We start from the raw sequence: 54,852 nt of genomic DNA, 5'->3' as shown, positions 1-54,852 counted from the left end.
CTCCACCCGCGAGGAATTGTTCTTCACTTCGATATAAGGCACGGTATGCGCGCCGCATTTATCGCCGATCAGCAGGCTGTCGCATTGCGTATAGTTTCGCGAGTTCAATGCCTTGGGGTGCATACTTACCAAACCGCGATAAGTGTTCTGCGCGCGCCCCGCCGAAATCCCTTTCGAGACGATGCGGGATTTGGTGTTCTTGCCCAGATGCACCATCTTGGTGCCAGTATCGGCCTGCTGGGCATTGTTGGCGATGGCGATGGAATAGAACTCACCCTGGCTGTCATCGCCGCGCAGGATGCAGGACGGGTATTTCCAGGTGATTGCGCTGCCGGTTTCGACCTGCGTCCACATCACCTTGGACCGCGCGCCCCGGCAATCGGCGCGTTTGGTCACGAAGTTATAGATGCCGCCCCGGCCTTCCTCGTCACCCGGATACCAGTTCTGGACGGTGGAATATTTCACTTCGGCATCATCCAGCACCACAATCTCCACCACCGCGGCATGCAGTTGGTGGGTATCGCGTTTCGGGGCGGTGCAGCCTTCCAGATAGCTGACGTAAGAGCCCTTGTCGGCCACGATCAGCGTGCGTTCAAATTGCCCGGTGTTTTCCGCGTTGATGCGGAAATAGGTGCTCAGCTCCATAGGGCAGCGGGTGCCTTCCGGGATGTAGACGAACGACCCGTCGGAAAACACGGCGCAGTTCAGCGTCGCAAAGAAGTTGTCGGACTGCGGCACGACCGAGCCGAGGTATTTCTTCACCAGATCCGGGTATTCACGGATCGCCTCGGAGATGGAACAGAAGATGACGCCCGCCTTCTTCAGCTCTTCCTTGAAGGTCGTGCCGACCGAAACGCTGTCAAACACCGCATCCACCGCAACCTTGCGCGGCTCGTCGGCACCTTCAACACCGGCCAGAAGCATCTGTTCCTTCAGCGGAATCCCCAGCTTCTCATAGGTAGCCAGCAGCTTCGGATCGACCTCATCCAGAGACTTCGGTTTCACCGCCATGCTTTTCGGCTTGGCGTAGTAATACTGGTCCTGATAGTCGATTTCCGGGTAGTTCAGCATGGCCCAGCGGGGTTCTTCCATCTGGAGCCAGCGACGATAGGCGGCCAGACGCCATTCCAGCATCCATTCCGGTTCGCCGTTCTTTTCGCTGATGAGGCGCACGATATCCTCGTTCAGCCCCTTTGGCGCATATTCGGTCTCGATACTGGTTTCCCAGCCGTATTTGTATTTGCCGGCCATGGCCTGCACGGTTTCGATCGTTTCCCGATCCACGCCGTCGCGCACTTCGATCTGGTCTTCGGTTTCCAGTGCCGTCATGGCCTTATCCCTCTTGCGCCCGGATGCGGGCCTTGCGGTGCTGCGCTGTCCAGGCATCGGCAAAGCGCAACACATCTTCTTCCGTCGTCGTGGGCCCGAGCGACACGCGCAGCGCAGAGGCGGCAGCCGTGTCATCAAACCCCATGGCGCGCAGCACCCGACTGGCCCGAACCTTGCCAGAGGAACAGGCCGAGCCCGCCGAGACGGCGAAACCGGCCAGATCCATCTGCATCACCTGCGTCTCGCCTTTCCAGCCGGGGGTGACAAGGCACAGGGTGTTCGGAAGTCGAACACTTACTTTCCCGACAGAAATAGTCTCATTTCCTGCGGCTGACAATGCTGACTCTAGAATATTTCTAATTCCAGCGACACGTTCCCAGACCCCATCGGCCAGATCCCGCGCGGCGGTCTCGGCGGCGGCGGCGAAACCTGCAATGCCGATCAGGTTCTCGGTTCCGGCGCGGCGCCCCATCTCCTGCCCGCCGCCCTTCAACTGCGCCGGAACATCCAGCCCGCGCCGCAGGATCAGCGCACCGATTCCCTTTGGCCCGCCGTGTTTATGGGCCGAGACGATACCCATGTCGCAGCCCAGCCAGTTGAAGGCAAAGGGTAGCTTGCCAAAGGCTTGCGTCAGGTCGGAGACCGCGAGCCCCTCTGGCAGCGCCTGCACGATGCCGGTTTCGGAATTGGCATATTGCAGGGCGGTTTTCGTCGGGTCGGTCACCGTCACCTGCCCCGCCGCATCGACCGGCAGATCGGGGGTGCACCAGGCGCTGATGGCTTCGTGTTCAATGTCGCCGCAATGCAGGTCACGCCCGTCACAGGCCAGCGCGGCCGCCTCGGTCGCGCCCGAGGTGAACACGATGTCGGCACCATCGGCCCCCAGCGCGGTGGCGATCTGGCCGCGCGCGCGTTCCAGCAGCGATTTCGCCGCCCGCCCCTCGGCATGGACAGAGGAGGGGTTGCCCACCAGATCCATCGCCGCGATCATCGCCGCCCGCGCCTCGGGACGCAGCGGCGTGGTCGCGTTCCAGTCGAGATAGGCGCGCGGTTTCATTCCAGCACCGGAAGCTTGCCCACATCGAAACCGGGGCCGGGCAGCAGCTCCACCCCCGCTTTCGACATCCGCACCTCCAGCCCTGCCGTCGTCAGCGCCGATTTCAGCGCATCGACGGGGGCGAAGTCCTTCGTCTCCATCGCTTCGGCGCGCAACCCGGCCAGACGGTTCACCCAGGGCGCGAGGTCCACCCCGGCCTCGTCCCAGCCACCAAGTTCCGGCAACAGCAGGCCCAGAAGCTGCGCCGAGGCGAGGAACGTCCTGCGCAGTTCCGCTACATACTCACTGTCATAAGAGAGGCCGGAAACACCTCTATCCAAGTCGGTTTGTTTATCCTGTATCTCGGCCGCCATGTGATGCAGCCAATATGTGGCAAGTGATGTGTTAAGGTTATCAGCAAGCGCATTAACGATATGGTCGTGCGCCTTTCCAGCTTCCACCCCCGCAACCAATGCCCGCCATTTGCGTAGCGTAGCATCCGCTTGCATCGCCTTGTCGTGTGTCCAGTCCATAGGCTTGGCATAGTGGGTTTGCAGATAGACAAAGCGGATCACCTCGCCCGGATAGCCTTGATCCAGAAGGTCGCGGACGGTGAAGAAATTGCCGAGCGATTTCGACATCTTCTTGCCCTCGACCTGAAGCATCTCGTTATGCATCCAGATATTCGCGAACTGGCCGGAATGGTTGGCGCAGCAGCTTTGCGCGATTTCATTCTCGTGGTGCGGGAATTGCAGGTCGATACCCCCGCCATGGATGTCGAAGGTCTCGCCCAGAAGCGCCTTGCTCATGGCCGAGCATTCAATATGCCAGCCGGGGCGACCCCGGCCCCACGGGCTATCCCAGCCCGGCAGCGTGGCGTCCGAGGGCTTCCACAGCACGAAATCCATCGGATCGCGTTTGTAGGGCGCCACCTCGACCCGCGCACCGGCGATCATGTCATCGACCGACCGGCCAGAGAGCTTGCCATACTCGGCATAGCTGCGCACATCGAACAGCACATGGCCCTCGGCGGCATAGGCATGGCCCCGGTCGATCAGATCGGAAATCATGGCGATCATCGCGCCGATATATTCGGTCGCGCGCGGCTCATGCGTCGGGCGCAGCGCGCCAAGCGCATCCATATCGGCGTGATACCAGCCAATCGTTTCATCCGTGATGTCGCGGATCGGGCGGCCGGTCTGGGCGGCCTTGGCGTTGATCTTGTCATCCACGTCGGTGAAATTGCGGACATAGGTCACATTCCCGGCGCCATAGACATGGCGCAGCAGGCGGAACAGCGTGTCGAACACCACCACGGGCCGGGCATTGCCGATATGGGCGCGGTCATAGACGGTCGGCCCACAGACATACATGCGCACCTTGCCGGGGATCAGCGGCACCAGATCTTCGGTCTGGCGGGTGCGGGTGTTGTGCAGGCGGATCGTCGTGGTCATGTCGCTCTCCCTTTGGGATGGCGCCGACTTACCGCTTTCGCGGCGGCTTGAAAACCTTGATCCGCATGCGAAAGGGCGACGGATCGCCCCGCCGCCCTCTGCCTTGCCCGGACGGGCGATCAGAAGCGATAGTTGACGCGCAGCGCGGCGGTCGTCGCATCGGGGTCAAGCCCGGTGCCATCGAAATTGTCGAAGCGATGGGCCAGAACCTCGCCGCCAACGGTCCACTGGTCGTTGACCTGATAGTCCACGCCGATCCCGCCGAAATAGCCGGTGTCAGAGGTATTGGTGCCGCCGATATCGCCCTTGGCATAGGCTGCACCGGCCGTCGCATAAACCAGCGCGCGGCCGAAATCATAACCCGCCTGAAGCTTCAGATGCGCCAGTGTATCAACCTTGCCGCCCCCGGCAGAGGGTTTGATATTGGTGCCAGACACATCGGCCTCGACGCCCAGAACGGCGGTGCCCAGATCCCAGCGATAGCCCAGTTGCGCGCCGCCGAAGGCGCCATCGGCATTGGGGTCATTCACATCGGCATAGCCAAGGTGCGCACCGGCATAGGCGCCGCCCCAGTTGCCATCGGCGCGCACCGGCGCGACCGGCACAGGGGCGGTGACCACGGGTTCCGGGGCCGGGGTTGCAAGCCCACCCGCAAAGGCAGGCGCAGCCAGCGTCAGCGGGGCCAGAACAGCCAGGGCAAAGCGTTTCATCGGTCTTTCTCCTTACCATCACGGCGGTCTTTGTCGCCGCGTCGGGCCAGAGATGGCGCCTGACGAAACTGAACTCAATAGTTCATCACGGCACCTTGAAGCGCCGCGATTGCCTGCGATCACCCGGCCTTTTCTTCCAGTTCCAGCCATTCCTCCTCGGCCGTTGCCAGCGCCTGCTGCCGTTCCGCCAGCATGTCCGAGGCCTTGCGGAACTTCAAAGGCTCTTTGGTGAACAGGTCGGGCGTCGCAAGCAGTTCGCCCAACTTGGCGATTTCATGTTCCAGCCGCTCGATAACATTGGGCAGTTCATCCAGACGCTTGCGTTCGGTGAAGCTGAGCCCATCGGCCTTCTTCGGCGCGGGGTCGGGCCTTGCGGCAGCGGCGGGCTTCGGCGCGGCAACCTTTGGCGCGGGTGCATCAACCGGGCGCTGGCTTTGATAATCGCTCCAGCCTCCGGCATAGACCGTCGCCCTGCCCTCGCCTTCCATCGCGATGGTCGTGGTCGCCACCCGGTCGATGAAATCGCGGTCATGGCTGACCAGCAGCACCGTGCCGTCATATTCGCCCAGGATATCCTGCAACAGATCAAGCGTTTCGACATCCAGATCGTTGGTCGGTTCGTCAAGGATCAGCAGATTCGATTCCTGCGCCATGAGCTTGGCCAGCAGAAGCCGCGCCTTTTCGCCACCCGACAGCGACTTGACCACCGCGCGGGCCTGCAATTCGCTGAACAGGAAATCCTTGAGATAGCCCACCACATGCTTGGGTGTGCCGCGCACCATCACCTGATCCGACGCGCCGGAAACCGCCATCAGCGGATCGCCGGTCAGGTTTTCCCAAAGGCTTGCCTCCGGGTCCAGCCGCGCGCGGGTCTGGTCGAACACCGCGATTTGCAGGTTGGTGCCCAGCGTCACTGTGCCCGCATCCGGCGTTTCCTGCCCGATCAGCATTTTCAGCAGTGTGGTCTTGCCGATGCCGTTCGGCCCGACAAAGGCCACCCGGTCACCGCGCAGCACGCGCAGGTCGAAATCACGGATGATCTGCTTGTCGCCATAGGCTTTGGTCAGCCCCTTGGCCTCGATCACCTTCTTGCCCGAGGTCGGGCCGCTGTCCAGATCCAGCGCGGCGGTGCCCTGACGGCGGATCATCGCGGCGCGCTGCGCCCGCAGATCCTGCAACGCGCGCACCCGGCCCATGTTGCGCTTGCGGCGGGCGCTGATACCCTCCACCGCCCATTTGGCCTCGTGCTTGATCTTGCGTTCCAGCTTGTGCCGGGCGTCATCTTCCTCGGCCCAGATCTGTTCGCGCCATTCCTCGAAACCTTCGAATCCCTGCTCGCGCCGCCGCACCTCGCCCCGGTCCACCCAGAGCGTCGCGCGGGTCAGCGCGCGCAGGAAAGCACGGTCGTGGCTGATCAGCACGAAGGCCGTGCGGGTTTCGGAAAGCTCGCGCTCAAGCCACTGGATCGCTTGGATGTCCAGATGGTTGGTCGGCTCGTCCAGCAGCATCAGCTCCGGCGCCTCGGCCATCAGCTTCGCCAGCGCCGCGCGCCGGCGTTCCCCGCCCGAGGCGCTGGAAACCGGCGTATCGGGGCGGAATTTCAGCCCCTCGGCCACCACATCCACCTTGTAGCTTTCATCCGCGGGCAGGCCGCTCGCGGCATAATCGCCCAGCGTGGCATAGGCCGACAGATCCGGGTCTTGCTCCATATAACCGACGCTGACGCCGGGTGGCACGGTGCGCAGCCCCTGATCGGCTTCGACCAGCCCCGCCATGATCTTCATGAGCGTGGATTTGCCCGAGCCGTTGCGCCCCACCAGTGCCACCCGGTCGCCCGGTTGCACGGTAAGGTCAAGCCCGTCGAACAAGGGATTGCCACCGAAGGTGAGCGAGATGCCAGAAAGCTGGAGAAGGGGTGCGCGTGCCATGATAGGCGGCAGGTAAAGGCGCGCGGGCCGCAGGTCAAGCCGCTCCAGGCTCAGGGCCTGCCACCATGCGCAGGGCACGGGCGCGAGCCTCGGGAATCGCGCGGATCTCGACGCCGGTAAAGACGTGCAGGGTGCCAAGCTGATCGTCCACTACGGCGTGATCCGAAACCCAGCCCCCCATGGACAGATAGGTGCGCAACAGGGGCGGCATGGTCAGCATGCCGCGCTTGCGGTCAGGTTCGCGCCCCGCCAGAGCCTTGGCAAAGCGGAATACCCGCGGTGCCTTGACCCGCGGCAACCAGCGGCGCGGCGCCAGATGGCCTGCGCGCAGCAGGGTGAAAGCCTCGGCATGGCGGTCGGCATCGGTGCCGATGAACGAGGCACAGCCGAACAGCAGTTCCGCCCCCATCGCATCGACGATCCGGGTCATCGCCCCCCAGGCAAGACGCAGGATGTCCGGGTCACGATGACTGGGCGCGATGCAGAAGCGCCCCATTTCCACCATCGGGCCGGGAAAGCTGTGCAAGGGGCGCAGGTCATAGAACTGCGCCGAATAGCTGCGCCCGATCTCGGCCCCGCCCGTCAGCGGCAGCAGACGGTAGCAGCAGACCAGCGCGCCGGTTTCCGTGTCCTCGACCAGAACATGCAGGCAATCGGCATCGTGGCGGTCGATATCCAGCCCCGGCACATCCGCACCGCGAAAGCACAGTTGCCGCAGCGCCTGCGCGCGACGGACATCCTGCGCTTCCTGCGCGACCCGAGCCACCAGACGACCTTTGCGCAACGGCTGCACCCCGACCTCCTGCCCGTCCACCGGGCCTTGCGCGCCCGGCTTGCCACACGCCTGCAACGGGCCGATGACGGCCCGCCTTATTGTTGCAGGAACTGATCGGCCCGGAAGCGGCCCAGATTGCCCAGCAGTTGCCGCAGGAAGCCGATTCCCTTGATGTTGCTTTCGGTCACGCGCCGCGACAGCACGACGACCTCGCCCCGGTCCAGACCGAAGCGTTCGATGTTCTGCACCGTGCCGCCGTTGTCGAAGGTGATCGACACCACCTGACGGTCGATCTCTTGCGGTTCTTTTGCGCCGTAATGCCGCCAGCGGCTTTGGACGTAGAACCAGCCCTCGTCATTCAAAAGCCCCTCAGCCGAGGGGCGGCCCAGCTTTTCGGCCACGCTGTCGCGCGAATCCGCGCCGACCTGCACCTCTGCCAGTTCGTCATCCGTCGGCACATAGCCGTGGTTGCGATAGACCGGCGCACAGGCCGCCAATGCCCCGGCGACCAGTGCCCCCGCGAGCCAGAGCCCGATCCGCCGCATGCTGCTGCCTGCCGAAGCCATGTTCTCTCCCGTCCCTTCCGGGCGCCCCTTGCCTTTGACCGGCATGGGACTTATCCCGGATCGCATCAGATGCCGCGCTTCCGGCATGACGCCCGGCCGGCTTGCCTTCCGGCTTACAGAAGGTCGGGCCGCTGTTCAAGAATGGAACGCGCCCCGCCTTGCGGAGACCCAGATGACCGAACCGACCACACCCGCCCTCAGCCACCCGATGCGCATCGCCGCCCTTGCCGCACGCAAGCCCACGCGTTTCAACCTGAAACCCGACGCCGACACCCGCGCCGCCGTGGCTCAGGCGCTGGAAATCACGGCCGTCCCGGATCTGACCTTCCGGGGGGAACTGCGCCCCATGGGCCGCCGCGACTGGGAGTTGGTGGCAGAACTTGCCGCCGTGGTCGAGCAGCCCTGTTCGGTGACGCTGGCCCCTGTGATCACCGAAATCCACGAGAAAGTGCGCCGCCACTATCTGGCCGACATGCCGGTGCCCGAGGGCGACGAGGTGGAAATGCCCGAGGATGACACGCAGGAACCGCTGCCCGAGATTGTCGATCCCGGCGCGGTCGCGCTGGAGGCACTTGCACTGGCGTTGCCGGTCTACCCCCGAGCCACCGATGTCGAACTGGGCGAGGCGGTTTTTGCGGCCCCCGGCGTGAAACCGCTGCGGGACGAGGATTTGCGCCCCTTTGCCGGTCTGGCAGGGCTTGCGGAAAAGCTTGGAAAAGGCGATACGACGCCCGAGTGACGCGAACCCGGAACGGATGCAGAAAAGACTTGCACCCGGCCAGAATTCAACTATGTTCCGCGCCTCGCAAACACCGTGAAAAGCCGCCGCGCCAACAGGTCGGAAATTGGCTTTTCCCAGAACAGAATCAGGGGCTTGTCCCCTCACTAACCCGAGGTTGAGACATGGCTGTCCCTCAGAACCGAGTCACCCGTTCGCGCCGCAACATGCGTCGCTCGCATGACGCTCTTGTCGCCGGCAACCCGTCGGAATGCCCGAACTGCGGCGAGCTGAAGCGCCCGCACCACGTTTGCGGCGCCTGCGGCCATTACGACTCGCGTGAAGTCGTGGCTGTGACCACCGAAGTGGACGTGGACGAGGACGCGGCGTAAGCCGCATCCCCTCCCCGGCCGACCATGACGACGAACGGAAGCGAACGTCCGGCGCAGGTTCAACAGCGCACGATCATTTCGGTAGACGCCATGGGCGGGGATCGCGGACCGGCAGCGGTTGTTGCCGGTCTTGTTGATTCTGCGCGTGCCGATGCCGATCTTGCCTTTCTGCTGCACGGCGACGAATCCGTGCTTCGCCCGCTGGTCTCGCAACATGCCGAGATCGCGGGACGCTGCGAGATTCGTCATGCCCCTCGTGTCGTGACGATGGAAGACAAACCCAGTCAGGTGATGCGCCATGGCGCCGGCACCTCCATGTGGTCCACCATCGACAGCGTGAAGAACGGCGAGGCGGCGGTGGCGGTCAGTTGCGGCAATACCGGCGCGCTGATGGCCGTCAGCATGATCCGCCTGCGCAAGCTGCCGGGGGTGAACCGCCCGGCCATCGCCTGCCTCTGGCCCTCGCGCAATCCCGGCGGCTTCAACGTGATGCTGGACGTTGGCGCCGACATCAAGGCCGAGGCCGAGGATCTGCTGCAATATGCCACCATGGGCGCGGCTTACGCGCGTAACGGGCTGCATCTGCGCCGTCCGCGCGTCGGCCTGCTGAATGTCGGCACCGAGGAACACAAGGGGCGGGCCGAACTGAAGCTGGCGCATGACCGGATGACCGCGGCGCAGGATGCCGCCGAATTCGATTTCGTGGGCTTCGTCGAAGGCGGCGATATTCCGTCGAACCGGGTGGATGTCATCGTAACCGACGGGTTCACTGGCAATATAGCGCTGAAAACCGGCGAAGGCACGGCAAAGCTGTCCTCCGATTTCATGCGAGAGGCCTTTGCTTCGGGCCTTCTGTCGAAGCTGGGCGCGCTGCTGGCCTTGGGGGCGTTGAAGCGCCTGCAAAAGCGCATCGACCCACGCCGGGTAAATGGCGGGGTATTTCTTGGCCTGAACGGCACTGTGGTCAAAAGCCATGGTGGCGCCGATGCGACCGGCGTTTCCGCCGCGATCCGTCTGGCGGCGCAACTGGCACGTTCAGGCTTTATCGACCGGCTGGCGGCGCGGGTTGCATCCGCCGGACGCGCGGGGCAGGATGCCGCCGTCGAAGGAGGCGGGCAGGAATGACAATCAGGGCCGTGGTCAGGGGCGTCGGGCATTATCTGCCCGAGCGGGTGGTACCGAATGCCGAATTCGAGAAAACCATCGACACGTCAGATGAATGGATTCGGTCCCGCTCCGGGATCGAGCGGCGGCATTTCGCTGCGGAAGGCCAGACAACCTCTGATCTGGCGACGCGTGCGGCCGAGGCTGCGCTGGCGCAGGCTGGTCTGACGGCCGATGACATCGACGTGATCGTGGTGGCAACCTCGACCGCCGACCTCACCTTCCCTTCTGCCGCGACGATGGTGCAGGCGCGACTGGGCATGACCCGCGGCTTTGCCTATGATGTGCAGGCGGTCTGTGCCGGTTTCGTCTATGCGCTGGCCAATGCCAACGCGCTGATCGTGTCGGGCCAGGTGCAGCGCGCGCTGGTGATCGGGGCCGAGACCTTTTCGCGCCTGATGGACTGGACCGACCGCGGCACCTGCGTGCTGTTCGGCGATGGCGCGGGCGCGCTGGTGCTCGAGGCGCATGACGGCGCGGGCACCCCTGCCGACCGGGGCATCCTGTCGGTCGATCTGAACTCCGACGGGCGGCACCGCGAGATCCTTTATGTCGATGGCGGCGTATCGACCGGCACCACGGGGCATCTGCGGATGCAGGGCAAGGAAGTCTTTCGCCATGCCGTCGAAAAGCTGGCAGAAACCGCCCATACCGCGCTGGAGAAGGTCGGTCTCAGCGGCGAGGATGTGGACTGGATCGTCCCGCATCAGGCCAATATCCGCATCATCGAGGCCACGGCCAAGCGGATGCAGGTGCCGATGGACCGCGTCGTCGTGACTGTGCAGGACCACGGCAATACTTCGGCCGCCTCGATCCCGCTGGCGCTGTCGGTCGGCGTGTCGCGCGGGCAGATCAAGCCCGGCGATCTGGTGGTGACCGAAGCGATCGGCGGTGGTCTGGCCTGGGGTTCGGTCGTCCTGCGTTGGTGATTGTTCACCGCCTGCGCAGGATACCGCCATGCTGCCCCGGATTGGGCCGCGCGCAGGCATCTGAACTTGCCCGCACAAGTTGTTGATATTGACTCGAAAACCCAAAGCCCTCAATCTTCTGAAAAACCCGGGGGGGATTTGGGAATGAGTGACAAGACTCTGACACGCATGGATCTGAGCGAGGCCGTCTTCCGCGAGGTCGGGCTGTCGCGCAACGAATCCGCCGAACTGGTGGAAACCGTGATCCAGCATGTATCGGACGCGCTGGTGCGGGGCGAGACAGTGAAAATCTCGTCCTTCGGCACATTTTCGGTGCGCGACAAGTCGGCCCGCATGGGGCGCAATCCGAAAACCGGCGACGAAGTGCCGATCAGTCCGCGCCGCGTGCTGACCTTCCGGCCGTCCCATCTGATGAAAGAGCGTGTCGCCAGCGGCACGAAGGGCTGACCGGGGCCTTGGGCATGGAGAAATCGCCCGATGCCTTCCGCACCATCAGCGAGGTGGCCGATCAGCTTGAGACGCCAGCCCATGTGCTGCGCTTCTGGGAAAGCCGCTTTCCGCAGATCAAGCCGGTAAAGCGTGCCGGGGGGCGGCGGTATTACCGCCCTACGGATGTCGCGCTGTTGCAAGGCATTCGCAAGCTTTTGCACGATGAGGGCATGACGATCCGCGGTGTGCAGAAAATTCTGCGCGAACAAGGCGTTCGTCACGTTGCCAGCTTGTCGGGCGATGATCTGTCCGAGGATATGGAGGCATTCGATGCCGCGCTGGACGCCGCGGCCGAGGCCCCGCCGCCGGCCGAAATCGTGGCGCTGCGTGACTGGCAGGAAATCGCCGCCATATCTACCGAAATGGCCGCCGCCGCCAAGGTGGCGCCCAAACCCGCCGACCCGCCCGAGGCCATGCCCGCTGGCGATGATTCCCTGACGACTGCGGTGGATATGCCCAGAGAGCCGAAAGACCAGCCTTCGCTTTTCGATTTCTCTGAACCGGCGGATGACGACACCGAAGGCGCCGAGGCAGTGATGCCTGAGGCCCCGCATATACCTGAGGCGCCGGAAGCGGTCGAATCTGCGCCGGAAGAAAATCGCGCAGAGGAGATGGAGGCAGAGGCGACCGTCTCGCCGCCTGCCCCGGACCCCACTTCGGCAGATCCGGCGGAATCGCCCGGCTTGGCCTTGAACGAATCGCCCGATGTCTGGCTGCCCGCCCTGTTGCGGTCGCTTTCTCCCGATGCGCGCGTGGTGACGGCCCCCGCACTGGCCGCTGTCCTGCCCCGGATGCAGGCGCTTCAGGCCCGGCTGGACACGATCCGCAAGACCCGGCGCGGATAAATCGCCGCCATGCGATTTGGCGCTTGCCCCCGCCGGAATTATCGTTATGTATCCGCGCAGTCGGGCCGTGGCGCAGCCTGGTTAGCGCGTCCGTCTGGGGGGCGGAAGGTCGCGAGTTCGAATCTCGCCGGCCCGACCAACCGAGAAAAGCCCGCCCTTGGCAACAAGGCGCGGGTTTTTTCGTATCTGATCCGCAAGTCTGATCCATGAACGGGGGATGGCGTGACTGAAACCGGAGTTCTGCCCGCGCAAGCCCTGCGCCGTCTGATCGAGAACGGCGTGATCGCCGCCGACCGGCCTATCCTGCCCGAACAGATCCAGCCCGCCAGCCTCGACCTGCGTCTGGGCGATGTGGCCTATCGCGTGCGCGCCTCGTTCCTTGCCGGTCAGGGCCGCAGCGTGGCCGAGCGGATCACCGAATTCGAGATGCACCGCATGGACCTGCGGCAAGGTGCGGTGCTGGAAAAGGGCTGCGTCTATGTCATCCCGCTGATGGAGCGGCTGGCGCTGCCCGAGGGCATCACTGCCGTCGCCAATGCCAAAAGCTCCACCGGACGGCTCGATCTCCTGACCCGCACCATCACCGATGGCGGGGTGGAGTTTGACCGCATTGCCGCGGGCTATAGCGGTCCGCTTTACGCCGAGGTCTGCCCGCGCAGTTTCTCGGTCCTGGCGCGGGCCGGGCAGCGGCTGAACCAGATCCGCTTCCGCCACGGTCAGGCGGTGCTGTCGGATGTCGACCTGACCGCGCTGCATGCGCGCGAGCCGCTGGTGAACGGGCCTGCGGTGATCTCGGAAGGCCTGGGCTTTTCCGTGGATCTGCGGCCGGGGCCGGATGATCTGGTGGGCTATCGCGCCAAGCCCCATACCGGCGTCATCGACCTTGACCGCATCGGTCATTACCCGGCCGCCGAGTTCTGGGAAGAAATCCGCAGCCGTGACGGCCGCATCATCCTCGACCCCGGTGCCTTCTACATTCTGGTGAGCCGCGAGGCAGTGACGATCCCGCCGGATTACGCCGCCGAAATGGCGCCCTATCTGGCGATGGTGGGCGAGTTCCGCGTGCATTACGCGGGCTTCTTCGATCCCGGCTTCGGCCATTCGGCGGCAGGCGGCGCAGGGTCGCGCGGTGTGCTGGAAGTGCGCTGCCACGAGGCGCCCTTCGTGCTGGAGCATGGGCAGATCGTCGGGCGGCTGGTTTATGAGCGGATGTCAGAGCGGCCCGAAACGCTGTATGGCGCGGGGATCGCCTCGAATTATCAGGGTCAGGGCCTGAAACTCGCCAAGCATTTCCGCGCCTGATCAGGTCTGGGCGGAAGTGGGGGCTGTCTGCCCCCACGGCGCCTGCGGCGCCTCCCCCGAGGATATTTTTCGACAGAAAATGACGATCAGCGGCCGAGGCGGCGGGCAATCTTTGCAGCTTGGCGGGCCTTTTTCGTCATCTCGCGGGCGGCATTCGCCTGTTTGCGTTCCTCGGCTGTCATCTGCCCCGGCGGCCTGCCCTTGCGCGCCACATGGTCGATGCCCTTGTTGATCGCGGTATTCATCGCGCGGCGGAAGATCATGTTGAAGAGCTGCTGAAAGATCCGTCCTGCATCCATGGCGTTAATCCTCGAAAAGTTCGGTCTGGCCGGTGGGGCTGTCTTCATCGTCTTCGTCGGGGCGCTGCATCGAGCCGGGCAGCGGGCGGTTGTCCAGCAGGCCAGCGGCGCGCAAATCCTTCAGCCCCGGCAGGTCGCGCGCGGATTCGAGGCCGAAGTGATCGAGGAAGGTTTCCGTGACCACAAAAGTCACCGGGCGCCCCGGTGTCATGCGGCGGCGGCCGAGGCGAATCCATTCCATCTCAAGCAACTGGTCGATGGTGCCGCGACTGACGGCGACGCCACGGATTTCCTCGATCTCGGCGCGGGTGGCGGGCTGGTGATAGGCGATGATGGCCAGTGTCTCGATCGCGGCGCGGCTGAGCTTGCGTTGCTCGACCACCTCTTTCTGCATCAGATGGCCAAGGTCGGGCGCGGTGCGGAAGGCCCAAGCATCGCCGACCCGCACCAACCGCACCCCGCGCCCCTCATAGCGGCGGCGCAGATAGGCCAGCGCCTCGGCCGGATCGCAGCCATGCGGCATGCGCTTTTCCAGTTCGGCCACCGAGACGGGTTCCGTGGCGGCGAACAGGATCGCCTCGACCATGCGTTCCTGTTCCGCGATGGGCGGAGCATCGAAAAGGCTTTGTTCCTGCGGTTCGCTCATGCGCCGTCTTTCCGGCGAATCTGGATCGGGGCAAAAGTCTCACCCTGACGAATATCGACCTGGCCCCGTTTCGCCATTTCCAGAATAGCTGCGAAATGCGCCGCAATTGAGGAACGGCGGCGCATCGGATTGCGGTCCCAGCCCTCGGGCAGCCAGCTTTCAAGGTCGGACCAGCTTGCGGCATAGCCGATCAGGCCGCGCAACCGCTCCAGCGCCTGTTCCATGGTGAACACGTCGTCGCGGTCCATCACGAAGGGGCGGAATTCATCCTTGGTGCGGATGCGGGCATAGGCGCGCATCAGGTCAATCAGCGAGGCGGTGTAGGTCACCTTGCGGGCGCGGATCACCTCTTCAGGCAGGCCCCGCACGAAGAAGTCGCGCCCGCGCTGGTCGCGGGCCATCAGCCGCGCCGCCGCCTCGCGCATGGCTTGCAGGCGTTCGAGCTGATAGGCCAGATGGGCAGCCAGTTCTTCGGCGCTGGGGCCTTCCTCGGTCGGATCGGGCGGCAGCAGCAGGCGTGATTTCAGATAGGCAAGCCAGGCCGCCATCACCAGATAATCCGCCGCGAGTTCGATCCGCAGCGCCTTGGCGCGATCAACGAAACCAAGATACTGCTCGGCCAGTTGCAGCACCGAAATGCGTCGCAGATCAACTTTCTGGGTGCGCGACAGCGTCAGCAGCAGGTCAAGCGGGCCTTCGAACCCGTCCACATCGACAATCAGCGCCTCTGCCGCCAGCCGGTCGCTGACACTGAGCCGTTCTGGCCCGGTGTCCTGCCACCCGTCAGCCATGGCCGACGCCGATCAGCGCGTCATGCTCGGCCCGCAGAGCTGTCAGATCGACCGGATCAGGCGTCCTGCGGGCAGCCAGCATGGCCTCGGCACGCGTGGCGGCGGCAGGCGTCAGGCGCCCCGCCGCACCGGCCACCGCCTGCATCTCGGCCATGTCGCCCTTGCAGTGCAGGGCAATGTCGCAGCCCGCCGCGATGGCGCGGGCAGCGCGTTCGCCCAGCGTTCCGTCCAGTGCCTGCATGTTCAGATCGTCCGAAAGGATCAGGCCGCCAAAGCCGATCTCTTCGCGCATCACCCGCATCATTGCAGCAGAGCAGGTCGCCGGTTCGCTGTCGAAAGCGGAAAAGACGATATGGGCCGTCATGGCGGCGGGCAGATCGCTCAGTGCGCGGAACACCGCAAAATCGGTCCTGCGCAGCGTTTCGGCGTCGGCGGTAACGGACGGCAGGTCGTGATGTGTGTCACCGCTGGCGCGGCCATGGCCCGGCATGTGCTTCATCACTGGCAGCACACCGCCCGCCAGATGCCCGTCAGCCGTGGCGCGTCCCATGGCAATCACCGTCGTCGGATCGGTGCCATAGCAGCGGTTGCGCAGGAAAGGGTGCGTGACCTCGGTGGCAATGTCGAGGCAGGGCGCGCAGTTGCCGTCAATGCCGACGGCTCGGAGTTCCGCCGCGATCAGCCGGGCCCGCAGCCACATCATGCGCGCAGCCCCTGCCCCGGCGCGCGCCACGGCATCCAGCGGCGGCAACCATTCCGACCAGTGCGGCGCGCGCAGGCGCTGCACGCGGCCGCCTTCCTGATCAACGAACACCGGCGCGTCACGGCCGACGCTGGCCCGCAGATCTGCGGTCAGCCGGGCAAGCTGTGCAGGCGTTTCCACATTGCGGGCAAAGAGGATGAAGCCCAAAGGATCGGCCTCACGGAAAAACGCGGCCTCCTCGGGCAGCAGCACCGGCCCCGCGCAACCGAAGACGGTGGCGCCCAAGGTCATCGCACGGCCACCGGAATGCAATCGGGGCCTTCCGCGGTAATGGCGGCGCAGAAACGGCGGGCGTCATCCTCGTCTGCAAAGCCTTCGGCGCGCAGACGGAAGAAGGTCCGCCCACCGCTTTCGGCCGACTGGATCACCCGCGACTTGCCCAGCATCAGATCGCCAAAGCGCCCCGTCAGCTTGTCCCATTGCGCGCGCGCTTCGTCGGCGCTGTCAAAGGCGCCAAACTGCACGAGACGCGTGCCCGGCGCCAGCGTCGCGGGATCAACCTCGGCCGTAGCATCCGTCAGCGCGGCGGCAACGGCATTGGTGGTGGCATTGGCGGGGATCAGGCCCGCCGGACGCGGCAGGGGAAGCAGCGACTTGCCGATCCCTCCGGGCACAACGGGGGCGGATTCGATGATTTCCGGCTCGGCCACGACCTCGGGCACGGGGGTCAACGGCGCGGCACCTGCCGCAAGCTGATCGGCCAGTGCCAGCACATTGTCAGGAGCTTCGGTCGGGGCGGTTTCCGTAATCTGCGGCCCGGCCTCGGCAGCAGGCGCGTCTGCGGCGCTGTCATCCAGCGGGCCCACCGAGGTCAGCGGATCAAGCGGCAGATCCTCGCCCGCCATGGAAGCCAGTGCCTCGGGCGAGGTGCTGGCGAACGGGGTATCGGCCTCTGGCAAGGGCAACAACGGCTGCACCGGAGGCTCGGGCGCAGCGGCGACCAGTTCGGGCGGTGGCTCGGCTGCGAGGCCGGGGGTATCTTCCAGCGACAGTTCAACGGGGCGCGGCGCCAGAACGATCTCGTCCGGCAGCGGCGCGGCAACGCCGACAGCCGCAACATCGTTGACAGAAAGGCCCTGATAGGCGGTGATCTCGCCCCCCGGATTTTCCGGGGCGACACGGGCCGGGCCTTCGGCCGCCTTCAGCACCGGGATGCCCATCACATCGCGCATGGCGATACGATAGCCCCACCAGCCCGCGCCCAGCAGCAATGCCACCGAGACGAGACCGCCTGCCAGATTGACCCAGCGGCGCCCCTCGCGGGCCTCTGTCACATGACCCGCATCATAGCGGGAATCATAGCCGTCGAATTCCACGTCTGCCATTCTCTGCCCCGGCGCGCGGGCCATTGGCCCGCCGCGTCTTTGCCTGTTGGGCCGGCGGGGCGCGATTTGTCAGCGCATTTCCTCGACCGGCGTCACGCCCAAAATAGCAAGACCGGCGGAAATCACAACGCCCACGGACCGTGCAAGGGCGATTTTCGCCTGCGAAATGGTCACATCCTCTTGCAGGAAGCGCAGCGAAGGCTCGTCATTGCCACGATTCCACAGGCCGTGCAGGTCCGACGCCAGTTCGTAAAGGTAGAAGGCCACGCGATGCGGCTCATTCCCGCGCGCGGCGATTTCCACCAGACGCGGCCATTCCGCCAGCTTGCCCACCAGCGCCAGTTCCGCCGGATGCGACAGCAGATCAAGCTGCGCGCCCGCCAGCGTGGCGTCATCCACCGCAACCCCGGCCTCGCGCGCCTTGCGCAGGACAGAATTGATCCGGGCATTGGCATATTGGACGTAGAAGACAGGGTTATCCTTCGACTGTTCCAGAACCTTGTCGAAGTCGAAATCCAGCGCCATGTCATTCTTGCGGGTCAGCATGACGAAGCGGGTGACATCGGCGCCCACTTCCTCCACCACATCGCGCAGGGTCACGAAGGTGCCGGCGCGCTTCGACATCTTGAAGGGCTCGCCGTTCTTGTAAAGCTTCACAAGCTGGATCAGCTTGATGTCCAGCGGCACCCGGCCCTCGGACAGCGCCGAAACGGCGGCCTTCATCCGCTTCACATAGCCACCATGGTCGGCACCGAAAATGTCGATCAGCTGATCGAAGCCGCGCCGGACCTTGTTGTAGTGATAGGCGATATCGGGGGCGAAATAGGTCCACGACCCGTCCGATTTCATCACAGGGCGGTCCACATCGTCGCCATGCGCGGTGGAGCGGAACAGCGTCTGTTCGCGCGGCTCCCAGTCTTCGGGGGTCTTGCCTTTCGGCGGCTCCAGCACGCCTTCGTAGATCAGGCCCATGCCGCGCAGGGTTTCGATCGCAGCCTCGATCTCGCCGGTGCCGTAAAGCGCCTTCTCGCTGGAATAGACATCCATGCGCACGCCAAGCGCCGCCAGATCCTCGCGGATCATTTGCATCATCTGTTCGGTGGCAAATTCGCGCACATCGTCAAGCCAGACGGATTCCGGCTGGTCCAGCAGGCTGGTGCCGTATTTCGCCTTCAGCGCCTCGCCCACCGGGATCAGGTAATCGCCGGGGTAAAGCCCTTCGCGGATTTCCGGCTCAAGCCCATTGGCCTCGCGGTAGCGTTCATAGGCCGACCGCGCCAGCACGTTCACCTGTGCGCCGCCGTCATTGATGTAATATTCGCGCGTCACGTTCCAGCCCGCGAAGGCCAGCAGGTTCGACAGAGCATCGCCCACCACCGCGCCGCGCACATGGCCGACATGCATCGGGCCGGTCGGGTTGGCCGAGACGAATTCGACATTCACCTTCTGCCCGGCGCCCAGATCGGACCGGCCGTAATTGGCGCCAGAGTCCAGAATGGCCTTCACCAGCCCCTGCCAGACGCCCGGTTGCAGCCTCAGGTTCAGGAAACCCGGCCCCGCCACCTCGGCCGCCGCGATACGCGGATCGGTCGCCAAACGGGCGGCCAGCGCATCCGCGATGTCGCGCGGCTTCATCCCGGCGGGCTTGGCCAGCACCATGGCGGCATTGGTCGCCATGTCGCCATGGGCCGCATCGCGCGGCGGCTCGACCGTGACCGCGCCAAGGTCCAGCCCCTCGGGCAGCGCGCCGGAAGCGGCCATCGCCCCAAGCTCGGCCACGACGAGGTTCCGCAGTTCGGTGAACAGGTTCATCTTGCACGTCCTTCCTATCCCTCCGGCACATGCCAGAGGCCGGAAGGCGGGTCAAGTTCGGGCAGGTGCTCCGGGGCCGCGCGTCAGGAAATGCAGGGTCACAATCAGCGCAGCGATACCCCAGACCGGCCAGGGCGTGCCCGCCAGCGCCAGCATACCGGCGCTGTAACGCTCCGGGTCCAGAAAGGCCGAAGCGACCAATGCAAAGACCGACAGCACCGAAAGCGGCCGGATCGCGCGGTTCATCAGGTCGATCCGGGCGCTGAGTTCAGGGCCGTCGCCCTGCGCCACCAGTTCGGCAATGCGGCGCAGGCGGGCGGTATCGGACAGAAGGTTCAGCCCCATGATGCCACCCGCGCGCGATGCTGCGCCTCGGTCAGATGCAGCGCGGGCCGGATAAACGCCTCGGCCCGCACGATCCAGCCGCCCTTGCCGCCATCCCGCCTGCGACAATATCTGCGGCTGGCAGGCCGCGCATCGCCAAGCGCATAGTAATAATTCCGACGTGCCACACCATAGGCATCGGTCAGCGTATTTGGCATCGCCTCGGCCGCCTGCCGTGCGGCACTCAGAGTCTTCGGCCCGATCAGGCCATCATCCACCAGCGGCCAGCCCAGCGTGGTCAACAGCCGTTGCAGGATCTTCACCGCATTGGAACCGGCGTTGACATACATATCAAAGACGCTGGCCTGCAAAGCCACGGGCAATTCCGCCAGACGCGGACGTTCAAAATAATGCCTGAGGTAAATCTCCACCGCCTGCGCGCGGGTCAGGCGGCGCACATCCGCCGCTGTCACCTTCCCGTCGCGGTCGAGGTCCAGCCCCAGTCGCCGCAGGGTATGGATGGTGACACCGTGATTGGTGGCCCCGCCTGGATCGGCGGAATCGTTCACATAGCCCCCCTCGCGGGCGACGATCTCTTCGGCAATCTGTCGGACGTTCTGCATGGCCTGCCCCTCGTGAAACATGGGGACAGGCTGGGCCAGACTGGTTAACCGGCCGGAAAGGAGGCGCGCGTTACGATCCGCTTTGCTTGTTCGGGTCTTCGTAGACGCCCTGTTCCTTCAGCGCGTCGATCACCTCTTTCGGCATATAGGTCTCGTCATGCTTCGCAAGGATTTCCGTCGCCTCGAACACGCCATCCACCATCTTGCCGGTGCCGATCATGCCCTGGCCTTCGGTGAACAGGTCGGGCAGCACGCCGGTATAGGCGACGGGGATGCTTTCGGCGCCGTCGGTGACGCGGAAGGTGATGGTCTCGCCCTGCCCGCGCACCAACGAGCCATCCTCGACCAGCCCGCCCAGACGGAACACCTCGTCCACCTGCGGCGGATCGGCAACCACCTGCGCCGGGGCGCGGAAGAAATTGATGCCATCGCGCATCGCATAGCCGATCAGCGCAGTCGATCCGGCCAGCGCCACGAAAGCCAGCGCGATGATCTGGATGCGGCGGGTTTTCTTCAGCCCCTTCATGGTCGTCTCCTTACGGGAAGACGGGGGCCAGCATCAGCCCCGCAGTCTCCTCCAGCCCCAGCATCAGGTTGGCATTCTGGATCGCCTGACCGGACGAACCCTTGCACAGGTTGTCCAGTGTCGCCACCACAAGTGTGCGCCCCGGCACCCGGTCGCCCACCACCCCGATATGACAGAAATTGGAGCCGCGGGTATCCCGTGTCGAGGGGAGTGCGCCGAAAGGTAGCACCTCAATGAAAGGCTCCAGCGCATAACGCGCCTCCAGCGTGGACCAGACGGTCTTCGCATCGCCCTTCACATAAACGCTGGCGAGGATACCGCGGTTCATCGGCGCCAGATGCGGGGTGAACTGCACCAGAACCGGCCGCCCGGCGATCTTGCTGAATTCCTGATCGAATTCGCCCAGATGCCGGTGCTTTCCCCCCGCCGAATAGGCGTGGGTGCCCTCCGACAGCTCGGCATGCAGCAGGTTTTCCTTCAGCGACCGCCCGGCACCCGAAACACCGCATTTCAGGTCCAGCAGGATGTCATCCAGATCAATGCAGCCCGCCTCGATCAGCGGGCGCAGGGCAAATTGCCCGGTCGCCGCATTGCAGCCGGTGCCCGCGACCAGCCGGGCGGCGCGGATATCCTCGCGGTAGAACTCGGTCAGGCCATAGACCGCCTCGGCCTGCAATTCCGGCGCGGCATGCGGCTGGCCATACCATTTCTCGTATTCCGCAACATCGCGCAGCCGGAAATCGGCCGACAGATCGACGATTTTCAGATCGCGCGGCAAGTCCTTGATAACCGCCTGCGAGGTGGCATGCGGCAGCGCGCAGAAGGCCAGATCGACCTTGGAAAAGTCGATCTCGTCAATTTTGCACAGCTTCGGCAGATCCATGTGACGCAGGAAGGGAAAGACCTCGGCCATGGCCATGCCCGCCTTGCGGTCGCCTGACAGCGCGACAATCTGCATCTGCGGATGGGTGGCGATCAGTCGCACCAGCTCGGCCCCGGTATAACCGGATGCCCCGAGGATGGCGATGCGCTTTTTCATGGCGGTCTCCCTGACTGGAAATCGCCCCTTCTTTGCGGCCGGTCGCGCTGCAATGCAAGGGCTCAGTGACCCTTGGGTGCACGTTCCCCGGCACGGATGGCGAAGGACAGCCGGTTCTCGGGCGGCGGCAGCGGGCAGATGGCGAATTCGGTATAGGCACAGGGCGGGTTGAACGCGCGGTTGAAGTCAAGCCAGACGCGGTTTCCCTCGACCTCGCCGATCAGAAACCGCGAGGCGCCATAGGTTTCGCGTCCCGAGGTGGCGTCGCGGATCACGAACATCGGCTTGCCGCCCTTCACATGGGTCGGAACAAGGCTGATCTGCTGCCCGTCATGGCTGAACCGCGCAACATGGGTCTGCGTTACCGCATCGCTGCGGCCTGCCACCATCTCTACCTGCCGGGTGATCGGCACCTCCAGCGTGATCCAGTCGGCTGCGATGATCCAAGCCGGATCGAGGGCAAAACGGTCGATCACGGCGAAGCCCGCGCGCGCCGGATGGTCGATCTGCCGCACCCGCAGCGCCGGGGCGCCTTCGACGATATGCAGTTCCAGCAACAGCGGCGGCACCCGCAGCAGCGGGAAGCCCCCGGCGCCGGGCAGGAAATCCTGCACGCCCGCCGCCGTTTCGAACCGCGCCACCAGATCGGGCGCCAGATCCAGCAGGCCCAGCCGCTCCGGCCCGACCGACAAGCGCAGGTCATTGCCAGCGCCGCTGCCCACCGTCCAGCGGCCGGGCTGCAATTCCAGCCGGTCGGTCAGATTCAGCCAGCCATCCTCAGCCACCAGCGCCGCCAGCCGCGCCGCCTGCCAGTTGTCAAACGGCGTCATGCCGCCTCGAAAGCGATACGGCGGCGCAGGAATTGTGTCGCCTTGGAGGACACATTGGCCGGGTCACCTGTGGTCAGGAACTTCGACACGGTGCCAGAGCCAAGAAACTCGGGATGCCGGATCAGATAATCAGCAAGGCTTTCCGCCACCAGATTGGCCTGACTGAACACCTTCACATCGGCCCCCAGCGCCTCCTGAAAGGCGGTCTGCATCAGGGGGTAATGGGTGCAGCCCAGAATCGCCGCCTGAGGATGCGGCATCCGGCGTTTCAGCGCCTCGACATGGCTGCGCACCAGCGCTTCGGCCAGAATCTCGTCGCCCTGTTCGATGGCATCGACCACGCCGCCACAGGGCTGCGCCTCGACATCCACACCGATGGCGCGGAAAGCAAGCTCGCGCTGGAAGGCGCGGCTGGCCACAGTGGCCGGGGTGGCGAACAGCGCCACATGTTTCACCGCGACCTCGCGCGGCGGGCTGTTATCGCCCCATTGCCGTTCGGTCAGCGCCTCGATCAACGGCACAAACACCCCGAGCACCCGCTTGTCGGCAGGCAACCATGTTTCCTGCATCCGCTTCAGCGCGGCGGCAGAGGCGGTGTTACAGGCAAGGATCACCAGATCACACCCCTCGGCCCACAGCCTTTCGACCGCGGCGCAGGTCAGGTTGAAGATGTCGTCATGCGTCCGCACCCCGTAAGGCGCATGGGCATTGTCACCAAAATAGACAAAGGGAACCTCGGGCAGACGCCGGGCCACCGCATCAAGAACGGTCAGCCCCCCCAGCCCCGAATCGAACACGCCTACCGCCATCGCTGCCCTCCCCTTGCCGGGATTTGTATTTCGCCTCGAACTCGTAGCCATAAGCATACGGATCGACCGGCCTCGGGGAAAGCTCATAGGTGGAACGGCGCAGGAAATCCATCATCCCCCGCGCATCCGAGCCGAAGGTGGCAAGACGATCCGGCGGGATCGGCTGCCCGATGGCCACGCGCACCGGCCGGTCCATCCGGGTGCGGAACTCCTTGATGAGAAGCCCCAGACGCAGCGTGTAATGCAGGTGGCTTGCGATCTGGAACAGGCGGCTGTTCGCGCCCTCAAAGAACAACGGCACCACGGTCGCGCCGCTGCGCTGGATCAGCTTTGCGGTAAAGTTGCGCCAGCCGGGGTCCATCGGCCGGGCGCGGAACGGAGTCGCGGCGGTCGAGACGGTGCCACCCGGAAAGATGCCGATGGCCCCGCCGCCGGTCAGATAGTCCAGCGCCGTGCGTCGGGTTTGAAGGTTCAGCGCCACCGCCTCGGGCGTTTCGTCAAAGGAAATCGGCAGGATCACCCGCCGCAGATCTGGCGCCTTGACGAAAACCGAATTGGCAAGGATGCGGAAATCGCCGCGCAGGGCGTCCAGCAGATTGCCCATCATCAGCCCGTCGAGGATGCCATAGGGGTGATTGGCAATCACCACCAGCGGGCCAGATCTGGGGATGTCGCTTGAGGAACCGGCTGTAACCTCTAGCCGCAGTCCGAATTTTTCCGGCATGACCTGCCAGAAGCTTTGCCCGGCGGCCATCGCCGCCTCGTATCCTGCCGCGCGGGCGATGACACGGGGGCGGCCGGTCGCGTTTTCCAGCAGCCGGATCAGCGCCCGCCCGCCCCGCGACCGCGCGGCCGAGGCATAGGAAATATCGCGGCTGACATCCTGCCGCGCTTCGACCAGACTCATGATTGCTCCCCTTCTGTCGTCGCCACAGGGAAACGACAGAAAGGTTACAATGCGATGACGCTCAGGCCGCCAGACGTGGCGCGCTGTCGCCACCAGCATGAATTTGCGCGATCAGATCGGCCCGCCGCTTGGCCGCCTTTTCGGCATTGGCGGCCTTCACCGGACCATAACCGCGAATCGTCAGCGGCAGTTCCAGCAATTCACGCAGCAACGGTTCGGTCGCGGGGGTGCACAGCGGCAGCAGCGCCGCCATATCACCCTCATATTCCGCGATCAACGCGCGTTCCATACGGCGTTCCGGGTGGCGGCCGAACGGGTCGAGTGCGGTGCCGCGCAGACCCTTCATCCGGGCGAGCAAGCGGAACAGCGGCAGCACCCAAGGGCCGAAGGCGCGTTTCTTCGGCCGCCCATCCGCCCCGGTGCCGCCAAGGATCGGCGGGGCGAGGTGGAAGGTCGGGCGCAAACTGCCCTCAAGCTGTTCCTGCGCCTTCGCCATCGTTTGCAGATGCAGCCGCGCGACCTCGTATTCGTCCTTATATGCCAAGAGCTTGTGATAGCCTTTTGCCACAGCGTCGCGCAGGCTTTCCGGCGCCGCCGCCACCGCCGCCAGATAGCGCGCGGCCAGCTTGTCATCCTGCCAGGCGCGCAGATGATCGGCGCGGAAGGCGACCGGATCGACCTGTGGTTTCGCCTCGGGCACCAGCAACGCGGCGGCCTCCTGCGGCCTTTCCGCCGCCCAGCGGCCAAGGTCAAAGGCGCGCAGATTGGCCTCCACCCCCGCGCCGTTCAGCCGCACCGCCTCGCGCAGCGCCGCCAACGTCAGCGGCACAAGCCCCGCCTGCCAAGCCATACCCAAGAGCACCATGTTGGAAAAGATCGAATCCCCCAGCGCCACGCGCGCCAGTTCGGTCGTGTCGATGAACCGCACCGCCTGTTGCAGCCGCGCCTGAAGGGCAACGCGCAAATCCTCTTGCGGAATACGGAATTCGGTGTTGCGGGTGAATTCGCCGGTCACGATTTCATGGTCGTTGACCACCGCCTTCGTGCGTCCCGTGGTCATCAGGCCCAGCGTTTTCGCCCCCGCCGTCACCACCAGATCCCCGCCAATCACTGCATCGGCCTCGCCCACCGCCACGCGGATCGCCGAAATGTCAGCAGGCTTTTCCGCGATGCGGCAATGGATATGCACGGCGCCGCCCTTCTGCGCGAGGCCCGCCATCTCCATCATGCCCGCGCCCTTGCCGTCGATATGCGCGGCCATGGCAAGAATGGCGCCGATGGTCACCACCCCGGTACCGCCGACGCCGGTGATGACGATGTTATGCGTGCCGTTGATCCCGGGCAGCACGGGTTCCGGCAGATCTGGCAGGTCCAGCGCCTTGGCGGCCGCCTTGCGCGGCTTCGCGCCCGCCAGCGTCACGAAGGACGGGCAGAAGCCGTTGAGACAGGAAAAATCCTTGTTGCAGGACGATTGGTCGATGGCGCGCTTGCGCCCGAGTTCAGTTTCCACCGGCACCACGGAAACGCAGTTCGACTGCACCCCGCAATCGCCACAGCCTTCGCAGACATCGGTGTTTATGAACACCCGTTTATCAATTTCGGGGAAGCTGCCCTTCTTGCGGCGGCGGCGCTTTTCGGCTGCACAGGTCTGCACATACAGCAGCACCGAAACGCCCGGCACGGTGGCAAGATGCTTCTGCACGGTTTCCATCTCATCGCGCGTATGGCGCACGATTCCGGCGGGAAACTTCGACAGATCAAGGTCTTCCTTGGGGTCGTAGACCAGCGCCAGTTCCTTTACGCCCATCGCCAGCACCTCGCGTGCGATGCGGTCGGGGGTCAGGCCGCCCTCGTTGAACTGTCCGCCAGTCATGGCGACGGCATCGTTGAACAGGATCTTGTAGGTGATGTTCGTTCCCGAAGCCAAAGCCGCCCGGATCGCCTGAACGCCCGAGTGGTTATAGGTGCCGTCGCCCAGATTCTGGAACACATGTTCACGTTTGGAAAACGGCGCCTCGCCGATCCAGTTCGCACCCTCGCCGCCCATATGGGTGAAGCCCTGGGTGGACCGGTCCATCCATTGCACCATGTAGTGACAGCCGATCCCGGCATAAGCGCGGCTGCCCTCGGGCACCTTGGTCGAGGAATTATGCGGGCAGCCCGAACAGAAATAGGGCAGCCGCGCCGCAAGGTCGCGGGCATTGTCGGCACGCCGTGCCTCGGAGATCCGGGCCAGCCCGGCCTTCACCGCCTCAGTCCCGCGCCCTTCTTCAATCAGGATGCCGCCGATCTTTTCCGCGATATGCAGCGGGTCCAGCGCAAAGCGGGTCGGGAACAGTTCTTCATGCGTGCGATCGTGTTTCCAGCCCAGCACCCGGCGGCCACGGCGGTCATCAAAGATCGCCTCTTTCACCTGCACCTCGATCAGCTTGCGTTTTTCCTCGACGACGACAATGACCTCCAGCCCCTCGGCCCAGTCGTGGAAGCCCTTCATGTCCAGCGGGAAGGTCTGCCCCACCTTGTAGGTCGTGACGCCCAGACGCTCGGCCTCGGCCGCATCCATGCCCAAGAGGCTCAACGCATGGGTCAGGTCGAGCCAGTTCTTGCCCGCCGCGACGAAACCGATCTTGGCACCCGGTTTGCCCCAGATGCGCTTGTCCATGCCATTCGCATGGGAAAACGCCTCGGCCGCGAAACGCTTGAAGTCGATCATCCGCGCTTCCTGCGCCACCGGCGTATCGCCAAGACGGATGTTCAGCCCGCCCTGCGGCATGCGGAAATCGGGGGTGACAAAGCTCAGGCGGAACGGGTCGCCATCGACGACCGCCGTTGCCTCCACCGTGTCCTTCATGGTTTTCAGGCCGACCCAGAGCCCGGAAAACCGGCTCAGCGCCCATCCGTAAAGCCCGTAATCCAGCACCTCCTGCACGCCTGCCGGGCTGACGACCGGCATATAGGCATCAACCATCGCCCAGTCGGACTGGTGCAGCACGGTAGAGCTTTCGCCGGTGTGATCGTCCCCCATCGCCATCAGCACCCCGCCGAAGCGGCTGGTCCCGGCCATATTGGCGTGCCGCATCACGTCGCCGGTGCGATCCACCCCCGGCCCCTTGCCATACCACAAGGCAAAGACGCCATCATGCTTGCCCTCGCCGCGCAGTTCGGCCTGCTGGCTGCCCCAGATCGCGGTTGCCGCCAGATCCTCGTTCAGACCCGGCTGGAACAGGATCTGCGCCGCCTCCAGCTCGCGCTTCGACTTGCTCATGGTCAGATCGACCGCACCAAGGGGCGAGCCGCGATAGCCGGTGCAATAGCCAGCGGTATTCAGCCCTGCCGCCCGGTCCCGCGCCGCCTGCATCAGCATCACGCGCACAAGGGCCTGCGTCCCGTTCAGCAGGACCGGAGATTTCGTCAGGTCATACCTGTCGGCCAGCGACACATCCTTGCGGATCACATTCTGCACGCCCATTGTGCACCTCCCTTGCAAAACGGTCATATCCGCTATGATAGGTCAAAAATGCTGACCTACAAAGCGGGAATTTCCACCGGTTTGCCGTTTACAGGCACAAAAGCGTGACTATTTACCTGCGGAAATGTTAGCGGTGCAAAAAACAAGAAGAGTTTCACAATGGACTGGGACAAGCTCAGAATATTTCACGCGGTTGCCGATGCGGGCAGCCTGACCCATGCAGGCGATACCCTGCATCTGAGCCAGTCTGCCGTTTCGCGCCAGATCAGGGCGCTGGAGGAAAGCCTCAATGTCACCCTGTTCCACCGCCATGCGCGGGGACTGATTCTCACCGAACAGGGGGAACTGCTGTTCGACGCGACGACTGCGATGGTCAAACGGCTGGAAGCCACCGCCGCCCGAATCCGCGACAGCGAGGATGAGGTGTTCGGTGAATTGCGTGTCACCACGACCACAGGCTTCGGCACGCTGTGGCTGGCACCGCGTCTGGTGAAGCTTTACCGCAAATATCCGGCGCTGAAGATTGACCTCATGCTGGAAGAGCGCGTGCTGGACCTGCCGATGCGCGAGGCCGACGTGGCGATCCGCATGAAAGAACCAAGCCAGGCCGATCTGATCCGCCGCCGGTTGATGAACATCCGCATGCGGCTTTACGCCTCGCCCGAATATCTTGCCGAACATGGCACGCCCTCGACCATGGCGGATTTCAGCGCCCACCGCCTGATCTGTCAGCACGCGGGCACGTCGCAGGTCGCGGCCGGTGCCACGCTGGTCGCGCAACTGATGAGCCATGACATCCCGTCCACCTTCACGGTGAACAATTACTTCGGCGTGTTGCAGGGCGTGCTGAGCCATATCGGGATCGGCGTGCTGCCGGATTACATCACCGAGGACTTCCCGCATCTGGTGCGGGTGCTGCCGGAGGTCGATTCAAACGAGGTTCCGGTCTTCCTCGCCTACCCCGAGGAGTTGCGGCATTCCAAACGGGTTTCGGCCTTCCGCGATTTCGTCACCGAGGAAATCCAGCTTTTTCGCAAAATGCACCAGAATTAAGCACTTGCGAGGCATGTTTGGCCAGCCATGCAGCGCGTGCATGACGGCCATGCTGCACCTGCGGCATGATTGTTCTTGATCCATGCGTTCTGCCCACATAAATGGCGTCTTGAAGACGGCAATCGAGTTTCTCTCTTGTCGGCTTCATACCTCCCTGTTGGACTTGGGCCGAGCTTCTGCTCGGCCTTTTTTTTTGCTTTGCCGATTATTCGGGCGGTCGTTTGCGGAATATGGCAGTCTGACCCCATGACGGAGGCCCATATGACCAATCCCAGACAGTTCCTTTGCACCTGCGGCACGATGCGGTGGGAAATCGCGCAAACCGCACCCGGCACACATGTCGAATGCTACTGCGCCGATTGCCAAAGCTTCGCGCGCCACCTGAAGGTCGATGCGATCTGGCTTGATGCCAAGGGCGGGACCGAGATTTTCCAGACCCTTCCGCAACATATCCGCTTCACCGCAGGATATGACCGGCTTTCGGCGCTGCGTCTGGGGCCGAAGGGCCTGATCCGCTGGTATGCGGGGTGTTGCGGCGCCCCCATCGGCAATTCCCTGCCCCATATGGGCCTGCCCTTCTTCGGTGCCATTCTGAAGCCCGGTCAACCGGGCTTTGGCCCCTTGGTCTGCCATGCCAATACCGCGGCCGCCCGCCAGCCCGTGGCGCAATCGGGGATGTTCCGCGCGCTCTTCGGTCTGCTGTCCCGCGCGCTTCCGGCGAAGATTGCCGGAAGCTGGCGGCGAAACCCGTTCTTCAGCAACCGCAACACACCCGTAGTGCGGCCAGAAATCCTCACCCTGGGCCAGCGCAATGCCGCAAGGCCGCCGCAAGGCCGGTAACGGGCCTTTCCTCGGGCCGCGCCTTCCCCTAAAGAAGCGCGCATCACGCATCACGACAGGGCGCCGCCATGCAAGAACCAGCCATCTCTCCCGAGCTGATCGCCTCGCACGGGATCAAGCCCGACGAATACCAGCGCATCCTCGAAATCATCGGCCGCGAACCGAGCTTCACCGAGCTTGGCATCTTCTCGGCGATGTGGAACGAGCATTGCTCTTACAAATCGTCGAAGAAATGGCTGCGCACCCTGCCCACCACCGGCCCGCAGGTCATCTGCGGCCCCGGTGAAAATGCGGGTGTGGTGGATATCGGCGACGGTCAGGCGGTCATCTTCAAGATGGAAAGCCACAACCACCCGTCCTACATCGAACCGCATCAGGGCGCGGCCACCGGCGTCGGCGGCATCCTGCGCGACGTGTTCACCATGGGCGCCCGCCCGATTGCCGCGATGAACGCGCTGAGCTTCGGCCTGCCCTCGCATCCGAAAACGGCGCATCTGGTGAAAGGCGTGGTCGAAGGCATCGGCGGCTACGGCAATGCCTTCGGCGTGCCCACCGTGGGCGGCGAGGTGCGGTTTCACCGTGCCTATAACGGCAACTGCCTTGTGAACGCCTTCGCGGCGGGTCTCGCCGATGCGGATGCCATCTTCTATTCGGCGGCCTCGGGCGTCGGCATGCCGGTGGTCTACCTTGGCGCCAAGACCGGACGCGACGGCGTGGGCGGTGCCACCATGGCCTCGGCCGAATTCGACGAGACCATCGAGGAAAAACGCCCCACCGTGCAGGTCGGCGACCCCTTCACCGAAAAGCGCCTGCTGGAAGCCTGCCTTGAGCTGATGCAGACCGGCGCCGTGATCTCCATTCAGGACATGGGGGCCGCTGGCCTGACCTGTTCGGCGGTGGAAATGGGCGACAAGGGCGGACTGGGCATCCGGCTGAACCTCGACCATGTGCCGCAGCGCGAAGCGGCGATGACCGCCTATGAGATGATGCTGTCGGAAAGCCAGGAGCGGATGCTCATGGTCTTGAAGCCGGAAAAAGAGGCGGTGGCCCGCGCGATCTTTGAAAAATGGGATCTGGATTTCGCCATTGTGGGCGAGACGATCCCCGAAGACCGTTTCCTCATCCTGCACGGCAACGAGGTCAAGGCCGATCTGCCGCTGTCGAAACTGTCGTCCAGCGCGCCGGAATATGACCGTCCGTGGGTGGAAACTCCGACCGCCGCCGCGCTTGGCGATGTGCCCGCCATCAGTGCCATTGACGCGCTGCGCGCGCTGATCGGCAGCCCGACCTATGCCCACAAGGGCTGGGTGTGGGAACAATATGACAGCCAGGTCGGCGCCGATACCGTTGTCCGCCCCGGCATGGCGGCGGGCGTGGTGCGGGTGCATGGCACGGCCAAGGCGCTGGCCTTCACCAGCGACGTGACGCCGCGCTATGTGAAGGCCAACCCCTTCGAGGGCGGCAAGCAGGCGGTGGCCGAGGCCTATCGCAACCTGACCGCCGTGGGGGCCCTGCCGCTGGCCACGACCGACAACCTGAATTTCGGCAACCCCGAAAAGCCCGAGATCATGGGCCAGTTCGTCGGCGCCATCAAAGGTATCGGCGCGGCTGTGGCAGCGCTGGAAATGCCCATCGTTTCGGGCAACGTCTCGCTTTACAACGAAACCGACGGCCAACCGATCCTGCCGACGCCGACCATCGGTGCCGTGGGCCTGCTCGCTTCGCTGGATGACCTGATCGCAGGCCGCCCGGCGGAAGGCGACGTGGCGCTGGTGATCGGCGAGACCTTCGGCCATCTGGGCCAATCGGCCCTGCTGGCCGAGGCCTTCGGGATCGAGGCGGGCGATGCGCCGCATGTCGATCTGGAAGCCGAAAAGCGCCACGGCGATTTCCTGCGCGCCAACCGCAAGACGTTGCGCGCCGCGACAGACCTTGGCGACGGTGGCCTTGCACTCGCGGCCTTCGAAATGGCCGAAGGCGCCGGGCTTGGCCTGACGCTGGACGCAAGCGACATTCCGACGCTGTTCGGCGAGGATCAGGCCCGCTATCTGGTGGCCGCCTCCGAAGAAGGCGCCGCCGCGCTGGAAGCCGCCGCGCTGACCACCGGCGTTCCGGTGCTGCGCGTCGGCCGTTTCGGCGGCGATAGCGTCCGCTTTGGCGCCGACAGCGCCGCACTGGCCGATCTTTCGTCGCTTTACCGTGGCGCCTTCGCCGCGGCCATCGAGGGATGATCCGCATCGCGCAGCCTCGGGATGCGGCGTTCATCCGCGCCCTGTGGCTGCGCGATGACAATCGCGCCTTTCTCGACCCGCCCGCCGAAGGACAGATCGAAGAGGCGATCGCCGGTGGCGACCTGCTCTTGTGGATTGAAGATGGTGAACCCGAGGGCTTTGCGCTGATCGTCGAATGGATGCCCCGTGTTCTGGGGCTGCGCGAATTTGCCGTCAGCCGACCGGGCCTTGGCCACCCCTTTCTGAACGCGCTGCTGGCCGAAGTCTTCACCACCCGCCGCGCGCATCGGCTGGGGCTCGACTGCACCGCCGACAACAGTCGCGCCCTGCGCTTCTTTGAAAGCGCGGGCTTTCAGCGCGAGGGGGTCTGGCGCGAATGCTGGCAGCGTCCCGGCGGTGACTGGGTGGATTGCATCTTCCTTGCCATGCTGGAACGCGAGTGGCAGACACGCAGGCCAAGGCCACCGCTTGCAGCCCCCGTCCGCTCGTCCTAGATTGGATGGGAAGGACAGGAGACACCCACATGCCCATGGAAGGCAAGGACATCGAGGCGCTGATCCGGGAAGCATTCCCCGATGCGCAGATCACCATTACCGACCTCGCCGGAGACGGCAATCACTGGGCGGCCGAGGTGGTGGACGCCAGTTTCAAGGGCATGAACCGCGTGCAGCAGCAACGCGCGGTCTATGCCAGCCTGAAAGGCAAGATGGACGGGGCGCATGGCGAATTGCATGCGCTGGCCCTGACCACCAAGGCCCCGGAGTAAGCGGCGTGACGCTGAAACTCTGGCTTCTGGCGCTTCTGGTCGGGATCGTGGCGGTGATCTGGCTGTCCCAGAGACGGCGGCGCGGCACATACCGACCACTCACGCCAGGCGAGGAACCGAAAGCTCCCTACCGCAAACCGGAGCTTGGGACAGAGGCGATAGACCACGCAAGTTTCGCGGCTGCCATGGCCCGGAATGACGCACTCACCCGCAGGGCGGACCGCATCCAGCGCCGGATGCTTCGCCGGGCCAGACAGACAGATTAACGCTTGAGACCGGGGCAAGGCCCCAGCGATGCAAAGGAACCGCAAGATGAGCGCGCAGGACCAGATCCGCGAGACGATCACCAAAAACGACGTGGTGCTGTTCATGAAGGGCACCAAGATGATGCCGCAATGCGGGTTCTCGTCCCGTGTCGCGGGTATTCTCAATTACATGGGCGTTGAATTTGCCGATGTGAACGTGCTGGCCGATGCCGAGATCCGTCAGGGGATCAAGGATTTCTCCGACTGGCCGACCATCCCGCAGCTTTATGTGAAGGGCGAATTCGTCGGCGGCTGCGACATCGTGACCGAAATGACCATCTCGGGTGAACTCGACACGTTGCTGGAAACGAACGGCATCGGCTTCAACAAGGAAGCTGCCGACAAGATCCGCGAAGCAAACGCCTGAGACGCATTTTGCGTTGACCTGAACGCGAAAGCCCTGAACCCTGTCCGCAGTGATTGCGGACAGGGTTTTTCATTTCATGGGGATCGAAGCGATTCTGGCGGCTATTGCCGGGGGCACGGCACTGTTGTTTCTGGCTTTCGCCCGGCTCGGCTGGAAAGCGGCGGTGGCGGCGGCCGGGGCCGCGCTCTGGCTGGTGCTGGCGCTGGTGATGACCGGCAACCGGACCGATGTGTTCGAGCCGAACCTCGCCGCCGCTGCCGCGCTGGCCCTGCCGCTGGTGCTGGGCTATCTGCTGTTGCGGCTGGTCTATCCGAGACTGAAAGGCCGCGACCGTGCGCCAGTCGTGCCGCTGCTGTCGGGTCTGATTCTGGTGGTCGCGCTGATCGCGGCGGGCAGTTTATGGCGCACCGCCGACTGGTGGCTGGGTCTGACAGATGCCCCGGTGGCGCGCAGCACGGCCGATGTTCTGGCCCTGCTGGAAGGCCCGCGCGGTGCTTATGTCAACGGCTTCCTGCTGGAAGGTCGCATTGCGCCCCTGCCCGCCCCTGGCGCCGTTCCGGCCGAGGTGATCCGCCTGCCCTGTGACAACCGTGGGGGTGGCGTGCCGCTGGGGAATGCCAATGTGAAATCCCGGCTGCCGGGCCTTGTGCAGCTTGAACTTGCGGATGGCCCAAGCGCCCTATTGCACCTGCCACAGAAATCCCGCGACTACGGAGATCTGCCGCCGCTGGAAGACGGGTTCGGCGGCTGCGGGCTCAGCGGCGGCTCTCTGGCGACGATCTGGTATGAACAGCCCGGAAGCGCCAGCCGGGGCGACACCGTTCTGGCCTCTGCCGTCAGCCCCCGGCTGGTCGAGGCCGGAACCGCCACCGAATTCAAGGCGCAGACCCTGCCACAGATGCAGATGCTGGCGCGGGCCTTTCTGGCCCTTGCGGCGGCAGGCGCGGTTCTGGCACTGATCCAGGCCGCGCTGGCTGTGCCGCATTGGCTTCGTCTGCGGCGGGCGGGCTGAATACTAGCCCGCAGCCGGGGCTTTTTCGTCCAGCTTCTGCGCCAGCGCCTCGGCCCGCGCGGCAATCTCGGCCAGCGTTTCCTCCACCTGCGGCGGGATCACCGGCACCTCGATCCGCTGCGGCTCGGGCACTGGCCTTGCCTCAAGCTCGGCCAGACGGGACTTCAGGGCGCGCATCTCGTCTTCCAGCGCGGCGGTCTTGTCGGCCAGCATCAGCCCGGCCATAAGCAGCATCCGCCCTTCCGGCAACCGGCCCATCTGCGCGATAAGCGGCTGCGCCTCGGCATCCAGCATCGCAGCGGCGGACCGCAGGAAATGTTCTTCCCCCGCCTGACAGGCAACGGCGAAACTGCGGCCCGCAATGGTGATCTCGACCTCAGGCATCGGTGGCCTCCTTCTCGTCTTCGCTGTCTTGTGCGGCCTCCTGCACGATGGGGCCGATCTCGGACAGCAACTCGGCCAGTTCCGCCGCCTCGGCCGCGCGTTCCGAGCGCAGCGATTCCAGCTCGGCCAGCATGGCCTTGTTGATCAGATGCGCCTCGACCTTTTCCTGTGCCTCTTCGCGCAAGCTCCGCAGCGCCTCGCGCAGCTGGATCATGTTCTTCTTCATCCGCTGGCTTTCCAGCCCCTGAACATCAAGCTGACGGGTCAGTTCCGCCACCCGTTGTTCCAGCGCCGCGCCGGCCTTGCCGTCCCGCGCCTTCACGGCACGCAGCCGTGCGGTCAGTTGCGCATTGGCGGTGCGCTCGGCCTCCAGCGCCTCGCGCAACTGCACAACCTCTTCCGAAGCGGAGGCCACCTCCCCGGCAGCGGCAGTTTCAGCCGCCCCCGCAGCGCGAAGCTGGTCAATCCCTGTTCCGATCCGTGTCAGCGCCGCGGAAATGCGCCGCTCCAGCTCTGCCAAATCGTTCATGTCGTTCTGCCCTTGCTTGCCGTCTTGCCGACGTTTGGCCCGATCCCTTCGCCTTGCACGCGAATCGCCCCGGCTCATCGTTTCATTCAATCTTAGCGCAAACATCGGCGGGAATGTGCCCCCAAAACGGCAGTTGCTTTCCAGCCAAGGACTTGCAGACAAAAGGCTGCGCCAAAGCCCCTCGAAGCTTGATCTTGCCCGTCGGGCTGATATGGACCAAGGCGAACCGACGCAACAACGAGGATTCTCGCCGTGGATATTGCGAGCCTGCGCGCCAAGCACCCCGACCACTGGAAGAAAGCCTGCGCCATCCGGGTGCTGACACTCGACGCAGTGGCCGCGGCCAATTCCGGCCATTCCGGCATGCCCATGGGCATGGCCGATGTGGCGACGGTGCTGTTCGAAAAGCACCTGAATTTCGACCCGGCCGATCCGAAATGGCCCAACCGCGACCGCTTTATCCTGTCGGCGGGCCATGGCTCGATGCTGATCTACAGCCTGCTGCACCTGACGGGTTACAAGCAGGCGAGCCTTGAGGAACTGAAGAATTTCCGCCAGTGGGGCGCCCGCACGGCAGGCCACCCAGAATTCGGCCATATGGAAGGGGTGGAAACCACCACCGGCCCGCTGGGTCAGGGGATCGCCAATGCCGTGGGCTTCGCCATGGCCGAGGAAAGCCTGCGCGCCCGCTGGGGCGCGAAGGTGATGGATCACTACACCTATGTCATCGCAGGTGATGGCTGCCTGATGGAAGGTGTGAGCCAGGAAGCCATCGGCATCGCGGGCAAGCAGCAGCTTTCCCGCCTGATCGTGCTGTGGGACAACAACGGCATCACCATCGACGGCAAGGTCGAACTGTCGGATGTGACCGACCAGAAGGCACGCTTTGCTGCCTCGGGCTGGGATGTGTTTGAATGCGACGGCCACGACCCGGTAGAGATCGACGCCGCGCTGGACAAGGCCAAACGCTCGCCCCGCCCGGCGATGATCGCCTGCAAGACGCATATCGCGCTGGGGTCGTCGGCGCAGGACACGTCGAAAGGCCATGGCGCGCTGACTGACAAGCAGTTGATCGCCGACACCCGCGCCGCCTATGGCTGGGAGCATGATCCGTTCGAGATCCCGGCCGATGTGAAAGCCGCATGGGAGGCCATCGGTGGCCGGGGCGCCGCCACCCGCGCCGAATGGGCAGCCCGTCTGGCCGCGCTCCCGGCGGGCAAACAGGCCGAATTCGCCCGCATCTTCGCAGGTGACCCGGCGCCGAAGCTGGTGTCGGCCATCCGTGGCGTGAAGAAGGCCGCAGTCGAGACGCCGAAAAAACTGGCAACCCGCTCGGCTTCCGAGGTGGTGTTGGCAGCGGTGAACCCGATCGCGCAGGAAACCGTGGGCGGTTCGGCAGACCTGACCGGCTCGAACAACACCAAGACCGCCGATCTGGGCGTGTTCGATCCGACGAACCGCAAGGGCCGTTACGTCTACTGGGGCATCCGCGAACACGGCATGGCGGCGGCGATGAACGGCATGGCGCTGCATGGCGGCGTGCGGCCCTATTCGGGCACCTTCATGGCCTTCACCGATTACGCCCGCCCCTCGATGCGGCTTTCGGCGCTGATGGGCATTCCGGTGGTCTATGTGATGACGCATGATTCCATCGGTCTGGGCGAGGATGGCCCGACCCACCAGCCGGTCGAGCATCTGGCGATTTCGCGCGCGACGCCGAACACCTGGGTGTTCCGCCCCGCCGATCTGGTCGAGGTGGCCGAGGCCTGGGAACTGGCACTATCGTCGAAAACCACGCCGAGCGTGATGGCGCTCAGCCGTCAGGGTCTGGCCCCGGTGCGGACCGCGCATACCAACCAGAACCTGTCGGCGCGCGGTGCCTATGTGCTGGCCGAAGCCACCGGCAAGCGTCAGGTCATCCTGATCGCCACCGGGTCCGAGGTCGAAATCGCCATGCAGGCCCGCGCCAAGCTGGAAGCCGAAGGCATCGGCACCCGCGTCGTCTCCATGCCCTGCATGGAACTGTTCGCCGCGCAGGACGAGGCCTATCGCAAGAAGGTGCTGCCCGCCGGTCCGGTGCGCGTCGCCATCGAGGCGGGCGTGCGTCAGGGCTGGGACCGCTGGCTTTTGGGCGAGCGCGGCAAAGAGGCCAAGGCGGCTTTCGTCGGCATGTCCTCCTTCGGCGCCTCTGCCCCGGCAGAGCGGCTTTATCAGGAGTTCGGCATCACTGCCGACAATGCCGTGGCGCAGGCCAAAGCCCTGCTCTGATCGCGGTTTGAAATCGCGGAACGGCGGCCCCATGCTGGGCCGCCGTTTGCATTTCAGCCCAGCGGCAGTGCCGTCGTCGCCTTGATTTCCTCCATCGACAGCAGCGCCGTGACGTTGTGGATTTTTACCTGCGAGATCAGCGCCTGATAGAAGGTGTCATAGGCCCGCGCGTTCTTCACCCGGACCTTCAGGATATAGTCGATATCGCCCGCCAGCCGATGCGCCTCCAGCACCTCGGGGCGTTCGCGCAGGGTTTGCAGGAAGCGGCGCTGCCAGTCGGCCTCGTGTTCCGATGTGCGGATCAGCACGAAAAAACAGGCCTCCAGCCCCAGCGCCTCGGGGTCAAGCAAAGCGGCCTGCCGGGTGATGACCCCGGTTTCCTTCATCTTGCGGATGCGATTCCACACCGGGGTCTTGGAAGACCCCACCTTGCGCGCGATTTCATCCAGCGATTGCTCGGCATCCTCTTGCAGTTCTGCAAGGATTTTCCTGTCCATCTCGTCCAGCCGGGCCGACATTCCCTGTTCCTCCTGTTTCGTGGAACCCCGTCCCACATCGCCGCCCACACGGAACGGATTTCCTTATCTATCCGCCCATATGGCGCGAAACTAGAAAAATATCCTATATTGCAATGCAGAAACCGCAAGTGCCGGAGGATCGAATGGCCCGCTTCACCCCGAAAGTCGTGACCGCCAATGCGCTGATCGAGGGCGATGTGATCTATCTCACCGCCGACGACCGCTGGACCCGCCTGCATCACGAGGCGGAACTGATCGAGGACGAGGCCCATGCGCAGTTGCGCCTGCTGCATGCCATGGCGCAGAAATCCGTCGCGGTGGGGGCTTATCTGGCCGATGCCAAGGCAGGCCCGAACGGCCCGGAACCCACCCATTTCCGCGAGGTGTTCCGCACCCGTGGCCCCTCCAACTACTTTCTCGGCAAGCAGGCCGAACTCGTCTGACCGCCGCAGCCAGCCAGCCCCGGACCGCCGCCATGTATAACTACTCCGAATTCGACGAATCCTTCGTGCGTGCCCGCGTGGCGCAGTTCTCTCACCAGGTGGAACGCCGCATCGACGGCAGCCTGACGGAAGAGGAATTCCGCCCGCTGCGCCTGATGAACGGGCTGTATCTGCAACTGCACGCCTACATGCTGCGCGTGGCGATCCCCTATGGCACGCTGAACCCGCGCCAGATGCGGCAACTGGCCCATATCGCCCAGACCTGGGATAAGGGCTATGGCCATTTCACCACACGGCAGAACATCCAGTTCAACTGGCCAAAGCTGTCGGATGTGCCGAAGATGCTTTCGGCGCTGGCCGATGTGGGGATGCATGCAATTCAGACCAGTGGCAATTGCGTGCGCAACGTGACGGCCGACCATTTCGCGGCTGCGGCGGCGGATGAGATCGAAGACCCCCGCCCCTATGCCGAGTTGCTGCGCCAGTGGTCCACCGACCACCCGGAATTCCAGTTCCTGCCACGCAAGTTCAAGATCGCCATTACCGGCGCCGCACAGGACCGTGCGGTGACGGCGGCGCATGACATCGGGCTGCGCATCGTGAAGAACGACGCGGGCGAAACCGGCTTTCAGGTGCTGGTGGGCGGCGGTCTGGGCCGGACGCCGATGGTCGCCATGACCGTGCGTGACTTCCTGCCTGTGGAAGATCTGCTGCCTTACGTCGAGGCAGTGCTGAGCGTCTACAATACGCTTGGCCGCCGCGACAACAAATACAAGGCCCGCATCAAGATCACCCTGCACGAGACCGGCAAGGAAGAAATCACCCGCATGATCGAGGCGCGCTTTGCCGAGTTGCGCCCGCTGTTCGGCGGCAACGATCAGGCGCTGCTGGCGGATATCCGCGAGGCTTTCGCCCCGCCCGCCTTCCGCAATGCGCCGGTCGATGCCTATGACGCCTTCTACAAGGCCGATCCGGTGTTCCGCGCCTGGGCCGATACCAACCTGGCGCAGCACCGCAATGACCAATATGCCATCGTCACGATCAGCCTGAAGGCACATGGCCAGACGCCGGGCGACGCGACCGCCGACCAGATGCGTGTCATGGCCGATCTGGCCGAGCGCTACGGCCATAACGAGCTGCGCGTCAGCCACGAACAGAACGTCATCCTGCCGCATGTCCACAAATCGGACCTGCCGGCGGTGCATGCCGCGCTGATGCAGGCGGGGCTGGGCACCGCCAATGTCGGGCTGATCTCCGACATCATCGCCTGCCCCGGCATGGATTACTGCGCGCTGGCCACCGCCCGCGCCATCCCGGTCGCGCAGGAAATCGCGACCCGCTTCGACGCGTTGAAGCTGGAACATGACGTGGGGCCGCTCAAGATCAAGATCTCGGGCTGCATCAACGCCTGCGGCCATCACCATGTCGGCCATATCGGCATTCTTGGGCTGGATCGCGCGGGGGTGGAGAATTACCAGATCACCCTTGGCGGCGACGGCACCGAAGATGCCGTGATCGGCGAGCGTGCCGGTCCGGGCTTTGCCTATGACGAGATCGTGCCCGCGATCGAACGGATTGTTCTGGCCTATCTCGACCTGCGTGAAAGCCCCGAGGAAACCTTCCTTCAGGCTTACCGCCGGGTCGGCCTGCCGCCCTTCAAGGCGGCGCTTTATCCGGGGGAAGGAAACCGGGATGCCGCGTGACACCTCCGGGCCGGTCGGCACGGTGGCCGACAGGGTCGCCGCGCTGAACGCCCGCTACCGCCATCACGGCGCGACCGCCGTGCTGGAACATGCGCTTGGCGACCCCGATCTGGGGCGCGTGGCGCTGGTGTCGTCCTTCGGGGCGGAATCGGTCGTGCTGCTGCACCTCGTTTCCGTCATCGCGCCGGAAACGCCGGTGCTGTTTGTCGATACGCGGATGCTGTTCAAGGAAACGCTGGAATATCAGCGCGAACTGGCCGAGAAACTGGCGCTTTGCGACATCCGCACCATCCGCGCGCACCCCAAAAAGGTGGAATTCGACGATCCAGACGGGACGCTGCACCAGTTCAACACCGATGCCTGCTGCGCCATCCGCAAGGTGGAGCCGCTGGAACGTGCGCTGAAGGATTTCGATGGCTGGATCACCGGGCGCAAGCGCTATCAGGGCGCGACGCGGCAAGAGGTCGAGTTCTTCGAGGCCGAGGGCGATACCCGCATCAAGGTCAACCCGCTGGCCCATTGGGGCCGCGAGGATCTTGAGGAATATATCGTCAACAACCGCCTGCCCCGGCATCCGCTGGTTGCAAAGGGCTACCCCTCCATCGGTTGCGCGCCCTGCACCAGCCCGGTGAAACCCGGCGAAGACCCGCGTGCGGGCCGCTGGCGTGGCAGCGCCAAAACCGAATGCGGCATCCATTTCATCAACGGCCGCGCCGTGCGCGGCGGCACCACCGAGGAGAACGCGGCATGAGCGTGATCGTCACCGATACCGGCTTCACCCCCGTTGCCGACAGCCAGAACCCCGGTCTTGATGCCGCCGCCACCGCGACGGCACTGGACCTTGCGCATACAGACGATCCTTCGGCGCTGGCAGACCGGCTGGAAGCGATTGCGTTGATCCGCGTCGCCTTCCCCGCCTTCAGCGATGGTCGCGCCTTCACCATCGGCCGCCGCCTGCGCATGATGGGCTACAAGGGCGAATTGCGCGCCTTCGGCCATGTCATCGCCGATCAATATGCCATGGCGCGCCGCGTCGGCTTTGACGCGGTGGAAATCCCCGACGATCTGGCAGCCCGCCAGCCCGAGCCGCAGTGGAAATTCCGCGCCGACTGGCAGGCCCATGACTATCAGTCGCGGCTGCGTGCCTGAATCCGGGCTTTCCTCTGGCCTCCACCTGACATATTCAGGATTTGATATTCCATGACCGAGCAAAAACCCGTGTCCGATACCGCCGCGACCAAAGTCCACCTGCCCGACGCGCAGACCGTGCTGTCGGTGAAGCACTGGACCGATGCCCTGTTTTCCTTCCGCGTCAGCCGTCCGCAGACCCTGCGCTTCCGGTCCGGCGAGTTCGTGATGATCGGCCTGATGGGCGACAATGGCAAACCCTTGCTCCGCGCCTATTCCATCGCCTCGCCCAACTGGGACGAGGAGCTGGAGTTCTATTCGATCAAGGTGCCGGATGGCCCGCTGACCTCGAAGCTGCAACATATCCAGCCGGGGGACGAAATCATCCTGCGCCCCAAACCCGTGGGCACGCTGGTGCATGACGCGCTGCTGCCGGGCAAGCGGGTGTGGTTCCTTGCCACCGGCACCGGCATCGCGCCTTTTGCCAGCCTGATGCGCGACCCGGAAACCTACGAGAAATACGAAGAAGTGGTGATGATGCACACCTGCCGCACCGTGGCCGAGCTGGAATATGGCCGGCAACTGGTGGAAGGGCTGCATGACGACCCGCTGATCGGCGAGATGGTGGCGGGCAAGCTGAAATACTACCCCACCACCACGCGCGAGGCGTTCCACCATACCGGCCGGATCACCGACAACCTGTCGTCGGGCAAAGTCTTTGCTGATCTGGGGCTGGCGCCGATGGACCGCGAACATGACCGCGCCATGGTCTGCGGCAGCCTTGCCTTCAACAAGGACGTAATGGCCGTTCTGGAAAGCTTCGGCCTGCGCGAAGGTGCCAATTCGGAACCGCGCGAATATGTGGTGGAAAAGGCTTTCGTCGGCGATGGCGTGTAAGCATCGCCTCGCAAACCATTGGAAACAAAAACGCCGCGCGGGTCTCGCGCGGCGTTTTCATTCGAGCGGAGATTACATCCCCAACGCGGCTTTCACCTGCTTCAGCGCCGCATCCACCAGCGCCGGGTTCTTCGCCGCACCATCCACCGCCGCCTTCAGCGCGGCCTTGGTGCCATCGTCCAGGGCCGAGGCGTCGATCAGGCCATTGATTTTCGTCGCATCAAACGTCGCCGGATCGAAGGCATTGGCGGTATCGGCCACTGCTTCGGCGGCGGCGTCATTCGCTGCGGCTGCGGCATCGTTGGCGGCAGCCGCCGCATCCTGCGCGGCATCCGCGGTATCGCCAGCGGTGCTATCCACGGCAGCGGCAGCGCTTTCGGCCGCGCCTTCCACCGCATCGGCAGCGGTATCGGCAACGGTTGCAGCCGCCTCACCCGCCTGTTCGGTGACCGCTGCTGCCGCGTCGCCCGCAGCTTCGGTTGCCGAATCCACGGCCTGCCCGGCCGTTTCGGCGGCGCCGGTGGCAGCCGACGTGGCCGCGCTGGTCGCGGCTTCCGCCGCCTGTTTCGCAGCTTCCGCCGCGCCGGTGGCCGCTTCGGTCGCGGCGGCCGTTGCATCTTCGACCGCGCCGGTCACCTGACCTGCTGCCTCGCTGGCGGCCTCGGATGCTGCCTCAACCGCCTGGGCCGCAGCCTCGCCTGCCTGTTCGGTGGCCGCTGCCGCCGCATTCGCAGCCTCGGCCGCAGCGCGCGCCGCATCCTCGCCCGCGCCTTCCACGGCATCGGCAGCCGCTTCAGTCGCGCTGGCAGCCTCGGTCGCAGCGGTTGCAGCGGCGGACTGGGCGGCTTCGGTTGCGGTTTCGGCGGCTTTTTCAGCCTCGCTCGGCGTCTGTTGGCCGAAGAAATAGTAGCCCGCCGCCGCTGCCGCGACGACCACACCGCCAATGATGACCTTGCTGTTCATGTCCGTGTCCCTTCCTGTCGCGCCGAAAACTGGCACTCCCGCCCCAGATGGGGGTTTGGACGCGGAATTTGAAGGGGAAAATGCCGTCCGCCGCGCCAGTGCCCGCCCCGATGACGCGATACCGCCGAATCCGGTTGAACTGCCCGGTCCGGGGGACTATTTTGCGCACGTTATTCCAATGGCAGAAGGACCGAAGCCATAGCCCGCAGACCCCACAACGCCCCGCCGCAACGCGATACGGGCCCCCGTGTGAACGACCGCATCCGCGCGCCGGAAATCCGCCTCATCGGCGCAGATGGCGAAAATGTCGGCGTCGTGACGCCCGCCCGCGCCCTTGCCATGGCGGAAGAAGCCGGGCTTGATCTGGTCGAGATTTCGCCCAACGCGGAACCCCCGGTCTGCAAGATCATGGACTTCGGCAAGTTCAAATACGAACAGCAGAAGCGTGAGGCCGAGGCCCGCAAGAAGCAGAAGATCATCGAGATCAAGGAAATCAAGTTCCGTCCCGGCACTGATGACCACGACTATAACGTCAAGATGAAAGCGGTGCTGAAGTTCCTTGGCGAAGGCGACAAGGTGAAGATCACCCTGCGCTTCCGTGGCCGCGAAATGGCCCACCAGGAGCTTGGCCTTGAACTGCTGAACCGGGTTGCCGCCGATGTGGTGGAGGCCGGTAAGGTCGAATCCATGCCCAAGCTGGAAGGCCGGCAGATGGTGATGATGATCGCGCCAAAATAAGCGCGATCACGGATCGGCAGAAGATGTGCGGGGGCCCTTCGGCCCCCGTTCTTATTCTGGTGCTTCGCGCAGCCGCCCCCGCGCGGCGATTTCCTTCAGAAGGCCGCCGACACCCATCCGGGCAATGTCAGCCGCCCCGACCGGCAAGCCGCAGATCACCCGCTCCAGCACCCAGTCCGCCCCGTTCAGCGCGGGCGAACGCGCGCAGCCCGGCAGACCGATCACCGGGCGGCCATGCAACGCGCCGATGAACAGCAGGTTCCCCGGATCGACCGGCATCCCATACCGCTCCAGCCGCCCACCCGCAGCCAAGAGTGCGGCGGGCGCGACATCGGCAGGGTCCGATGTGGCCGAAGCGGTGAGGATGAACAGGATTTCCGCATCCGTTTCCGCAAGCGCCTCGGCCAGAGGCGCGGCCCGGTGGGGCACGATGCGGCGCGGAGCCAGTGTGACACCCAGCCGCCGTAACCGCAGCGCCAGCGCCTCGCGCCCTTTTGGCGCCGGGGGGGCGGCGCCGGGCAATACGGTTTCGATCAGCGCCGCCCGCGCCAGCACGGGGGAGGCAAGATGCAGCGCCCCCGCCGCATGGGCGCAGGCCGCCTCCAGCGCAGATTCGGGCACGGCATAGGAAATGATCTTGACCGTCGCCACCATGCTGCGCGACTCGACCCGCGCCAGATCGGGCAACGTGGCCAGCGTGATCATAGGATGCACCGCATTCAGCGCGTCGATCCGGGCGGCATCGGCCCGCAACAGGCCCGGCCCCATCGCGTGCAGGTTCACCCGCCCCGTTGCCGCCCCGCCCCCGCGCAGCCCCTCGGCCCCGGACAGTAGTGCGGCGGCGAGCCGGGCCGCCGCAGCATTCTCGCCGATCTCGCCGGGTTCGGGGCGGGCCACGATCACCTCGGCCAGCCCCGCGGCAGCCAGCCGCACCACCGCCGCCGCGTCCAGCCGCGCGCCCTTCGGCAGGGGGCCGTCCGCCGTATCCACCCGATGCGCCAGAATGGCCCCTTCGGCTTCGGCCAATGGCACAGGCCCGAACAGCATCAGCCGCGCCTCAGGACCTGGGTGATTTCAGCCATCACCGAAACCGCGATTTCCGCCGGGCTTTTCGCCCCGATGTCCAGCCCGACCGGCGCATGGATGCGTGCCATCTGGCCCGTGTCGAAGCCCGCCGCTGTCAGCCGCTCCACCCGTTTCGCATGAGTGCGTGTCGAGCCGAGACAGCCCAGATAGAAGGCCGGGCTGTCGAGTGTGGCACGGATTGCCGGATCATCCAGCTTGGCGTCATGGGTCAACGTCACAACCGCCGTCCGCGCATCCAGACCAAGCGCCGCCAAAGCCTCGTCCGGCCAGTCGTCATGGATCACCTCACCCGGAAACCGCGCGGCGGAACCGAAGGTTTCGCGTGGGTCTATGATACTGACATCATAGCCACAAAGCCGCGCCATCTGTGCCAGTGGCTGTGCGATATGCACGGCGCCCACAATGGCCAGCCGCAGGCCGGGGTTGTGAATGGCGATGAACCAGCCGTCCTCCTCGGGCCCGGAGCGGTCGGCACGCATCCGCGTGGCGACGGCGGCCGACAAGGGATCGCCCGGTCCGTCGATCAGACGCCGTTCCCAGCTTTCCAGATGCACGGCATAGGCCAGCGGGCGGCGGGTCGCGCGGGCAGCAACGATATCGGACAGCATGGCCTCGGACAGCGCGGCGCCCACGGGTTCCAGCAGGATGCGGATGGTGCCGCCACAGGCCAAACCCACGGCAAAGGCCGTGTCATCGCTGACCCCGAAGGTCAGAAGCCGCGGTCTGCCGTCGCGCAGCGCCTCTTCCGCCTCGGCAATCACCGCGCCTTCCACGCACCCCCCGGAAACCGACCCCATGATCGCGCCCTGCCCGTCAATGGCCAGTTGCGCACCGGGTTGGCGCGGCGCCGATCCCCATGTCTCGACCACGGTGGCCAGCACCGCCCCCCGCCCGCTGCGATGCCAGTCAAGCGCGATTTCGGGAATCTGATCGTGCCGGAATTCCATTCTGCTCTCCCGCCTGCGAACAACAGCTTGCCCCGGCGCGGGGCGGCCTGCCATGCGACGAAGGTGCCACAGCCGCGCGGGCGGCGCAGCAAAAAAGCAGGCGCCGCAGGGGGGAGGCCCGGCGGCGCCCGGTGTCCGGCCACGGCACATTGCCGGGCGGATCGCGCGGAGAAACAGGGAGAGCCCGCGCAAATGCAAAATGGCAGGGCCGAAGCCCTGCCACCTTGATCCTGGTCAAATGATCCGCGCCTCAGTTCGAGGCAAGCTGACGCATCAGCGGCGACACCATGCGCACCACCGCGCGCCGGTTGCGCGGCTCGTCCCCGCCAGAGGCAATGCGCAGTTCGCTTTCGCCATAGCCCTGCACCACCATGTTTTCAGCCGGGACGCCGAAATATTCGGTCAGCGCCAGCGCCACGCTTTCGGCCCGGCGGTCCGACAGGGCGAGGTTATAGGCCGCATCGCCCACCGCATCGGTATGCCCTTCGATCAGGAACATCTCGCCGGGGTTGTCGGCAATCATCTGCGCCATGAAGCCGCCAAGCTGCGACAGCTTTTCCGCCTCTGACGGGCGGATGGCGGCCGACCCCGATTCGAAGGTGATGTTGTCCACATCCACCGTCGGCGCCAGCGCCCGCACTTCCGGGTAGTCGCGGATCTGGGCAAGGCTGAAGGACCGCCCCGCCTCGGCGGCCCGCAGGCTCAGCATGCGCGCCCGCAGCGCCGCATCCTCGCCCGAGGTCGAAATGGCAAGACCGCCCGGCTGCGGCTTGGGCAGACGCGTCACATCCACTTCCTGCACACGGTCGCTCAGGTCGTCGATCAACAGGGTCTGGCTGCCATCGAGATTGATCCGCGCCCGGCGCAGAACCCGGCCCGAGGCATCGCGGATGGTGATGATCTGCGTGCCGTCGGGGCGGTTAACCGTCGTGCGGGTCGAGCCGTCGCGATAGGTTTCGGTCCGCACGTCGCTGCCCGGTTCGCGGATCAGCGCATCGTCGTCCTTCAGCACGACATAATCGCCATAGCCACGATCCACCACCACGCGGTCGCCGGTGTTCGACACGACCTTGTTGCCGTTCTTCAGCAGCGTGCCGACCGCCAGCGCGCCAAGCGCCAGAAGCCCGGCCTTTTCCAGCTTCGACAGGCCGCCACTGTCTTTCTTGGCTGTCTGCTGATTGCCGATCACCGGCGTATCGTAGTCACGATCCGGGTTGCGGCGATCCTCGCGGCTGACGCGGGTTTGCGTGATCTCGGGGGCATCATCGCCCGAGCGCGGCGCGCCATCGGGGATCAGGGCCGCTTCGGGCTTCGCCGGCTTGCGCGAATTGCGGCGCTTCTTGCCATCCGCCTGGGTTGCGTCGGCCTGCTTGGCCGTCGGCTCGCCCCCAAGAACATCAACGATGGCCTTGTCTTCCTCGGCACGCGGCTTGCGGGTCTTGCGCGGCTTCTGCTCCGGTGTCGCCGTCACGGTCGGCTGCGAATCCGGCACGAAAGCCTGACCCGCATTGTCACCCTGACTGCCCGGAACGCCGGACGGGATCTTGACCTGCGGCTCGTCCGCGGCCTTGACCTGTTTCTTGTCCTTCTTCTCGGCCTTGTCCTTCTTCTCAGCCTTCTTTTCCTTGGCGGGTTTCTGACCCTCGGCCTGTTTCTGCTGTTTTTTCACCGGCTCGTCCGCCGCCTTCTTTCTGGCGGGAGCGGAATTTTCCTCGGCCGCAGCCTTTTTCTTCTTCGGCTGTTCGGCACCTTCGCCATTCTTGCGCTCGGGCGAGCCGCCACCGAATTTCTCGAAGGCACGCTTCTCGCAATTCGCGGGGTTCTTCACCACGATACAGTTGGCGCCCGTGGGGCAGGCCGTCTTCTTGTCCGGCAGGCAGACCACCGTCTGCCCCTGCACCTGAACACGGGTCTGCGCGCTGAGCGCGGCGGGGTTGATGCCCGCGAGGGCGACGGCCAGCGCCGTCGTGCAGTTCAGAATGCGGTTCATGCCTATCCTCTTTCGATTCTCTGCTATTGCGCTCTATGCCAACATCCGGCGCAGAAGATGGTTCCGGTTAAACAAAAGTCCTGCCTGTTATGCCATATCACCGGCCCGCAATGCCCTGACAGCGGCAAATTCCTGCGGTCTTCCCGAACTTTGCTTGCACAAGGGCACAATCGCGTGTAATGACGCCCATCCTTCCGCATGACCCATGAACCGGCGCAGCCTCTCGTGGACGGGCCGCGGAAGGCAAAAGGCCCGCCCTATGAAATGCGCCCATGATACGGAGCTTACATGCCTCTCTACGAGCATGTCATGATTGCGCGTCAGGATCTGTCCAACGCGCAGGCAGAAGGTCTCATCGAACATTTCTCCACGGTCCTCGCGGACAACGGCGGCAAGGTCGTTGAACACGAATACTGGGGCGTCAAGACGATGGCCTACAAGATCAACAAGAACCGCAAGGGCCACTACGCCTTCCTGAAATCGGACGCGCCCGCCGCGGCCGTGCAGGAAATGGAACGCCTGATGCGCCTGCACGACGATGTTATGCGCGTGCTGACCATCAAGGTCGATGCGCATGCCGAAGGCCCGTCGGTCCAGATGCAGAAGCGCGACGAGCGCGAGCGTGGGGACCGTGGCGATCGCGGTGATCGTGGTGACCGCCCCGAGGGCGACCGTGGCGAACGCCGCGAGCGCAGCTTCGGCGGCGACCGTCGTCGTTGATCTGACAGGGAAAGGACCATCATCATGGCGAACAAACCCTTCTTCCGCCGTCGGAAAGTCTGCCCCTTCTCGGGCGACAATGCCCCGGCGATCGACTACAAGGACGTGCGTCTGCTGCAACGCTACATCAGCGAGCGTGGCAAGATCGTTCCGTCGCGCATCACCGCCGTCTCGGCGAAGAAGCAGCGTGAGCTGGCCCAGGCCATCAAGCGCGCCCGCTTCCTCGCCCTGCTGCCCTATGCCGTGAAATAAGGAGACACTTCGATGCAAGTCATCCTTCTTGAGCGTGTGGCCAAGCTGGGCCAGATGGGCGATGTGGTGAAGGTGAAGGACGGCTACGGCCGGAACTTCCTGCTGCCGCAAGGCAAGGCGCTGCGCGCCACCGACGCGAACATCAAGTCCTTCGAAGCCCGCAAGGCGCAACTCGAAGTGCAGAACCTGGAAACGAAGAAAGAAGCCGAAACCGTGGGCGCCAAGCTCGACGGTCAGGCCTTCATCGTCATCCGTTCGGCTTCGGATTCCGGCGCGCTCTATGGCTCCGTCACCACCCGTGACGTGGCTGATGCGGCGACCGAGGGCGGCTTCACCGTCGCGCGCGGTCAGGTCGTTCTGGACCGTCCGATCAAGGATCTGGGTCTGCACTCGGTGACCGTCGTTCTGCACCCCGAAGTTTCGGTGCGCATCACGATCAACGTCGCCCGTTCGACCGAAGAAGCCGAACTTCAGGCTTCGGGCAAGTCGATCCAGGAACTCGCAGCCGAAGCGGAAGCTGCGGCAGAGTTTGAGATCGCGGAACTCTTCGACGAAGTCGGCGCTGCCGCTTCGGACGAGTGATCCGACCGACAGACTGGAAAAGGCCGCGCGGGTTCCGCGCGGCCTTTTTCTTTGGCTTCAGGTTTCCTTGGCTTCAGGCGATCGGGTCAGAGGTGATGACCTCCTGCCCGTCGCGGATCGCGGTATAGAAGCACGACCGCCGGTTGGTGTGGCAGGCGGGTCCGGTCTGATCGACCTGCATCAACAGGCAATCGCGGTCACAATCGACCCGCAGTTCCACCAGACGCTGCACATGGCCCGAGGTCTCGCCCTTGGCCCAGAACCCCTGACGCGAGCGGGACCAATAGGTCACCTGCCCGGTTTCCAGCGTGCGCTTCAGACTTTCGGCATTCATCCAGGCCATCATCAGCACCTCGCCCGTGGCATGGTCCTGCGCGATGGCCGGGATCAGACCGTTCGCATCATACTTTAGGCCAGCCGGATCGAATGGCATCGGCGCCTCCTTTGCATTGCCGCAGTTGCAGGTCTATCTATGCGGGGACAGCGGCGGAGAAAAGCGATGAGCGACAGTGATCTGGTGAAACTCTACTCTGGCCGGATTCTGGCGCTGGCCGCCGACATCCCGCATCTGGGCCGCCTGCCTGCGCCACAGGGCAGCGCGCGGCGGCGTTCGCCGGTCTGCGGCTCGACCATCACCGCGGATGTGGTGATGCGAGACGGCCGCGTCGCGGAATTCGCGCAGGATGTGAAGGCCTGCGCGCTGGGTCAGGCTTCGGCCGCCGTGGTAGGTGGTGCCGCCATCGGCCGCAACCGGGCCGAGGTGGAAGCTGCGCGGGACGCGCTGCGCGCCATGCTGAAGGACGGATCGCCGCCGCCTTCGGGTGCCTTCTCCGGGTTCGAGGTCTTGCTGCCCGCGCGGGACTACAAGAACCGCCACGCCTCGATCCTGCTGGCGATCGAGGCGCTGGCAGAGGCGATCGCGGCGGCCGAGACCGCATAAAAAAACCGCCGCAGGCATGCTGCGGCGGTGAGTGGCGTGTCTGGCAGGCAGGTGCGTCGGGGACAGTGACGCGGGCATCGCTTGGGATCGATGCGCCCTTAACAGACCGCAGGCAGTGAAAAACCGGCAGTGTCGGCGATTCAGGCAAGGCCCGGCAGATTCAGGCCGACAATCAAGAGAACGAACAAAGAGATTGCGCCGACAGCATCCTCCAGCATGGTCGCGCGGGAGCGGGTGATGATGGCTTTGACTTCCTTCAGCATCGGAACCTCCTGTCGTTTGTTCCATTATTGTTCTCACACGATTCACATCCTGTAAAGAACTTTTTGAGAACATCCGTGAACATAAAGAGACAACGCCAGAACGCGCCCCAAGGTTCCAACACGGAAAGGCGAGGTTATCCCACAGAAATCAGTTTGATCGCACGATCCTGATCCAGCAACCACAGCAGCAAACGCACTGCCCGGCCGCGCGGGCTTTCCAGTTGCGGGTCTTCGCCCAGAAGTCGCCGTGCATCGCTTTGCGCGATCTCCATCAGGGCCGATTGCCGTTCCAGATCGGCGACGCGAAACCGTGGCAGGCCCGATTGCGCCGTGCCAATCAGATCGCCCGCGCCACGCATCGCCAGATCTTCTTCGGCGATGCGAAAACCGTCCTCGGTGTCGCGCAACGTGGTCAAGCGTCGCTCGCCGCCCTCGCTCAGCGGGGCCTGATACATCAACAGACAGGTCGATTCCGCCGATCCGCGCCCGACCCTGCCGCGCAGCTGGTGCAACTGCGCGAGGCCAAAGATCTCGGCCCGCTCGATCACCATGATGGAGGCATTGGGCACGTTCACCCCCACCTCGATCACCGTGGTGGCGACCAGAACGCTGGTCTCCCCGGCGACAAATCGTGCCATCGCCGCGTCCTTCTCGGCCGGTGGCATCTGGCCGTGCACCAGTCCGACACAGTCGCCAAGGGCGGCGCGCAGATGCTGAAACCGCGCCTCTGCACTGGCGTAATCCACCGTCTCGCTGTCTTCCACCAGCGGGCAAACCCAATAAGCCTGCCGTCCTTCGGTCACGGCGCGTGCCAGATGCGCCACCACCTCGTCCAGCCGCTGGGTCGAGACCATCACCGTCTTGACAGGCTTGCGCCCGGCGGGCTTCTCATCCAGCACCGATACATCCATGTCGCCATAGCTCGCCAATGCCAGACTGCGCGGGATCGGTGTGGCCGTCATCACCAGCACATCCGCCGCCGCCCCCTTGGCACCCAGCTCCATCCGCTGCGCCACGCCGAAACGGTGCTGCTCGTCGATCACCGCCAGCCGCAGGTCATGAAACTGCACATCCTTCTGGAACACCGCATGGGTGCCGACCAGAATGCCGGTTTCACCCTCGGCCAGCGCGCGCAGCTTCGCCGCACGTTCAGCCCCCTTGTCGCGTCCGGTCAGGATGTCGAGCCGCACCCCGGCCGCCTCGGCAAGGGGCCGCAGCCCCTCCAGATGCTGCCGGGCGAGGATCTCGGTCGGCGCCATCATCACGCCCTGCCCGCCCGCCTCCACCGCGACAAGAAGGGCCATCAACGCGACCAGCGTCTTGCCCGCACCGACATCGCCTTGCAACAGCCGGTTCATCCGCAGACCAGAGGCCATATCGCCCGCGATCTCGCCCACGGCCCGACTTTGCGCCCCCGTAGGTGCATAAGGAAGTGAATCCAATACCTTGCGCTGCAAGACCCCGGTTCCGACAGAGGCACGCCCCTTACCGCGCCGCGCCCGCATCCGCGCCAGCGCCAGCGTCACCTGATGGGCGAAGAGCTCATCATAAGCCAGCCGCGCCCGCGCCGGTGCCGTGGGGGCAAGATCGGCGGCACTTTCCGGAGCGTGCACCGCCGCGACTGCCGCGCGCCAGTCCGGCCAGTCCTCACGCCGTTTCAATGGGCCATCAATCCATTCCGCCAGATCCGGCGCCCGTGCGACCGCACCCTGCGCCGCCTTGGCCAGAGCCTTCTGCGTCACCCCTGCAACCAGCGGATAGACCGGCTCGAACGCCGGCAGATCGCCTGCCTCTTCCAGCCGCAGCACATGGTCGGGATGCACCATCTGCGCGATACCGTCGAACAATTCCACCCGGCCCGAAACGATACGACGCTGCCCGGTTGGCAACAGCCGCGTCAGAAAGTCGCCGCGCGCATGAAAATAGACAAGCTGGAATTCCAGCGCCGCATCCTTCACCGCCACGCGATAGGGCCGCCCTTTCTGGCGCGGCGGAAAATGGCTGCCCACCGTCACCTCGACCGTCACCACCGCAGGCGGCACCACATCGCGGACCGAGGCGCGGCGGCTGCGATCCACCCCGGAATGCGGCAGAAGGAACAGCAGGTCTTTTGGCCGTTCGACGCCCAGCCCGGCCATCGCCTTCGCCGTCTTGGGGCCAACGCCTTCCAGCGTCTCCAGATCAGCGAACAGCGGGAACAGCTCGGGCGGGCGGCTCATCCGGCCGCGCCCGCCAGGGCCAGCCACTCGTCCTCGTCAATCACCTTCACGCCCAGTTCCGACGCACGCGTGGCCTTCGACCCGGCACCCGGCCCGGCCACCAGCAGATCGGTCTTGGCACTAACCGATCCCGCAACCTTGGCCCCCAGCGCCTCGGCCCGCGCCTTGGCCTCGGCCCGTGTCATCTTTTCCAGCGTGCCGGTGAACACGACGGTCAGCCCGGCAACCGGGCTTTGCGTGGCACGCGCCTCGGGCGGCGTGATTTCGGTCAATTGCGCCACCAGATCATCGACGGCCTGCCGCTCATGCCCACCCGCCGCCAGCGTGGTCACCAGAGATGAGGCGAGAACAGCGCCAACCCCCTCAATAGACAGCATTTCTTCCCATGCCGCGCGCGCCTCGTCGCTGGCCTCAGCCATGATCTGCATACGGGCCTTCGCCACTTCGGCCCGGCGCCCGGCCTCGGCCGCAGCCACTCGCGCAGCCGTCTCGGCCTCATCTGCCTTCAGATGCAGAAGCGCGGCAGGATGCGCAGTGTCGATGGCCAACGCCAGCGCCGCCCAACTGCCGTAATGCCGGGCCAGATCCTTGGCCGCGACCTCGCCCAGATGGCGGATGCCAAGCGCGAAAAGGAAGCGTTCAAAGGCGATGCGGCGACGGTCATCAATCGCCGCGAACAGCTTTTCCGCGCTGCGTTTGCCAAAGCCGTCGCGGTTCGCAAGTTTCGCAAGATTGCGGGAATCACGGTCCTGAAGGGTGAAGATGTCCGCCGGCACACGCACAGGCAGCAGGCTGTCGGCAAAGAACATCTCAATCTGTTTCGCCCCCAGACCTTCAATGTCAAAAGCACTGCGACTGACGAAATGCTTCAGTTTTTCAATCGCCTGCGCAGGACAGATCAGCCCGCCGGTGCAGCGGCGAACCGAATCACCCGGCTCGCGGATAGCGGGGCTGCCGCATTCCGGGCAGGTTTCGGGAAAGCTGTAGGGCGCGGCCTCCTCCGGGCGCTGCGCCAGATCGACATCGGCCACCTTGGGAATCACATCGCCCGCGCGATAGACCTGCACCCAGTCGCCAACGCGAATGTCCTTGCCATCACGGATCGGCGCGCCCGAGGAATCGCGACCCGCGATGTAATCCTCGTTATGCAGCGTGGCGTTGGAGACGACGACGCCGCCCACTGTCACCGGCGTCAGCCGCGCGACCGGGCTGAGCGCGCCGGTGCGACCAACCTGAATGTCGATGGATTCGAGCCGCGTCCAGGCCAGTTCGGCAGGAAATTTATGTGCGATGGCCCAGCGGGGGGTTGCCGCGCGAAACCCAAGCCGCCGTTGCAGCGCCAGATCGTTGACCTTGTAGACAACACCGTCGATGTCATAGCCAAGGGTCGCGCGCTGCGCCTCGATGCTGCGATATTGCGCCAGCATCTCCTCAACCGTCAGGCAAAGCCGGGTCAGCGGATTGGTGCGAAACCCGAGCGCCGCCAGCCGCTCGATCGAACCGGATTGCGTTTCCGACAAAGGTTCCGACAGCGCCCCCCAAGCATAGGCAAAGAAGCTGAGCGGGCGCGAGCGGGTGATCGTGGCATCCAGTTGCCTTAGTGATCCGGCGGCGGCATTGCGCGGATTGGCGAAGGTTTTCTCGCCCGCCTCGGCCGCGCGGTCGTTCAGCGCGGCGAAATCGGCGTGCCGCATATAAACCTCGCCCCGCACCTCCAGCACTTCGGGGGCACCGATCAGCCGGTGCGGAATATCGGCGATGGTGCGTGCATTTTCGGTGACGTTTTCACCCGTTTCACCATCGCCGCGCGTCGCAGCCTGCACCAGTTCACCGCCCTCATAGCGCAGCGACAGAGACAAGCCGTCGATCTTTGGCTCGGCGGTAAAGCTCAACGGCCCCTCATGGCCC

The 54,852-nt window shown here is 64.8% G+C and carries 58 protein-coding genes and 1 tRNA gene (2 of these 59 running past the window's edge); 27 read left to right on the top strand and 32 right to left on the bottom strand.

The genetic code is table 11. The annotated features are described in order from the left end of the window. The 7 genes from sufB to D2N39_RS13675 all read right to left on the bottom strand — a co-directional run. Positions 1–1,329: the 5' portion of a Fe-S cluster assembly protein SufB gene (gene sufB / locus D2N39_RS13705; RefSeq protein WP_119135338.1), read on the bottom strand. The gene continues 192 nt to the left of window position 1, outside the view; 1,329 of the gene's 1,521 nt are visible here — the first part of the coding sequence; the start codon lies at positions 1,327–1,329; its stop codon lies off the left edge, out of view. 4 nt (positions 1,330–1,333) lie between these two features. After that, positions 1,334–2,386, bottom strand: coding sequence for a cysteine desulfurase family protein (locus tag D2N39_RS13700; RefSeq protein ID WP_119135337.1), 1,053 nt, complete (start codon positions 2,384–2,386; stop codon positions 1,334–1,336). Continuing rightward, complete coding sequence (cysS, locus tag D2N39_RS13695; protein ID WP_119135336.1) at positions 2,383–3,819, bottom strand: cysteine--tRNA ligase; 1,437 nt, start codon at positions 3,817–3,819, stop codon at positions 2,383–2,385. The genes D2N39_RS13700 and cysS overlap by 4 nt, the downstream gene beginning before the upstream one ends. Before the next feature lie 119 nt (positions 3,820–3,938). Further along, entirely contained in the window at positions 3,939–4,529 is a 591-nt protein-coding gene (locus tag D2N39_RS13690) for an outer membrane protein (RefSeq protein WP_119135335.1), read from the bottom strand. Between the two features lie 119 nt (positions 4,530–4,648). Beyond that, the gene (locus D2N39_RS13685) at positions 4,649–6,457 is read right to left on the bottom strand and encodes an ABC-F family ATP-binding cassette domain-containing protein (protein WP_119135418.1); all 1,809 of its coding nucleotides are present in this window, start codon (positions 6,455–6,457) and stop codon (positions 4,649–4,651) included. A 34-nt stretch (positions 6,458–6,491) separates the two neighbouring features. Then, positions 6,492–7,250 (bottom strand): GNAT family N-acetyltransferase, encoded by a 759-nt coding sequence (locus D2N39_RS13680; protein WP_119135417.1) that lies wholly within the window; start codon positions 7,248–7,250, stop codon positions 6,492–6,494. A gap of 77 nt (positions 7,251–7,327) precedes the next feature. Then, entirely contained in the window at positions 7,328–7,798 is a 471-nt protein-coding gene (locus tag D2N39_RS13675) for an outer membrane protein assembly factor BamE (RefSeq protein ID WP_233557159.1), read from the bottom strand. A 172-nt stretch (positions 7,799–7,970) separates the two neighbouring features. On the opposite strand from D2N39_RS13675, the gene D2N39_RS13670 reads away from it, so the two are divergent. The 8 genes from D2N39_RS13670 to D2N39_RS13635 all read left to right on the top strand — a co-directional run bounded on the left by D2N39_RS13670 (position 7,971) and on the right by D2N39_RS13635 (position 13,637). After that, positions 7,971–8,537 carry a YceD family protein gene (locus tag D2N39_RS13670; protein WP_233557157.1) on the top strand — a complete coding sequence of 189 codons (567 nt, stop codon included), beginning with the start codon at positions 7,971–7,973 and terminating at the stop codon, positions 8,535–8,537. Between the two features lie 164 nt (positions 8,538–8,701). Further along, entirely contained in the window at positions 8,702–8,908 is a 207-nt protein-coding gene (gene rpmF / locus D2N39_RS13665) for a 50S ribosomal protein L32 (protein WP_082401027.1), read from the top strand. Positions 8,909–8,932: 24 nt separating this feature from the next. Continuing rightward, positions 8,933–10,033 carry a phosphate acyltransferase PlsX gene (gene plsX / locus D2N39_RS13660; RefSeq protein ID WP_119135333.1) on the top strand — a complete coding sequence of 367 codons (1,101 nt, stop codon included), beginning with the start codon at positions 8,933–8,935 and terminating at the stop codon, positions 10,031–10,033. Further along, entirely contained in the window at positions 10,030–11,001 is a 972-nt protein-coding gene (locus D2N39_RS13655; protein WP_119135332.1) for a beta-ketoacyl-ACP synthase III, read from the top strand. Before plsX ends, D2N39_RS13655 begins: the two co-directional genes overlap by 4 nt. A 144-nt stretch (positions 11,002–11,145) precedes the next feature. Next, positions 11,146–11,448 carry an integration host factor subunit alpha gene (gene ihfA, locus D2N39_RS13650; protein ID WP_119135331.1) on the top strand — a complete coding sequence of 101 codons (303 nt, stop codon included), beginning with the start codon at positions 11,146–11,148 and terminating at the stop codon, positions 11,446–11,448. Positions 11,449–11,462: 14 nt separating this feature from the next. Then, positions 11,463–12,335: a MerR family transcriptional regulator gene (locus D2N39_RS13645; RefSeq protein ID WP_119135330.1), complete on the top strand. Its 873-nt coding sequence runs from the start codon at positions 11,463–11,465 to the stop codon at positions 12,333–12,335. Positions 12,336–12,396: 61 nt separating this feature from the next. After that, positions 12,397–12,474: transfer RNA gene (locus D2N39_RS13640), tRNA-Pro, on the top strand. A gap of 83 nt (positions 12,475–12,557) precedes the next feature. Beyond that, positions 12,558–13,637, top strand: a complete 1,080-nt coding sequence (locus tag D2N39_RS13635) for a 2'-deoxycytidine 5'-triphosphate deaminase (protein WP_119135329.1) — start codon at positions 12,558–12,560, stop codon at positions 13,635–13,637. A gap of 86 nt (positions 13,638–13,723) precedes the next feature. Here the strand turns inward: D2N39_RS13635 and D2N39_RS13630 are convergent, their stop codons facing one another. From D2N39_RS13630 to D2N39_RS13565, 14 genes are all read right to left on the bottom strand, one after another. After that, positions 13,724–13,936, bottom strand: a complete 213-nt coding sequence (locus tag D2N39_RS13630) for a hypothetical protein (RefSeq protein WP_119135328.1) — start codon at positions 13,934–13,936, stop codon at positions 13,724–13,726. Positions 13,937–13,940: 4 nt separating this feature from the next. Then, positions 13,941–14,582, bottom strand: coding sequence for an SMC-Scp complex subunit ScpB (gene scpB / locus D2N39_RS13625; RefSeq protein ID WP_119135327.1), 642 nt, complete (start codon positions 14,580–14,582; stop codon positions 13,941–13,943). Then, the gene (locus D2N39_RS13620) at positions 14,579–15,373 is read right to left on the bottom strand and encodes a segregation and condensation protein A (protein WP_119135326.1); all 795 of its coding nucleotides are present in this window, start codon (positions 15,371–15,373) and stop codon (positions 14,579–14,581) included. The genes scpB and D2N39_RS13620 overlap by 4 nt, the downstream gene beginning before the upstream one ends. Next, on the bottom strand, positions 15,366–16,367 hold the full coding sequence (nagZ, locus tag D2N39_RS13615; protein WP_119135325.1) for a beta-N-acetylhexosaminidase: 1,002 nt from the start codon (positions 16,365–16,367) through the stop codon (positions 15,366–15,368). The genes D2N39_RS13620 and nagZ overlap by 8 nt, the downstream gene beginning before the upstream one ends. Next, positions 16,364–17,461 carry an SPOR domain-containing protein gene (locus tag D2N39_RS13610; RefSeq protein ID WP_119135324.1) on the bottom strand — a complete coding sequence of 366 codons (1,098 nt, stop codon included), beginning with the start codon at positions 17,459–17,461 and terminating at the stop codon, positions 16,364–16,366. Before D2N39_RS13610 ends, nagZ begins: the two co-directional genes overlap by 4 nt. A gap of 69 nt (positions 17,462–17,530) precedes the next feature. Continuing rightward, entirely contained in the window at positions 17,531–19,273 is a 1,743-nt protein-coding gene (gene argS, locus D2N39_RS13605) for an arginine--tRNA ligase (protein WP_119135323.1), read from the bottom strand. Between the two features lie 51 nt (positions 19,274–19,324). Beyond that, complete coding sequence (locus D2N39_RS13600) at positions 19,325–19,618, bottom strand: 3TM-type holin (RefSeq protein ID WP_119135322.1); 294 nt, start codon at positions 19,616–19,618, stop codon at positions 19,325–19,327. Beyond that, positions 19,609–20,220 (bottom strand): holin-associated N-acetylmuramidase, encoded by a 612-nt coding sequence (locus D2N39_RS13595; RefSeq protein ID WP_119135415.1) that lies wholly within the window; start codon positions 20,218–20,220, stop codon positions 19,609–19,611. Before D2N39_RS13595 ends, D2N39_RS13600 begins: the two co-directional genes overlap by 10 nt. Before the next feature lie 70 nt (positions 20,221–20,290). Then, on the bottom strand, positions 20,291–20,746 hold the full coding sequence (ccmE, locus tag D2N39_RS13590) for a cytochrome c maturation protein CcmE (protein WP_119135321.1): 456 nt from the start codon (positions 20,744–20,746) through the stop codon (positions 20,291–20,293). A 10-nt stretch (positions 20,747–20,756) separates the two neighbouring features. Then, positions 20,757–21,785: an N-acetyl-gamma-glutamyl-phosphate reductase gene (argC, locus tag D2N39_RS13585; protein ID WP_119135320.1), complete on the bottom strand. Its 1,029-nt coding sequence runs from the start codon at positions 21,783–21,785 to the stop codon at positions 20,757–20,759. A 62-nt stretch (positions 21,786–21,847) separates the two neighbouring features. Then, positions 21,848–22,615, bottom strand: coding sequence for a DUF1684 domain-containing protein (locus tag D2N39_RS13580; RefSeq protein ID WP_119135319.1), 768 nt, complete (start codon positions 22,613–22,615; stop codon positions 21,848–21,850). Continuing rightward, positions 22,612–23,424, bottom strand: coding sequence for a glutamate racemase (locus tag D2N39_RS13575; RefSeq protein WP_119135318.1), 813 nt, complete (start codon positions 23,422–23,424; stop codon positions 22,612–22,614). The genes D2N39_RS13580 and D2N39_RS13575 overlap by 4 nt, the downstream gene beginning before the upstream one ends. Further along, positions 23,375–24,331 carry a lysophospholipid acyltransferase family protein gene (locus D2N39_RS13570; RefSeq protein WP_119135317.1) on the bottom strand — a complete coding sequence of 319 codons (957 nt, stop codon included), beginning with the start codon at positions 24,329–24,331 and terminating at the stop codon, positions 23,375–23,377. Before D2N39_RS13570 ends, D2N39_RS13575 begins: the two co-directional genes overlap by 50 nt. Before the next feature lie 61 nt (positions 24,332–24,392). Then, positions 24,393–27,785, bottom strand: coding sequence for an indolepyruvate ferredoxin oxidoreductase family protein (locus tag D2N39_RS13565; RefSeq protein WP_119135414.1), 3,393 nt, complete (start codon positions 27,783–27,785; stop codon positions 24,393–24,395). 174 nt (positions 27,786–27,959) lie between these two features. On the opposite strand from D2N39_RS13565, the gene D2N39_RS13560 reads away from it, so the two are divergent. From D2N39_RS13560 to D2N39_RS13530, 8 genes are all read left to right on the top strand, one after another. Further along, complete coding sequence (locus tag D2N39_RS13560; RefSeq protein ID WP_119135316.1) at positions 27,960–28,853, top strand: LysR family transcriptional regulator; 894 nt, start codon at positions 27,960–27,962, stop codon at positions 28,851–28,853. 261 nt (positions 28,854–29,114) lie between these two features. Further along, complete coding sequence (locus D2N39_RS22710; protein WP_158589833.1) at positions 29,115–29,693, top strand: DUF6151 family protein; 579 nt, start codon at positions 29,115–29,117, stop codon at positions 29,691–29,693. Between the two features lie 68 nt (positions 29,694–29,761). After that, entirely contained in the window at positions 29,762–31,924 is a 2,163-nt protein-coding gene (purL, locus tag D2N39_RS13550; protein WP_119135314.1) for a phosphoribosylformylglycinamidine synthase subunit PurL, read from the top strand. Then, positions 31,921–32,418, top strand: coding sequence for a GNAT family N-acetyltransferase (locus D2N39_RS13545; RefSeq protein WP_119135313.1), 498 nt, complete (start codon positions 31,921–31,923; stop codon positions 32,416–32,418). The genes purL and D2N39_RS13545 overlap by 4 nt, the downstream gene beginning before the upstream one ends. Positions 32,419–32,447: 29 nt before the next feature. Further along, entirely contained in the window at positions 32,448–32,690 is a 243-nt protein-coding gene (locus D2N39_RS13540) for a BolA/IbaG family iron-sulfur metabolism protein (RefSeq protein ID WP_119135312.1), read from the top strand. A 5-nt stretch (positions 32,691–32,695) separates the two neighbouring features. After that, positions 32,696–32,956, top strand: coding sequence for a hypothetical protein (locus D2N39_RS22705; protein ID WP_147373492.1), 261 nt, complete (start codon positions 32,696–32,698; stop codon positions 32,954–32,956). A 46-nt stretch (positions 32,957–33,002) separates the two neighbouring features. Then, positions 33,003–33,362: a Grx4 family monothiol glutaredoxin gene (gene grxD, locus D2N39_RS13535; protein ID WP_119135413.1), complete on the top strand. Its 360-nt coding sequence runs from the start codon at positions 33,003–33,005 to the stop codon at positions 33,360–33,362. Positions 33,363–33,438: 76 nt separating this feature from the next. Then, the gene (locus D2N39_RS13530; RefSeq protein WP_119135311.1) at positions 33,439–34,374 is read left to right on the top strand and encodes a hypothetical protein; all 936 of its coding nucleotides are present in this window, start codon (positions 33,439–33,441) and stop codon (positions 34,372–34,374) included. Between the two features lie 3 nt (positions 34,375–34,377). Here D2N39_RS13530 and D2N39_RS13525 read toward each other — a convergent pair whose 3' ends face one another. Further along, positions 34,378–34,758 (bottom strand): cell division protein ZapA, encoded by a 381-nt coding sequence (locus tag D2N39_RS13525; protein ID WP_119135310.1) that lies wholly within the window; start codon positions 34,756–34,758, stop codon positions 34,378–34,380. After that, positions 34,751–35,287, bottom strand: a complete 537-nt coding sequence (locus D2N39_RS13520) for a hypothetical protein (RefSeq protein WP_119135309.1) — start codon at positions 35,285–35,287, stop codon at positions 34,751–34,753. The genes D2N39_RS13525 and D2N39_RS13520 overlap by 8 nt, the downstream gene beginning before the upstream one ends. A gap of 252 nt (positions 35,288–35,539) precedes the next feature. Here D2N39_RS13520 and tkt point away from each other — a divergent pair, with 252 nt between their 5' ends. Continuing rightward, positions 35,540–37,555: a transketolase gene (gene tkt, locus D2N39_RS13515; RefSeq protein ID WP_119135308.1), complete on the top strand. Its 2,016-nt coding sequence runs from the start codon at positions 35,540–35,542 to the stop codon at positions 37,553–37,555. Between the two features lie 53 nt (positions 37,556–37,608). On the opposite strand, the gene D2N39_RS13510 is transcribed toward tkt, so the two are convergent. Next, positions 37,609–38,073 carry an Lrp/AsnC family transcriptional regulator gene (locus D2N39_RS13510; RefSeq protein ID WP_054303726.1) on the bottom strand — a complete coding sequence of 155 codons (465 nt, stop codon included), beginning with the start codon at positions 38,071–38,073 and terminating at the stop codon, positions 37,609–37,611. Positions 38,074–38,216: 143 nt separating this feature from the next. On the opposite strand from D2N39_RS13510, the gene D2N39_RS13505 reads away from it, so the two are divergent. The 5 genes from D2N39_RS13505 to D2N39_RS13485 are packed head-to-tail and all read left to right on the top strand — an operon-like array spanning position 38,217 to position 42,244. Further along, positions 38,217–38,516: a DUF2849 domain-containing protein gene (locus D2N39_RS13505; RefSeq protein ID WP_054303689.1), complete on the top strand. Its 300-nt coding sequence runs from the start codon at positions 38,217–38,219 to the stop codon at positions 38,514–38,516. Positions 38,517–38,548: 32 nt separating this feature from the next. Beyond that, on the top strand, positions 38,549–40,219 hold the full coding sequence (locus D2N39_RS13500) for a nitrite/sulfite reductase (protein ID WP_119135307.1): 1,671 nt from the start codon (positions 38,549–38,551) through the stop codon (positions 40,217–40,219). Next, entirely contained in the window at positions 40,209–40,970 is a 762-nt protein-coding gene (locus D2N39_RS13495; RefSeq protein ID WP_119135306.1) for a phosphoadenylyl-sulfate reductase, read from the top strand. Before D2N39_RS13500 ends, D2N39_RS13495 begins: the two co-directional genes overlap by 11 nt. Next, positions 40,967–41,368 carry a DUF934 domain-containing protein gene (locus D2N39_RS13490; RefSeq protein WP_119135305.1) on the top strand — a complete coding sequence of 134 codons (402 nt, stop codon included), beginning with the start codon at positions 40,967–40,969 and terminating at the stop codon, positions 41,366–41,368. Before D2N39_RS13495 ends, D2N39_RS13490 begins: the two co-directional genes overlap by 4 nt. A 51-nt stretch (positions 41,369–41,419) precedes the next feature. Next, entirely contained in the window at positions 41,420–42,244 is an 825-nt protein-coding gene (locus D2N39_RS13485) for a ferredoxin--NADP reductase (RefSeq protein WP_119135304.1), read from the top strand. 72 nt (positions 42,245–42,316) lie between these two features. Here the strand turns inward: D2N39_RS13485 and D2N39_RS13480 are convergent, their stop codons facing one another. Further along, on the bottom strand, positions 42,317–43,207 hold the full coding sequence (locus D2N39_RS13480; protein WP_119135303.1) for a translation initiation factor 3: 891 nt from the start codon (positions 43,205–43,207) through the stop codon (positions 42,317–42,319). Between the two features lie 249 nt (positions 43,208–43,456). On the opposite strand from D2N39_RS13480, the gene infC reads away from it, so the two are divergent. Then, positions 43,457–43,945, top strand: coding sequence for a translation initiation factor IF-3 (gene infC, locus D2N39_RS13475; RefSeq protein WP_229825139.1), 489 nt, complete (start codon positions 43,457–43,459; stop codon positions 43,943–43,945). A 51-nt stretch (positions 43,946–43,996) separates the two neighbouring features. Here infC and D2N39_RS13470 read toward each other — a convergent pair whose 3' ends face one another. From D2N39_RS13470 to D2N39_RS13460, 3 genes are all read right to left on the bottom strand, one after another. Further along, complete coding sequence (locus D2N39_RS13470; RefSeq protein ID WP_119135302.1) at positions 43,997–44,992, bottom strand: molybdopterin-binding domain-containing protein; 996 nt, start codon at positions 44,990–44,992, stop codon at positions 43,997–43,999. Continuing rightward, positions 44,992–45,978, bottom strand: coding sequence for an XdhC family protein (locus D2N39_RS13465; protein ID WP_119135301.1), 987 nt, complete (start codon positions 45,976–45,978; stop codon positions 44,992–44,994). The genes D2N39_RS13470 and D2N39_RS13465 overlap by 1 nt, the downstream gene beginning before the upstream one ends. A gap of 250 nt (positions 45,979–46,228) precedes the next feature. Further along, on the bottom strand, positions 46,229–47,968 hold the full coding sequence (locus D2N39_RS13460) for an OmpA family protein (protein WP_119135300.1): 1,740 nt from the start codon (positions 47,966–47,968) through the stop codon (positions 46,229–46,231). Positions 47,969–48,256: 288 nt separating this feature from the next. On the opposite strand from D2N39_RS13460, the gene rpsF reads away from it, so the two are divergent. Genes rpsF through rplI form a run of 3 tightly spaced genes read left to right on the top strand, consistent with a single transcriptional unit; the run spans position 48,257 to position 49,522 of the window. Beyond that, positions 48,257–48,688 (top strand): 30S ribosomal protein S6, encoded by a 432-nt coding sequence (gene rpsF / locus D2N39_RS13455; protein WP_119135299.1) that lies wholly within the window; start codon positions 48,257–48,259, stop codon positions 48,686–48,688. A 24-nt stretch (positions 48,689–48,712) separates the two neighbouring features. Then, the gene (rpsR, locus tag D2N39_RS13450; protein ID WP_023666208.1) at positions 48,713–48,940 is read left to right on the top strand and encodes a 30S ribosomal protein S18; all 228 of its coding nucleotides are present in this window, start codon (positions 48,713–48,715) and stop codon (positions 48,938–48,940) included. A 12-nt stretch (positions 48,941–48,952) separates the two neighbouring features. Then, positions 48,953–49,522, top strand: a complete 570-nt coding sequence (gene rplI / locus D2N39_RS13445) for a 50S ribosomal protein L9 (RefSeq protein WP_119135298.1) — start codon at positions 48,953–48,955, stop codon at positions 49,520–49,522. Between the two features lie 73 nt (positions 49,523–49,595). Here rplI and hisI read toward each other — a convergent pair whose 3' ends face one another. Further along, positions 49,596–49,955, bottom strand: a complete 360-nt coding sequence (hisI, locus tag D2N39_RS13440; protein WP_119135297.1) for a phosphoribosyl-AMP cyclohydrolase — start codon at positions 49,953–49,955, stop codon at positions 49,596–49,598. A 66-nt stretch (positions 49,956–50,021) separates the two neighbouring features. Between hisI and D2N39_RS13435 the strand changes: the two genes are divergently transcribed. Beyond that, entirely contained in the window at positions 50,022–50,462 is a 441-nt protein-coding gene (locus D2N39_RS13435; RefSeq protein WP_119135296.1) for an iron-sulfur cluster assembly scaffold protein, read from the top strand. A 140-nt stretch (positions 50,463–50,602) separates the two neighbouring features. Here the strand turns inward: D2N39_RS13435 and D2N39_RS23580 are convergent, their stop codons facing one another. From D2N39_RS23580 to ligA, 3 genes are all read right to left on the bottom strand, one after another. After that, entirely contained in the window at positions 50,603–50,725 is a 123-nt protein-coding gene (locus tag D2N39_RS23580) for a hypothetical protein (protein WP_267899581.1), read from the bottom strand. A 134-nt stretch (positions 50,726–50,859) separates the two neighbouring features. Continuing rightward, positions 50,860–52,944: an ATP-dependent DNA helicase RecG gene (recG, locus tag D2N39_RS13430; protein WP_119135295.1), complete on the bottom strand. Its 2,085-nt coding sequence runs from the start codon at positions 52,942–52,944 to the stop codon at positions 50,860–50,862. Continuing rightward, positions 52,941–54,852 carry the 3' portion of an NAD-dependent DNA ligase LigA gene (ligA, locus tag D2N39_RS13425; RefSeq protein ID WP_233557154.1) on the bottom strand. It continues 338 nt past the right edge of the window, so only the last 1,912 of its 2,250 coding nucleotides appear in the window; the start codon falls outside the window, past its right edge — the gene reads right to left on this strand; the stop codon is at positions 52,941–52,943. Before ligA ends, recG begins: the two co-directional genes overlap by 4 nt.

This window comes from Gemmobacter lutimaris, from assembly GCF_003570715.1.
GTDB classification, from domain to species: Bacteria; Pseudomonadota; Alphaproteobacteria; order Rhodobacterales; family Rhodobacteraceae; genus Gemmobacter; species Gemmobacter lutimaris.
Note: the sequence above shows the minus strand (reverse complement) of the source record. Positions and strands in the feature narration are given on the sequence as shown.

Bases quoted from the DNA above. Each gene is read 5' to 3' on its own strand.
- argC (WP_119135320.1), bottom strand. From the start codon at position 21,785: ATGAAAAAGCGCATCGCCATCCTCGGGGCATCCGGTTATACCGGGGCC.
- D2N39_RS13480 (WP_119135303.1), bottom strand. From the start codon at position 43,207: ATGAACAGCAAGGTCATCATTGGCGGTGTGGTCGTCGCGGCAGCGGCG.
- D2N39_RS13600 (WP_119135322.1), bottom strand. From the start codon at position 19,618: ATGGGGCTGAACCTTCTGTCCGATACCGCCCGCCTGCGCCGCATTGCC.
- D2N39_RS13685 (WP_119135418.1), bottom strand. From the start codon at position 6,457: ATGGCACGCGCACCCCTTCTCCAGCTTTCTGGCATCTCGCTCACCTTC.
- D2N39_RS13540 (WP_119135312.1), top strand. From the start codon at position 32,448: ATGCCCATGGAAGGCAAGGACATCGAGGCGCTGATCCGGGAAGCATTC.
- D2N39_RS13570 (WP_119135317.1), bottom strand. From the start codon at position 24,331: ATGAGTCTGGTCGAAGCGCGGCAGGATGTCAGCCGCGATATTTCCTAT.
- D2N39_RS13460 (WP_119135300.1), bottom strand. From the start codon at position 47,968: ATGAACCGCATTCTGAACTGCACGACGGCGCTGGCCGTCGCCCTCGCG.
- argS (WP_119135323.1), bottom strand. From the start codon at position 19,273: ATGAACCTGTTCACCGAACTGCGGAACCTCGTCGTGGCCGAGCTTGGG.
- ccmE (WP_119135321.1), bottom strand. From the start codon at position 20,746: ATGAAGGGGCTGAAGAAAACCCGCCGCATCCAGATCATCGCGCTGGCT.
- D2N39_RS13525 (WP_119135310.1), bottom strand. From the start codon at position 34,758: ATGCCTGAGGTCGAGATCACCATTGCGGGCCGCAGTTTCGCCGTTGCC.
- D2N39_RS13560 (WP_119135316.1), top strand. From the start codon at position 27,960: ATGGACTGGGACAAGCTCAGAATATTTCACGCGGTTGCCGATGCGGGC.
- purL (WP_119135314.1), top strand. From the start codon at position 29,762: ATGCAAGAACCAGCCATCTCTCCCGAGCTGATCGCCTCGCACGGGATC.
- D2N39_RS13500 (WP_119135307.1), top strand. From the start codon at position 38,549: ATGTATAACTACTCCGAATTCGACGAATCCTTCGTGCGTGCCCGCGTG.
- D2N39_RS13435 (WP_119135296.1), top strand. From the start codon at position 50,022: ATGAGCGACAGTGATCTGGTGAAACTCTACTCTGGCCGGATTCTGGCG.
- D2N39_RS13675 (WP_233557159.1), bottom strand. From the start codon at position 7,798: ATGGCTTCGGCAGGCAGCAGCATGCGGCGGATCGGGCTCTGGCTCGCG.
- nagZ (WP_119135325.1), bottom strand. From the start codon at position 16,367: ATGACCTTGGGCGCCACCGTCTTCGGTTGCGCGGGGCCGGTGCTGCTG.
- D2N39_RS13690 (WP_119135335.1), bottom strand. From the start codon at position 4,529: ATGAAACGCTTTGCCCTGGCTGTTCTGGCCCCGCTGACGCTGGCTGCG.
- ihfA (WP_119135331.1), top strand. From the start codon at position 11,146: ATGAGTGACAAGACTCTGACACGCATGGATCTGAGCGAGGCCGTCTTC.
- D2N39_RS13700 (WP_119135337.1), bottom strand. From the start codon at position 2,386: ATGAAACCGCGCGCCTATCTCGACTGGAACGCGACCACGCCGCTGCGT.
- D2N39_RS13495 (WP_119135306.1), top strand. From the start codon at position 40,209: ATGCCGCGTGACACCTCCGGGCCGGTCGGCACGGTGGCCGACAGGGTC.
- D2N39_RS13655 (WP_119135332.1), top strand. From the start codon at position 10,030: ATGACAATCAGGGCCGTGGTCAGGGGCGTCGGGCATTATCTGCCCGAG.
- D2N39_RS13630 (WP_119135328.1), bottom strand. From the start codon at position 13,936: ATGGATGCAGGACGGATCTTTCAGCAGCTCTTCAACATGATCTTCCGC.
- rpsR (WP_023666208.1), top strand. From the start codon at position 48,713: ATGGCGAACAAACCCTTCTTCCGCCGTCGGAAAGTCTGCCCCTTCTCG.
- rplI (WP_119135298.1), top strand. From the start codon at position 48,953: ATGCAAGTCATCCTTCTTGAGCGTGTGGCCAAGCTGGGCCAGATGGGC.
- D2N39_RS13595 (WP_119135415.1), bottom strand. From the start codon at position 20,220: ATGCAGAACGTCCGACAGATTGCCGAAGAGATCGTCGCCCGCGAGGGG.
- scpB (WP_119135327.1), bottom strand. From the start codon at position 14,582: ATGAGCGAACCGCAGGAACAAAGCCTTTTCGATGCTCCGCCCATCGCG.
- rpsF (WP_119135299.1), top strand. From the start codon at position 48,257: ATGCCTCTCTACGAGCATGTCATGATTGCGCGTCAGGATCTGTCCAAC.
- recG (WP_119135295.1), bottom strand. From the start codon at position 52,944: ATGAGCCGCCCGCCCGAGCTGTTCCCGCTGTTCGCTGATCTGGAGACG.
- D2N39_RS22710 (WP_158589833.1), top strand. From the start codon at position 29,115: ATGACCAATCCCAGACAGTTCCTTTGCACCTGCGGCACGATGCGGTGG.
- rpmF (WP_082401027.1), top strand. From the start codon at position 8,702: ATGGCTGTCCCTCAGAACCGAGTCACCCGTTCGCGCCGCAACATGCGT.
- D2N39_RS13470 (WP_119135302.1), bottom strand. From the start codon at position 44,992: ATGCTGTTCGGGCCTGTGCCATTGGCCGAAGCCGAAGGGGCCATTCTG.
- D2N39_RS13520 (WP_119135309.1), bottom strand. From the start codon at position 35,287: ATGAACGATTTGGCAGAGCTGGAGCGGCGCATTTCCGCGGCGCTGACA.
- D2N39_RS13670 (WP_233557157.1), top strand. From the start codon at position 7,971: ATGACCGAACCGACCACACCCGCCCTCAGCCACCCGATGCGCATCGCC.
- D2N39_RS13545 (WP_119135313.1), top strand. From the start codon at position 31,921: ATGATCCGCATCGCGCAGCCTCGGGATGCGGCGTTCATCCGCGCCCTG.
- cysS (WP_119135336.1), bottom strand. From the start codon at position 3,819: ATGACCACGACGATCCGCCTGCACAACACCCGCACCCGCCAGACCGAA.
- D2N39_RS13530 (WP_119135311.1), top strand. From the start codon at position 33,439: ATGGGGATCGAAGCGATTCTGGCGGCTATTGCCGGGGGCACGGCACTG.
- D2N39_RS13580 (WP_119135319.1), bottom strand. From the start codon at position 22,615: ATGACGCCGTTTGACAACTGGCAGGCGGCGCGGCTGGCGGCGCTGGTG.
- D2N39_RS13510 (WP_054303726.1), bottom strand. From the start codon at position 38,073: ATGTCGGCCCGGCTGGACGAGATGGACAGGAAAATCCTTGCAGAACTG.
- D2N39_RS13645 (WP_119135330.1), top strand. From the start codon at position 11,463: ATGGAGAAATCGCCCGATGCCTTCCGCACCATCAGCGAGGTGGCCGAT.
- D2N39_RS13505 (WP_054303689.1), top strand. From the start codon at position 38,217: ATGGCCCGCTTCACCCCGAAAGTCGTGACCGCCAATGCGCTGATCGAG.
- hisI (WP_119135297.1), bottom strand. From the start codon at position 49,955: ATGCCATTCGATCCGGCTGGCCTAAAGTATGATGCGAACGGTCTGATC.
- D2N39_RS13490 (WP_119135305.1), top strand. From the start codon at position 40,967: ATGAGCGTGATCGTCACCGATACCGGCTTCACCCCCGTTGCCGACAGC.
- D2N39_RS13575 (WP_119135318.1), bottom strand. From the start codon at position 23,424: ATGGCGGTAGGCGTGTTCGATTCGGGGCTGGGGGGGCTGACCGTTCTT.
- D2N39_RS13485 (WP_119135304.1), top strand. From the start codon at position 41,420: ATGACCGAGCAAAAACCCGTGTCCGATACCGCCGCGACCAAAGTCCAC.
- grxD (WP_119135413.1), top strand. From the start codon at position 33,003: ATGAGCGCGCAGGACCAGATCCGCGAGACGATCACCAAAAACGACGTG.
- D2N39_RS23580 (WP_267899581.1), bottom strand. From the start codon at position 50,725: ATGCTGAAGGAAGTCAAAGCCATCATCACCCGCTCCCGCGCGACCATG.
- D2N39_RS13465 (WP_119135301.1), bottom strand. From the start codon at position 45,978: ATGGAATTCCGGCACGATCAGATTCCCGAAATCGCGCTTGACTGGCAT.
- D2N39_RS13610 (WP_119135324.1), bottom strand. From the start codon at position 17,461: ATGGCAGACGTGGAATTCGACGGCTATGATTCCCGCTATGATGCGGGT.
- D2N39_RS13620 (WP_119135326.1), bottom strand. From the start codon at position 15,373: ATGGCTGACGGGTGGCAGGACACCGGGCCAGAACGGCTCAGTGTCAGC.
- plsX (WP_119135333.1), top strand. From the start codon at position 8,933: ATGACGACGAACGGAAGCGAACGTCCGGCGCAGGTTCAACAGCGCACG.